This window comes from Kribbella sp. DT2 (genome assembly GCF_049844575.1).
GTDB lineage: Bacteria > Actinomycetota > Actinomycetes > Propionibacteriales > Kribbellaceae > Kribbella.
The window spans coordinates 164,763-220,474 of record NZ_JBNCLH010000009.1; the positions used below are offsets into that span (position 1 = coordinate 164,763).

54 protein-coding genes (2 of these 54 cut by a window edge) are annotated in these 55,712 nt (G+C 70.4%); 41 read left to right on the plus strand and 13 right to left on the minus strand.

Features of this window, described 5'->3' with window-relative positions; translation table 11 throughout:
- From dxr to ACLQ2O_RS33005, 4 genes are all read left to right on the plus strand, one after another.
- Positions 1 to 624, plus strand: partial view of a 1-deoxy-D-xylulose-5-phosphate reductoisomerase gene (gene dxr, locus ACLQ2O_RS32990; RefSeq protein WP_425839536.1) — the 3' portion only. It extends 603 nt beyond the left edge of the window; the window shows 624 of its 1,227 coding nt (coding positions 604-1,227); its start codon lies beyond the left edge, outside the window; the stop codon is at positions 622 to 624.
- Complete coding sequence (locus ACLQ2O_RS32995; protein ID WP_425839539.1) at positions 621 to 1,931, plus strand: M50 family metallopeptidase; 1,311 nt, start codon at positions 621 to 623, stop codon at positions 1,929 to 1,931. Before dxr ends, ACLQ2O_RS32995 begins: the two co-directional genes overlap by 4 nt.
- A 24-nt stretch (positions 1,932 to 1,955) precedes the next feature.
- Positions 1,956 to 3,107 carry a flavodoxin-dependent (E)-4-hydroxy-3-methylbut-2-enyl-diphosphate synthase gene (ispG, locus tag ACLQ2O_RS33000; RefSeq protein ID WP_425839542.1) on the plus strand — a complete coding sequence of 384 codons (1,152 nt, stop codon included), beginning with the start codon at positions 1,956 to 1,958 and terminating at the stop codon, positions 3,105 to 3,107.
- A 1,130-nt stretch (positions 3,108 to 4,237) separates the two neighbouring features.
- Positions 4,238 to 4,786 (plus strand): nucleosidase, encoded by a 549-nt coding sequence (locus ACLQ2O_RS33005; protein ID WP_425839545.1) that lies wholly within the window; start codon positions 4,238 to 4,240, stop codon positions 4,784 to 4,786.
- Between the two features lie 117 nt (positions 4,787 to 4,903).
- On the opposite strand, the gene ACLQ2O_RS33010 is transcribed toward ACLQ2O_RS33005, so the two are convergent.
- On the minus strand, positions 4,904 to 6,025 hold the full coding sequence (locus ACLQ2O_RS33010) for an ArsR/SmtB family transcription factor (RefSeq protein WP_425839548.1): 1,122 nt from the start codon (positions 6,023 to 6,025) through the stop codon (positions 4,904 to 4,906).
- A 236-nt stretch (positions 6,026 to 6,261) separates the two neighbouring features.
- On the opposite strand from ACLQ2O_RS33010, the gene ACLQ2O_RS33015 reads away from it, so the two are divergent.
- Positions 6,262 to 7,473, plus strand: a complete 1,212-nt coding sequence (locus ACLQ2O_RS33015; RefSeq protein WP_425839551.1) for a hypothetical protein — start codon at positions 6,262 to 6,264, stop codon at positions 7,471 to 7,473.
- Here the strand turns inward: ACLQ2O_RS33015 and ACLQ2O_RS33020 are convergent.
- Positions 7,394 to 7,924 carry an NUDIX domain-containing protein gene (locus ACLQ2O_RS33020; protein WP_425839554.1) on the minus strand — a complete coding sequence of 177 codons (531 nt, stop codon included), beginning with the start codon at positions 7,922 to 7,924 and terminating at the stop codon, positions 7,394 to 7,396. The two genes, ACLQ2O_RS33015 and ACLQ2O_RS33020, sit on opposite strands and share 80 nt — an antisense overlap.
- Positions 7,925 to 7,989: 65 nt before the next feature.
- On the opposite strand from ACLQ2O_RS33020, the gene ACLQ2O_RS33025 reads away from it, so the two are divergent.
- The 12 genes from ACLQ2O_RS33025 to ACLQ2O_RS33080 all read left to right on the plus strand — a co-directional run bounded on the left by ACLQ2O_RS33025 (position 7,990) and on the right by ACLQ2O_RS33080 (position 18,759).
- The gene (locus ACLQ2O_RS33025) at positions 7,990 to 8,376 is read left to right on the plus strand and encodes a MerR family transcriptional regulator (RefSeq protein ID WP_425839557.1); all 387 of its coding nucleotides are present in this window, start codon (positions 7,990 to 7,992) and stop codon (positions 8,374 to 8,376) included.
- Entirely contained in the window at positions 8,357 to 8,689 is a 333-nt protein-coding gene (gene trxA, locus ACLQ2O_RS33030; protein WP_425839560.1) for a thioredoxin, read from the plus strand. The genes ACLQ2O_RS33025 and trxA overlap by 20 nt, the downstream gene beginning before the upstream one ends.
- 82 nt (positions 8,690 to 8,771) lie before the next feature.
- Entirely contained in the window at positions 8,772 to 8,933 is a 162-nt protein-coding gene (locus ACLQ2O_RS33035; protein ID WP_425839563.1) for a ribbon-helix-helix protein, CopG family, read from the plus strand.
- Positions 8,930 to 9,577, plus strand: a complete 648-nt coding sequence (locus ACLQ2O_RS33040) for a VOC family protein (RefSeq protein ID WP_425839566.1) — start codon at positions 8,930 to 8,932, stop codon at positions 9,575 to 9,577. The genes ACLQ2O_RS33035 and ACLQ2O_RS33040 overlap by 4 nt, the downstream gene beginning before the upstream one ends.
- Positions 9,574 to 10,050, plus strand: a complete 477-nt coding sequence (locus ACLQ2O_RS33045; RefSeq protein ID WP_425839569.1) for a GNAT family N-acetyltransferase — start codon at positions 9,574 to 9,576, stop codon at positions 10,048 to 10,050. Before ACLQ2O_RS33040 ends, ACLQ2O_RS33045 begins: the two co-directional genes overlap by 4 nt.
- Positions 10,040 to 11,308: an MFS transporter gene (locus ACLQ2O_RS33050; RefSeq protein WP_425839572.1), complete on the plus strand. Its 1,269-nt coding sequence runs from the start codon at positions 10,040 to 10,042 to the stop codon at positions 11,306 to 11,308. Before ACLQ2O_RS33045 ends, ACLQ2O_RS33050 begins: the two co-directional genes overlap by 11 nt.
- A 48-nt stretch (positions 11,309 to 11,356) precedes the next feature.
- Positions 11,357 to 12,181: a GNAT family N-acetyltransferase gene (locus ACLQ2O_RS33055; RefSeq protein WP_425839575.1), complete on the plus strand. Its 825-nt coding sequence runs from the start codon at positions 11,357 to 11,359 to the stop codon at positions 12,179 to 12,181.
- Positions 12,182 to 12,263: 82 nt separating this feature from the next.
- Positions 12,264 to 13,586 (plus strand): M14 family zinc carboxypeptidase, encoded by a 1,323-nt coding sequence (locus ACLQ2O_RS33060; RefSeq protein ID WP_425839578.1) that lies wholly within the window; start codon positions 12,264 to 12,266, stop codon positions 13,584 to 13,586.
- Positions 13,587 to 13,628: 42 nt separating this feature from the next.
- Entirely contained in the window at positions 13,629 to 14,000 is a 372-nt protein-coding gene (locus ACLQ2O_RS33065) for a DoxX family protein (protein ID WP_425839581.1), read from the plus strand.
- A gap of 100 nt (positions 14,001 to 14,100) precedes the next feature.
- Positions 14,101 to 15,864, plus strand: a complete 1,764-nt coding sequence (locus ACLQ2O_RS33070; protein WP_425839583.1) for a proline--tRNA ligase — start codon at positions 14,101 to 14,103, stop codon at positions 15,862 to 15,864.
- A 79-nt stretch (positions 15,865 to 15,943) separates the two neighbouring features.
- The gene (locus ACLQ2O_RS33075) at positions 15,944 to 16,402 is read left to right on the plus strand and encodes an HIT family protein (protein WP_425839586.1); all 459 of its coding nucleotides are present in this window, start codon (positions 15,944 to 15,946) and stop codon (positions 16,400 to 16,402) included.
- A 998-nt stretch (positions 16,403 to 17,400) separates the two neighbouring features.
- Positions 17,401 to 18,759: an FAD-binding oxidoreductase gene (locus ACLQ2O_RS33080; protein ID WP_425839589.1), complete on the plus strand. Its 1,359-nt coding sequence runs from the start codon at positions 17,401 to 17,403 to the stop codon at positions 18,757 to 18,759.
- Between the two features lie 101 nt (positions 18,760 to 18,860).
- Here the strand turns inward: ACLQ2O_RS33080 and ACLQ2O_RS33085 are convergent, their stop codons facing one another.
- Both ACLQ2O_RS33085 and ACLQ2O_RS33090 read right to left on the minus strand, forming a co-directional pair.
- A complete protein-coding gene (locus tag ACLQ2O_RS33085) occupies positions 18,861 to 20,324 on the minus strand; it encodes an RNA polymerase sigma factor (RefSeq protein ID WP_425839592.1) in 1,464 nt (487 codons plus the stop codon).
- A gap of 10 nt (positions 20,325 to 20,334) precedes the next feature.
- Positions 20,335 to 20,724, minus strand: a complete 390-nt coding sequence (locus tag ACLQ2O_RS33090) for a YciI family protein (RefSeq protein WP_425839595.1) — start codon at positions 20,722 to 20,724, stop codon at positions 20,335 to 20,337.
- A 134-nt stretch (positions 20,725 to 20,858) separates the two neighbouring features.
- On the opposite strand from ACLQ2O_RS33090, the gene ACLQ2O_RS33095 reads away from it, so the two are divergent.
- From ACLQ2O_RS33095 to ACLQ2O_RS33115, 5 genes are all read left to right on the plus strand, one after another.
- Positions 20,859 to 21,632 (plus strand): sulfite exporter TauE/SafE family protein, encoded by a 774-nt coding sequence (locus ACLQ2O_RS33095; RefSeq protein WP_425839598.1) that lies wholly within the window; start codon positions 20,859 to 20,861, stop codon positions 21,630 to 21,632.
- A 312-nt stretch (positions 21,633 to 21,944) separates the two neighbouring features.
- The gene (locus tag ACLQ2O_RS33100) at positions 21,945 to 22,700 is read left to right on the plus strand and encodes a slipin family protein (RefSeq protein WP_425839601.1); all 756 of its coding nucleotides are present in this window, start codon (positions 21,945 to 21,947) and stop codon (positions 22,698 to 22,700) included.
- A complete protein-coding gene (locus tag ACLQ2O_RS33105; protein WP_425839603.1) occupies positions 22,697 to 23,209 on the plus strand; it encodes a hypothetical protein in 513 nt (170 codons plus the stop codon). The genes ACLQ2O_RS33100 and ACLQ2O_RS33105 overlap by 4 nt, the downstream gene beginning before the upstream one ends.
- A gap of 2 nt (positions 23,210 to 23,211) precedes the next feature.
- The gene (locus tag ACLQ2O_RS33110) at positions 23,212 to 23,958 is read left to right on the plus strand and encodes a class I SAM-dependent methyltransferase (protein ID WP_425839606.1); all 747 of its coding nucleotides are present in this window, start codon (positions 23,212 to 23,214) and stop codon (positions 23,956 to 23,958) included.
- A 69-nt stretch (positions 23,959 to 24,027) separates the two neighbouring features.
- Complete coding sequence (locus tag ACLQ2O_RS33115; protein ID WP_425839608.1) at positions 24,028 to 24,534, plus strand: hypothetical protein; 507 nt, start codon at positions 24,028 to 24,030, stop codon at positions 24,532 to 24,534.
- On the opposite strand, the gene ACLQ2O_RS33120 is transcribed toward ACLQ2O_RS33115, so the two are convergent.
- On the minus strand, positions 24,531 to 25,649 hold the full coding sequence (locus tag ACLQ2O_RS33120) for a cytochrome P450 (RefSeq protein WP_425839611.1): 1,119 nt from the start codon (positions 25,647 to 25,649) through the stop codon (positions 24,531 to 24,533). The two genes, ACLQ2O_RS33115 and ACLQ2O_RS33120, sit on opposite strands and share 4 nt — an antisense overlap.
- A 123-nt stretch (positions 25,650 to 25,772) precedes the next feature.
- On the opposite strand from ACLQ2O_RS33120, the gene priA reads away from it, so the two are divergent.
- The 9 genes from priA to ACLQ2O_RS33165 all read left to right on the plus strand — a co-directional run bounded on the left by priA (position 25,773) and on the right by ACLQ2O_RS33165 (position 36,445).
- Positions 25,773 to 26,510 carry a bifunctional 1-(5-phosphoribosyl)-5-((5-phosphoribosylamino)methylideneamino)imidazole-4-carboxamide isomerase/phosphoribosylanthranilate isomerase PriA gene (priA, locus tag ACLQ2O_RS33125; protein ID WP_425839614.1) on the plus strand — a complete coding sequence of 246 codons (738 nt, stop codon included), beginning with the start codon at positions 25,773 to 25,775 and terminating at the stop codon, positions 26,508 to 26,510.
- Positions 26,507 to 28,810, plus strand: a complete 2,304-nt coding sequence (locus ACLQ2O_RS33130) for an HAD-IB family hydrolase (RefSeq protein WP_425839617.1) — start codon at positions 26,507 to 26,509, stop codon at positions 28,808 to 28,810. The genes priA and ACLQ2O_RS33130 overlap by 4 nt, the downstream gene beginning before the upstream one ends.
- Complete coding sequence (locus ACLQ2O_RS33135) at positions 28,807 to 30,006, plus strand: zinc-dependent alcohol dehydrogenase (RefSeq protein ID WP_425839620.1); 1,200 nt, start codon at positions 28,807 to 28,809, stop codon at positions 30,004 to 30,006. Before ACLQ2O_RS33130 ends, ACLQ2O_RS33135 begins: the two co-directional genes overlap by 4 nt.
- A 66-nt stretch (positions 30,007 to 30,072) precedes the next feature.
- Positions 30,073 to 31,626 carry a lactate racemase domain-containing protein gene (locus tag ACLQ2O_RS33140; RefSeq protein ID WP_425839623.1) on the plus strand — a complete coding sequence of 518 codons (1,554 nt, stop codon included), beginning with the start codon at positions 30,073 to 30,075 and terminating at the stop codon, positions 31,624 to 31,626.
- Positions 31,626 to 32,558 (plus strand): lysophospholipid acyltransferase family protein, encoded by a 933-nt coding sequence (locus tag ACLQ2O_RS33145; protein ID WP_425839625.1) that lies wholly within the window; start codon positions 31,626 to 31,628, stop codon positions 32,556 to 32,558. Before ACLQ2O_RS33140 ends, ACLQ2O_RS33145 begins: the two co-directional genes overlap by 1 nt.
- A gap of 323 nt (positions 32,559 to 32,881) precedes the next feature.
- Positions 32,882 to 33,643 (plus strand): imidazole glycerol phosphate synthase subunit HisF, encoded by a 762-nt coding sequence (gene hisF / locus ACLQ2O_RS33150; RefSeq protein WP_425839628.1) that lies wholly within the window; start codon positions 32,882 to 32,884, stop codon positions 33,641 to 33,643.
- A gap of 5 nt (positions 33,644 to 33,648) precedes the next feature.
- Positions 33,649 to 34,281, plus strand: coding sequence for a MarR family winged helix-turn-helix transcriptional regulator (locus tag ACLQ2O_RS33155; RefSeq protein ID WP_425840167.1), 633 nt, complete (start codon positions 33,649 to 33,651; stop codon positions 34,279 to 34,281).
- 77 nt (positions 34,282 to 34,358) lie between these two features.
- Positions 34,359 to 34,871, plus strand: a complete 513-nt coding sequence (locus ACLQ2O_RS33160) for a MarR family winged helix-turn-helix transcriptional regulator (protein WP_425839631.1) — start codon at positions 34,359 to 34,361, stop codon at positions 34,869 to 34,871.
- On the plus strand, positions 34,868 to 36,445 hold the full coding sequence (locus ACLQ2O_RS33165; RefSeq protein ID WP_425839634.1) for an MFS transporter: 1,578 nt from the start codon (positions 34,868 to 34,870) through the stop codon (positions 36,443 to 36,445). The genes ACLQ2O_RS33160 and ACLQ2O_RS33165 overlap by 4 nt, the downstream gene beginning before the upstream one ends.
- Here the strand turns inward: ACLQ2O_RS33165 and ACLQ2O_RS33170 are convergent.
- The gene (locus tag ACLQ2O_RS33170) at positions 36,442 to 37,728 is read right to left on the minus strand and encodes an MFS transporter (RefSeq protein ID WP_425839637.1); all 1,287 of its coding nucleotides are present in this window, start codon (positions 37,726 to 37,728) and stop codon (positions 36,442 to 36,444) included. The genes ACLQ2O_RS33165 and ACLQ2O_RS33170 overlap by 4 nt on opposite strands.
- 89 nt (positions 37,729 to 37,817) lie before the next feature.
- Complete coding sequence (locus tag ACLQ2O_RS33175) at positions 37,818 to 38,408, minus strand: ArsR/SmtB family transcription factor (RefSeq protein WP_425839640.1); 591 nt, start codon at positions 38,406 to 38,408, stop codon at positions 37,818 to 37,820.
- A gap of 65 nt (positions 38,409 to 38,473) precedes the next feature.
- Here ACLQ2O_RS33175 and ACLQ2O_RS33180 point away from each other — a divergent pair, with 65 nt between their 5' ends.
- Both ACLQ2O_RS33180 and ACLQ2O_RS33185 read left to right on the plus strand, forming a co-directional pair.
- Complete coding sequence (locus tag ACLQ2O_RS33180) at positions 38,474 to 39,007, plus strand: RNA polymerase sigma factor (RefSeq protein WP_425839643.1); 534 nt, start codon at positions 38,474 to 38,476, stop codon at positions 39,005 to 39,007.
- Positions 39,000 to 39,599 carry a hypothetical protein gene (locus ACLQ2O_RS33185; protein ID WP_425839646.1) on the plus strand — a complete coding sequence of 200 codons (600 nt, stop codon included), beginning with the start codon at positions 39,000 to 39,002 and terminating at the stop codon, positions 39,597 to 39,599. The genes ACLQ2O_RS33180 and ACLQ2O_RS33185 overlap by 8 nt, the downstream gene beginning before the upstream one ends.
- 72 nt (positions 39,600 to 39,671) lie before the next feature.
- On the opposite strand, the gene ACLQ2O_RS33190 is transcribed toward ACLQ2O_RS33185, so the two are convergent.
- Positions 39,672 to 40,622: a GNAT family N-acetyltransferase gene (locus ACLQ2O_RS33190; RefSeq protein ID WP_425839649.1), complete on the minus strand. Its 951-nt coding sequence runs from the start codon at positions 40,620 to 40,622 to the stop codon at positions 39,672 to 39,674.
- Entirely contained in the window at positions 40,619 to 41,638 is a 1,020-nt protein-coding gene (locus tag ACLQ2O_RS33195; RefSeq protein WP_425839651.1) for a GNAT family N-acetyltransferase, read from the minus strand. Before ACLQ2O_RS33195 ends, ACLQ2O_RS33190 begins: the two co-directional genes overlap by 4 nt.
- A 63-nt stretch (positions 41,639 to 41,701) precedes the next feature.
- Here ACLQ2O_RS33195 and ACLQ2O_RS33200 point away from each other — a divergent pair, with 63 nt between their 5' ends.
- Positions 41,702 to 42,538 (plus strand): DUF2268 domain-containing putative Zn-dependent protease, encoded by an 837-nt coding sequence (locus ACLQ2O_RS33200; protein WP_425839654.1) that lies wholly within the window; start codon positions 41,702 to 41,704, stop codon positions 42,536 to 42,538.
- A 43-nt stretch (positions 42,539 to 42,581) separates the two neighbouring features.
- Here the strand turns inward: ACLQ2O_RS33200 and dacB are convergent, their stop codons facing one another.
- Complete coding sequence (gene dacB / locus ACLQ2O_RS33205; RefSeq protein WP_425839657.1) at positions 42,582 to 44,168, minus strand: D-alanyl-D-alanine carboxypeptidase/D-alanyl-D-alanine endopeptidase; 1,587 nt, start codon at positions 44,166 to 44,168, stop codon at positions 42,582 to 42,584.
- 156 nt (positions 44,169 to 44,324) lie between these two features.
- Here dacB and ACLQ2O_RS33210 point away from each other — a divergent pair, with 156 nt between their 5' ends.
- From ACLQ2O_RS33210 to ACLQ2O_RS33225, 4 genes are all read left to right on the plus strand, one after another.
- The gene (locus ACLQ2O_RS33210) at positions 44,325 to 45,644 is read left to right on the plus strand and encodes a family 43 glycosylhydrolase (RefSeq protein WP_425839660.1); all 1,320 of its coding nucleotides are present in this window, start codon (positions 44,325 to 44,327) and stop codon (positions 45,642 to 45,644) included.
- 131 nt (positions 45,645 to 45,775) lie between these two features.
- On the plus strand, positions 45,776 to 47,923 hold the full coding sequence (locus tag ACLQ2O_RS33215; protein ID WP_425839663.1) for an alkaline phosphatase family protein: 2,148 nt from the start codon (positions 45,776 to 45,778) through the stop codon (positions 47,921 to 47,923).
- A gap of 3 nt (positions 47,924 to 47,926) precedes the next feature.
- Positions 47,927 to 48,694: an MBL fold metallo-hydrolase gene (locus ACLQ2O_RS33220; RefSeq protein WP_425839666.1), complete on the plus strand. Its 768-nt coding sequence runs from the start codon at positions 47,927 to 47,929 to the stop codon at positions 48,692 to 48,694.
- On the plus strand, positions 48,691 to 49,290 hold the full coding sequence (locus tag ACLQ2O_RS33225) for a DedA family protein (protein ID WP_425839668.1): 600 nt from the start codon (positions 48,691 to 48,693) through the stop codon (positions 49,288 to 49,290). Before ACLQ2O_RS33220 ends, ACLQ2O_RS33225 begins: the two co-directional genes overlap by 4 nt.
- Here ACLQ2O_RS33225 and ACLQ2O_RS33230 read toward each other — a convergent pair.
- Complete coding sequence (locus ACLQ2O_RS33230; protein WP_425839671.1) at positions 49,276 to 49,917, minus strand: TIGR03085 family metal-binding protein; 642 nt, start codon at positions 49,915 to 49,917, stop codon at positions 49,276 to 49,278. The genes ACLQ2O_RS33225 and ACLQ2O_RS33230 overlap by 15 nt on opposite strands.
- 102 nt (positions 49,918 to 50,019) lie before the next feature.
- On the opposite strand from ACLQ2O_RS33230, the gene ACLQ2O_RS33235 reads away from it, so the two are divergent.
- Positions 50,020 to 51,873 carry an ABC transporter ATP-binding protein gene (locus ACLQ2O_RS33235; protein WP_425839674.1) on the plus strand — a complete coding sequence of 618 codons (1,854 nt, stop codon included), beginning with the start codon at positions 50,020 to 50,022 and terminating at the stop codon, positions 51,871 to 51,873.
- Positions 51,870 to 53,666 (plus strand): ABC transporter ATP-binding protein, encoded by a 1,797-nt coding sequence (locus tag ACLQ2O_RS33240; RefSeq protein ID WP_425839677.1) that lies wholly within the window; start codon positions 51,870 to 51,872, stop codon positions 53,664 to 53,666. The genes ACLQ2O_RS33235 and ACLQ2O_RS33240 overlap by 4 nt, the downstream gene beginning before the upstream one ends.
- Before the next feature lie 108 nt (positions 53,667 to 53,774).
- Here the strand turns inward: ACLQ2O_RS33240 and ACLQ2O_RS33245 are convergent, their stop codons facing one another.
- Positions 53,775 to 54,092 (minus strand): Fe-S cluster assembly protein HesB, encoded by a 318-nt coding sequence (locus ACLQ2O_RS33245; RefSeq protein ID WP_425839680.1) that lies wholly within the window; start codon positions 54,090 to 54,092, stop codon positions 53,775 to 53,777.
- 117 nt (positions 54,093 to 54,209) lie between these two features.
- Between ACLQ2O_RS33245 and ACLQ2O_RS33250 the strand changes: the two genes are divergently transcribed.
- Entirely contained in the window at positions 54,210 to 55,076 is an 867-nt protein-coding gene (locus ACLQ2O_RS33250; protein WP_425839683.1) for a GNAT family N-acetyltransferase, read from the plus strand.
- On the opposite strand, the gene ACLQ2O_RS33255 is transcribed toward ACLQ2O_RS33250, so the two are convergent.
- Positions 55,073 to 55,712, minus strand: partial view of a dipeptidase gene (locus ACLQ2O_RS33255; RefSeq protein ID WP_425839686.1) — the 3' portion only. The gene runs 473 nt beyond the window's last position; the window shows 640 of its 1,113 coding nt (coding positions 474-1,113); the start codon falls outside the window, past its right edge; the stop codon is at positions 55,073 to 55,075. The two genes, ACLQ2O_RS33250 and ACLQ2O_RS33255, sit on opposite strands and share 4 nt — an antisense overlap.

A 55,712-nucleotide genomic window follows, 5' to 3' on the forward strand; every position in this document is an offset into this window, starting at 1 on the left:
ACGGTCGAGCAGGCGCTGGCGCACCCGAACTTCGCGATGGGCCCGGTCGTCACGATCAACTCGGCCACCTTGGTCAACAAGGGGCTCGAGCTGATCGAGGCGCACCTGCTGTTCGGCGTACCGATCGACCGTGTGGACGTCGTCGTGCACCCGCAGCAGGCGGTGCACTCGATGGTCGAGTTCACCGACGGCGCCACGATCGCCCAGGTCGGGCTGCCGACGATGACGCTGCCGATCGCGCTCGGCCTCGGCTGGCCCGACCGGATACCGGACGCGTCGCCGCCCTGGGACTTCGCCGAGGCGAGCAACTGGCAGTTCCTGCCGCTCGACGGCGAGGCGTTTCCCTCGGTTCAGCTGGCCCGCGAGGCCGGCACCCGGGGCGGCACGGCCCCGGCCGTGTTCAACGCGGCGAACGAGGTCTGCGTGCAGGCGTTCCGGGACGGCCGGCTGCCGTTCCTGGCGATCGTCGACACCGTCGCCCGGGTCGTGACCGACCACGACGTACCCTCGTACGAGGAACTGTCCATCGACGACGTGCTCGCCGCGGACGCCTGGGCGCGCACCCGGGCCCGTGAGCTGACCGGCGCCGGCAACGACAACGGCCAGGAGACCACACAGGCATGACCGCTCTACTGACCCTCATCGGCGTGGTTCTGTTCGTCGTGGGCATCCTCGTCTCGGTCGGCCTGCACGAGGTCGGTCACATGGTCCCGGCGAAGCTGTTCGGGATGAAGGTGACGCAGTTCTTCGTCGGCTTCGGCCGGACCGTCTGGTCGGTCAAGCGTGGCGAGACCGAGTACGGGATCAAGGCGATCCCGGCCGGCGGGTTCGTCCGGATCATCGGCATGATGCCGCCGGCCAAGGGCCAGGACCCGACCAAGGTCCGCAAGGCCAACACCGGGCCGATCCAGTCGATGGTCGAGAACGCCCGCAGTGCGGAGTACGAGACGATCGAGGCCAGCGACGACGGCCGGCTGTTCTACCAGAAGGTTTGGTGGAAGAAGCTGATCGTGATGGCGTCCGGGCCGCTGGTCAACGTGGTGATCGCGTTCGTGCTGTTCGGCGGCCTGTTCATGCTGTACGGCGCGAACGTCGCGCAGACCACCGTCGCGACCGTGACCGACTGCGTCGTCCCGGCCTCGCAGGCCTCGGCCGACCGCAAGTGCCAGTCCGGTGACCAGGTGTCGCCGGCCAAGCAGGCGGGCTTCCAGGTCGGCGACAAGATCGTCTCCTTCAACGGCACGGCGATCGACAGCTGGGACCAGCTGACCCCGCTGATCCGCGCCAACACCGACAAGCCGGCCACGATCGTGGTCGAGCGCAACGGTCAGCCGACCACGCTGCAGACCTCGACGATCGTCAACCAGGTCCGCGACGACGCCGACGCCGACAAGTTCGTCCAGGTCGGCTTCCTCGGCGTCTCGCCGGAGCAGAAGGTCGAGCGCCAGGACTTCGGCTTCGTGGTCGACAAGATGGGCGAGCTGACGGTCGCCACCGTCAAGGCCCTCGGCAACTTCCCCGAGAAGCTGGTCGGGGTGGCCAAGTCGATCGTCGGCGGCGACCGCGACCAGGACAGCCCGATGAGCGTCGTCGGTGCCAGCCGGGTGGCCGGCGAGGTCGCGTCGAACCAGGACCTGACCGGCGGTGCGCGGATCGCGTTCCTGGTCTCGCTGCTCGCTTCGCTCAACCTGTTCCTGGCCCTGTTCAACTTCATCCCGCTGCTGCCGCTGGACGGCGGGCACATGCTCGGCGCGATCTGGGAGGGCATCAAGCGCGGCTTCGCCAAGCTGCTCGGCCGGCCCGACCCGGGGTACGTCGACGTCGCCAAGCTGCTACCGATCGCCTACGTCGCGGCCAGCGTGATCGTGGTGATGGGCGTGCTGCTCGTCATCGCCGACATCGTCAACCCGATCCGGCTCTTCAACGGATAACCCTCTTCAACGGTTAAAGGAAAAATGAGCATCTCCCTGGGCATGCCCGCGCTGCCTCCGCCGACCCTCGCCCCGCGCCGCAAGACCCGCCAGATCAAGGTGGGCAAGGTGCTGGTCGGTGGCGACGCGCCCGTGTCGGTGCAGTCGATGACCACGACCCTGACGTCGGACGTCAACACCACGCTGCAGCAGATCGCGGAACTCACCGCGGCCGGCTGCGACATCGTCCGGGTCGCCTGCCCGTCGCAGGACGACGCCGAGGCGCTGCCGGAGATCGCCAAGCACTCGCAGATCCCGGTGATCGCCGACATCCACTTCCAGCCCAAGTACGTGTTCGCGGCGATCGAGGCCGGGTGCGCGGCGGTCCGGGTCAACCCGGGCAACATCCGCAAGTTCGACGACCAGGTCAAGGAGATCGCCAGGGCCGCCAAGGACCACGGCACCTCGATCCGGATCGGCGTCAACGCCGGCTCGCTGGACCCGCGGCTGCTGGAGAAGTACGGCAAGGCCACTCCCGAGGCACTGGTCGAGTCCGCCGTCTGGGAGGCGTCGCTGTTCGAGGAGCACGACTTCCACGACTTCAAGATCTCGGTCAAGCACAACGACCCGGTCGTGATGGTGAAGGCCTACGAGCTGCTGTCCGAGCGCGGCGACTGGCCGCTGCACCTCGGCGTCACCGAAGCCGGCCCGGCGTTCCAGGGCACGATCAAGTCGTCGGTCGCGTTCGGCGCGCTGCTGTCGCAGGGCATCGGCGACACGATCCGCGTCTCGCTGTCCGCGCCGCCGGTCGAGGAGGTCAAGGTCGGCCTGCAGATCCTGCAGTCGCTGAACCTGCGCGAGCGCAAGCTCGAGATCGTGTCCTGCCCGTCCTGCGGGCGCGCCCAGGTCGACGTGTACACGCTGGCCGAGCAGGTCACCGCCGGCCTCGAGGGCATGGAGGTCCCGCTGCGCGTCGCCGTGATGGGCTGCGTCGTGAACGGCCCGGGCGAGGCCCGCGAGGCCGACCTCGGTGTTGCCTCCGGCAACGGCAAGGGCCAGATCTTCGTCAAGGGCGAGGTGATCAAGACCGTGCCCGAGTCGAAGATCGTCGAGACCCTGATCGAGGAAGCGATGCGGATCGCCGAAGAGATGGGCGAGAGCGTCGACGGCGGCGAGCCAACGGTGACGGTCGGCTAGTTCGTACGGCGCCTGGCGCCTGGCGCCAGGCACCTGGCACGTGTCGTCCGGTGCCCGGTGATGGGTCTGCGTCAGGCGAGCCTATGAACGCCTCCCAGTTCGCGTCGCGACGGCTGGCGCTTGCTGCCTGCCGCCCGGCGCTTGTCGTACGGTGCCTGGTGCCTGGTGCCTGGTGCCTGGTGCCTGCCGGACGTCGCCCGTGCCTGGCGTCTGGTGCCTGCCGGACGTCGCCCGTGCCTGGCGTCTGGTGCCCCGGTGCCGGTGCCTGCCGGATGCCGCCTGTCGCCCGGTGCCCCGTCGCGTCGGTGTCCGGTGCCGGTACCTGTCGGACGTCGCGTGTCGTCCGGTGCCCCGTTGCCTGTCGCCCGGCGACGGGCGTACGTGTGGTCTCGTGGCGGGGAACCGCGTGGCTTGTGGTCTTGCGGTGGGCGAACGGCAGGGCCTTCGTTGACTCGCGGCGGGCGATCGCCGTTGGCCGTACGGCTGGGCCGGACGACGCCGATGCCGGTGGTCGCGTTCGGGATCCGCACCTGATGGCTGCGGTCCGCTCGCCGGCCGCCTTGACGGGCGCGAGCGCGGGCCCTCGTCCGGCGCCTGCCCGAGTCGGTGGTCACGTGCGTCACCAACGATGGTCGATGTCGGGGGCGAGCCGGAGCCCGGCCCCGACGATCGCCGTCGGTGGTTGATGTCGGATCGGGCCTGAGCCCGGCCCTGACGATCGCCGTCGGTGGTTGATGTCGGATCGGGCCTGAGCCTGGTCCCGACCGTCGCCTCGGTGGTCGATGTTGGGTCGGGCCTGAGGTCGGTTCCGGCGCTCGTGGTTGGTGGTTGATGTCGGGTCGAGTCCGAGCTCGGCCTCGACCCGCGATGGGTCTGCGAGCGCGGCGGCCGTTTGATCTCTTCGCCTGTGTGGTGGGGCTGGTGACTTCTCCCGGGGCCTCGGGGAAGATCCGGCCGGCGCTGGGTTGGGCAAACTCAGAACGCTTGTCGTGAGGGGGCCACGGGTTCGGCCGTGGCGGACGGGCGCTCTAGCAGCAAGGCGCGAACAACTCGGTGCAACCGGCCGAGGGGGCCGTTGACGAGGCTGACGGTGAAGCCTTGCGTTGCTTGGCGCCGGTACGCTTCGGGGCGTGACTCGGTATCTGGTGGTCGGTGCGATCGCGGGTGAGACGAAGTACGTGCCCGAGGGGATTCCGGTCGTGTTGACCGGGGTCGGGAAGACGGCGGCCGCGGTCGCGACCGCGAGGGCGCTTGCGGGGATGGACACTACCGATCTCGTTGTGCTCAACGTCGGTACGACGGGTGCGCTGCGCGACGGGCTGTCCGGGGTGTTCCTGCCCAGCGAGGTGATCAACCACGACGTCAACGCCGACGCGGTCCGCGCGATCGGGCTGGACCCGAAGGAATCGCTCAGGATCGAGGGTGGGGACGGGACGGTGCTGGCCTCCGGCGATGTGTTCGTCACCGACCCGGCGGTGCGTGATCGGCTGGCGCTGCGGGCGCAACTGGTCGACATGGAGGCGTACGGCGTGGTGTTTGCGTGCCACGAGTTCGGCGTACCGGTGCGGGTGGTCAAGCACGTGTCGGACAGCGCTGACGAAGCCGCGATGGACTGGCCCGCTCTGGTCGACGCCAGCGCGAAGGTCCTCGGCGAGTGGGTGCGTCAAGAAGTCAGCTAGGTGTCTTGGCTCAGGGCGACGGTTGCTTGAAGTCAGCTAGGTGTCCTGGTGCGCGGCAACGGCCGGCCCGAAGCCGGTGGGTGTCGTGGCTTAGGGCGTCGGCGGGCTTGAAGGCGGCTAGGTGTCTTGGCCCAGGGCAACGGCTTGGCCTGTCTTGGTTTGCCAGTAGAGGACTTGGCGGCCGGAGCGGCGGCGGTGGAGTAGGCCTGCGTCGGAGAGGACGCGGAGGTGGTCGGCTACGCCCGCCAGGGAGACGCCTGTGGTTGCTACCAGCGACGTCGTACTGACTGGGGCGGCGGCTTCGACCAGGATGCGGGCTCGGTTGCGGCCGAGCAGGCGGACCAGTGGTTCGGCCAGCGGCTGGACGGCGGCGAAGATGCCGGAGACCGGGTACGTGATGGCGAACTGGTCCGGGAGGCGCCAGGTCACGCTGGAGCGCAGGCTGTGGGTGGCGATGAACATCAGGTCGTGGCCGCGGACGTCGGTCGGTGGGAAGTTCGTGCGGTTGACCTGGAGGCGGCCGTCGCCGAGCCAGCGGATGTCGGGGCCGAGGCCCTCCAGTACGCCGGACCAGCCGCGGGTGCTGAGGCTGGAGGTCCGGGAGACGATGTCCGCTTGGAGGACGCGGTAGCGGCGGGGCCAGTCGGGCTCGATCGTGGTGGTCCAGATCCAGCCCAGCAGGCCGGCGACTTCGGCGGCCAGGTTGTGGCCTTCGGCAACCAATGGTGAGAGGGCTCGGAGATCGTCGGGGGAGGGGATGCGGTCTGCTTCGGAGACGCTGGGGGTGCGGTGGGAGTTGTCCGTGGGGCTGGAGTCGGGGTGGCTGCGATCCGCGGCGTCGGTGCCGGCGTCGAGCGAGAAGCGGGCTCTGTGCACCCGGCCGGCGAAGGACGATTCCGATGGCGAGAGCGTGACCAGCAGGTCGGCGCGGATCTGGTTGTCCGGGAGAGCGGCGAGAGGGGCGATCTCCTCCTCGAAGGTGAGGTCGGGTGCCAGTGGCGGGACGGTGAGGAAGTCGGCGGTCCAGCGTGGGCCGAACGATGCGTCGAGGACGGCGGCGCCCAGTGGGTGGGCGGCCAGCTCGGCGTGCCAGCCGGGAAGGTGCAGGTCGCGCCAAGCGCGGTACCAGGGTTGGGACGGTTGGCGGAGCATCTTCAGCGCGGACACGGTCTCGGTCAGCTGGGAGGTGCCGAAGCGCGCGTTCACCAGTACGTCGGCGTCGACCAGGAACTCGGACAAGAGCACCTCCGATGAGCGGGCGGACGGGCGGCCGGGCCGGGTGAGCGGGCGGATGGACGGGGTGGTGGAGGGGTGAGCGGCCGCGGCTTCCGCAGCGGTCAGTGGGACGGTGCTCGCGATGGGCTGAGGCGGGCGGGGCGGAGGTGAGCGGCGGCACGCCACCCGAACAGACCGGCGACGTTTCGGTTCCAGGCGAAACTGTAGGCTCCCGCGCGCCGTACGGCGAGGGTTTGGGGATGAGCACCTACCGCGAGATCTTCCGCCGGACCGAGTTTCGCAGTCTCTGGCTGAGCAGTGCGCTCGGCAACGCGTCGTCGACGATGACGAGCCTGACGCTGGCCATCGTGGTGAACGACCAGACCGGGTCCGCGCTGCTGACCGCGTTCGTCATGTTCGGCCCGTCACTCGCGCAGGTGGTCGGGGCGTCGACGCTGATGTCGGCCGCCGACACGGCTCGCCCCCGGCGGATACTCGTGCTGCTTGCCGCACTCTCGACAGCGGCCGTCGCGGTCCAGGCGGCGTTCGATCTGTCCTCGGCAGCCCGGGTGATCCTTACCCTGGCCGTCGCCTACGGACTGAGCATCGGCGCCGGCGTCCGCTGGGGCCTGCTGAACGAGGTCGTCGCACCCGATCAGTTCGTGCTCGGCCGTTCGGCGATGAACCTCTCGGTCGGCGCCATGCAGATCGCCGGCTTCGGCGCGGCCGGACTGCTGCTTCAGGTGCTCAGCCCGAACCAGGTCTTCTGGCTGGCGACCGCCTTCGCCGCGCTGGCCGTCCCGGTCCTCCGCTTCGGCCTGCAGGACCGCGCGCCGCGCAGGGTCGCCCGGACGACTCTCCGCGAGACCTGGCGCGGCAACCGCGCCCTGCTGCAGAGGCCGAACACCCGCCCGCTCCTGCTGGCCCTCTGCATCCCCAACGGCCTGATCGTCGGCTGCGAGGCCCTCTTCGTCCCGTACGCCGGTGCGGGTGCGGGCCTGCTCCTGGCAGCAGGCGCCGCCGGCATGATGACCGGCGACCTGGTGGTCGGCCGCTTCCTCACCCGCACCTCTCGCCGGAAGGTGAGCGCCTACCTGCGCTTCCTGCTCGCCGTACCGTTCCTGGGCTTCGCCGCAAACCTGCCGCTCGGCGCACTGGCTGCGCTCGTCGCCGTGGCCTGCACCGGGTACGGCGCTTCGCTCGCCCAGCAGGAGCTGCTCACCGACGCGACTCCCGTCGAGCTCCGCGGTCAGGTCCTGGGCCTCGAGTCGGCCCTGCGCATGACGACCTTCGGCATCACCGCGGTCATCGCAGGTGCCACCGCCGACCTGGTCGACCCGACCGCGGTGATCACCGGGCTCGCCGTACTGTCCCTGCTCGCCTCGGCCGTGCTCACGCGCCCGCTGGCGAAGGTGGCCCGGCAGTCAGCAGGTGCTCAAGCACCTTTGTCTCCCGCACCAGCCACCGCATGACGCCGGCGCCTCGCTCCTGCACGGCGCGGTTGGCCTGCAGGGCGTCGGCGACGGCGATCCAGCGGGGGACCAGTTCGAGCTCGGCCTCGTAGCCCTCCAGCTGCTGCTCGGCAAAACCTGAAGCAGACGACGAGCAGAAGTAGTAGTGCGACGTCATCTTGAACACCCGGTACTCCGGCTCAGCAGCCCGCATGTACTCGATCGTGCTGCCGAACGACAGTCCCACCTCGACGTCCGCCAGCCCGCACTCCTCGACGAACTCCCGCTGCAACGCCGCCGTCTGGTCCTCACCGGCCTCGACCCCACCGCCCGGGAACTTGTAGTCGCCGTGCCGCGAGCCGAGCATCAGCAGCTCGTCCCCACGGAACAACGCACCCCGTACGGCGGTGCGCTGCAGGGTCCTGCCGGTCAGGTCCAGATCCGCGTCGTGCCGAAAGCTCCCGAGCATCATGCTGGCTATTCTGGCTTGACCTTGACCCCAGGGGCAGGGTTTAGCGTCGGTGTCGAGGAGGCGGGATGCAGATCGGGGACCTGGCGGCCGAGGCCGGAGTGACGGTCAAGGCGGTGCGGTACTACGAGGCGCAGGGACTGCTGAAGCCCGAGCGGGAGCCGAACGGCTACCGCCGGTACAGCGCGGAGGACGTCGTGATCGTCCGCGAGGTGAAGGCGTTGCTGAGTCTCGGGCTGACCGCGGAGCAGACCTACCCGTTCATCGAGTGCCTGCGGGCCGGCAACGACCGGGCCGACGTGTGCCCGGCGTCGCTGTCGGCGTACCGGTTGCGGATCGCGGAGGTGGATCGGCGGATCGCCGAGCTGACCGACCTGCGCGGCAAGCTCACCGGCCTCCTCGCCGATGCCGAGAACTGGAGAAGGAGACCGACCCATGGCCCTGCAGATTGCTGATCAAGGCAACTTCGACGAGATCGTCCTGAAAGCCGGCAAGCCCGTCCTGGTGGACTTCTGGGCGCAGTGGTGCCCGCCGTGCCACCAGATCGTCCCGGTGCTGGAGCAGATCGCGATCGAGCGCGCCGGCCGGCTGAGCGTGGTCAAGCTCAACGCCGACGAGAACCCGGAGATCCCGGCGCGCTACCGGGTGATGGCGATGCCGACACTGATGCTGTTCCACCACGGCGACCTGGTCTGGTCCGTCGTCGGCGCCCGCCCGAAGGCGTGGCTGCTGGAGAACCTGGACGACGCACTGCTCGCCACGGTCTGACCCGCAGAGCCGCGGCCGTCCAGGCGGCCGCGGCTCTGCGACGCCTAAATACGTAGCTTAGTAGCGTGCTAGCATCATATCCATGCCCGAAGACGCCAAGAAGGCGCAGTTCAACGTCTATCTGCCACCCGAGCTGATTCGCCGGGTGAAGCACAAGGCGATCGACGAGGGGGCCAGCCTGTCGGCGCTGGTCGAGCAGGCACTGGCGGAGTACCTGCACAAGCACGGGGAGGCGCGAGGATGAACGACGTGGTGATGCGGCCGCTGCGGTTCACGGCGGACGTCGGGGCGATGCGGGTGTTCCTGGAGACGCTCGGTCTGGTGCCTCACGTCGAGGGGGAGCGGGGTAGCTGGGTGGACCTGCTGGCCGGCAACGGGATGGTCGCGCTGCACGACGCGGCGTCGTCGGCGACGGGCGGGAAGCACGGCGACACCCGGCTGTCGTTCGAGGCCGACGACATCGAGCGGCTGAAGGACCGACTGGTTGCCGCGGGCCACGAGGACGCGACGACCTGGGACGAGGCCTACGGCCGGGCCCTGTCGGTCACCGCGCCCGGTGGTCTGGTGATCTGGATCGACGAACGCTCCGAGGACCTCTACGGCTACAAGCTCCACCAGACCCCGCCGGACCGCCGGCTGACGGTCGCTCCGCACCTGTCCGGAGCAGCGGAAGGAGAGTGGGCGGCGTTCCTGGAGTTCCTCGGAGTCCGGCAGCAGGTCACCTTCGGGCCGGCCGGCGACTTCGCCGTACGGCTCGAGCTCCGCACCACCGAGCCGCTCACCGCCGTCACCGCTCGCTTGCAGGCCGCCGGGTACGCCGCCGAACTCACCGGCACGACGATCACCATCACCGACCCCGACGGCCAGCCGGTCGAGGTGCACGGGTGATCGCCGTCCGCCCGGCGACCCTCGACGACGTCGATGCCGTCCGCGCGATCGGGCTGACCACCTGGCCGGTCGCGTACGACGGCCTCGCGTCGCCGGAGTTCATCGTCGACGGGCTGGCCGCGTGGTGGTCTCGCGAGGCGGTCGAGCGGGGAATCACGCGTGGGCTGACACTGGTCGCGACGAATCCTGCGGGGGAGGTCGTCGGCATGACCGGTCTCGGGCAGGAGGAGGGGTTCTGGGTGATGTGGAAGCTCTACGTGCTGCCTGATCATCAGGGCCGGGGGGTCGGTAAGGCGTTGCTCGACGCCGCGATCGGCGCGTTGCCGCAGGGGACGACCGCGCTGCTGCTCGACGTACTCGTGGACAACGAGCAGGCGATCGGCTTCTACGGTCGCAACGGCTTCGGACCGGCGGCGCGCACGCCGTCCAGGGATCTCGGCGCGGAGTTGATGTGGATGAGCCGTGCTCTCTGAGGACGTAGACCGTACGCCGGTCCGGCTGCGCGACGATCCGGACTTCCGGCGGTACTGGCTCGGCCGGATCCTGTCGACGGCCGGGTCGATGGTCACGGCCATCGCCTTGCCGGTGCTGGTCTACCGGCTGAGCGGATCGCCGTTGCTGACCGCCTTGGTGACCGCGCTCGAGGCGGCGCCGTACTTGCTGGCGGGCTTGTTCGCGGGCGCGTTGGCGGATCGGTGGAACCGCAAGAAGGTGATGGTCGCGGCGGACCTGGTCAACGCCGTGCTGATCAGTTCCGTGCCGATCGCTTACTGGCTTGACGCTCTGACGGTCGCGCAGGTGCTGGTCGTCGCGTTCCTGGTCCAGGGCGTCGCGACCTTCTTCGACGGCGCCAACTTCGGCGCGCTGCCGGTGCTGGTCGGACGGGCTCGGGTCGCGCAGGCGAACGCGGCCGTGTGGTCGGCGTCCAGCCTGGTCGAGCTGCTCGTACCGGCGTTGGCCGGACTCGCGCTCGCGGTGATGAACCCGGCGACCCTGCTCGCGCTCGACGCGTTGAGTTTCGCCGCGTCGGCGTTGGCGATCCGCGGCATCATCCGTGCGATGTCGGAGCAGCGCGCCGGGCGGGCACCGCTGCGGCCGCGCGTGGTCTTCGCCGACATCGCCGAGGGCGTCCGCTTCCTGGTGCGGCATCCCGGCGTCCGCACGATGACGATCGTCGGCAGCATCCAGTCCTTCGCCGGCGGCGGCTTCATGGCGTTGATGGTGGTCTGGACCGATCGCGTCCTGCACATCGGTACGTCGGGTCTGCGCTTCGGTCTCGTGTACGGCGCCTGGGGGATCGGCGCGCTCGCGGCCGCGACCGGTCTGCCGCGGCTGCTTCGCCGGATGCAACCCGCCGGGATCACGCTGTACGCGCTGCCGGCATCGGCCGCGCTCGGGGTGGTGACGCCGCTGATGCCGACCTGGCCGCTGGCCGCGATCGCCTTGCTGGTCTGGGGTTCAGCGTACGTGCTGGTGATCGTGAACTCGATCTCCTACCGCCAGCAGGTCACCCCGGAGCACTTGCTCGGCCGGGTCAACACGGCCGGCCGGATGCTGTCGTGGGGAGTCGGCTGGACACTCGGCTCGGTCGCCGGCGGTGTGCTCGGCAGCCACCTCGGTGTGCGCACCGGGATGCTGGTGCTCGGGGGCTTCGCCTTCACCGGCGTACTGGTCGCGTGGACCTCGCCCCTGCGTCGCCTGGCATCCGAGACCGGCCCGGTGCAAGCCTGAACCGACCCGCTACGCGCCAGAAGGCACACAATCGGCTAGGTTCTCCGCGTGGGCGTACGGGTTCTGGGTCCTCGTGACCTCTCAGCGGCGAGGGCCGTCATCGCTCGTGACCCTGTCGTGAACGTCTTCGTGGACAGCCTCGTGCAGGGCTCCGGGCTCGATCCGCGGCGCGGTGCCGAGGTCTGGGGGTACGTCGAGAAGGGCGTGCTCGAGTCGCTGTGCCATGCCGGCGGCAACATGGTCCCGGTCGGCGCCGGCGAGGCCGCGCTGCGTGCCTTCGCGGCGTACGCACTGCGCCGAGGACGCACGTGTTTCCAGATCCTCGGACCGGCCGTTGCGGTCGACCAGCTGTGGACGGCGCTCGAACCGCACTGGGGTCCGGCGCGCGAGATCCGCGGCGAGCAACCGTTCATGGTGATCGACGGACCGCCCGAGGTCGCCCCCGATCCGCTGGTACGCGCGGTCGAACCGGTCGACCTGGGCATCCTCTACCCGGCCTGCGTCGCGATGTACACCGAGGAGGTCGGCGTCCCGCCGCAGACCGGGCCGGACGGGACCTTCTACCGGTCGCGCGTCGCCGAGCTGATCCGCGCCGGGCGGGCGTTCGCGCGGATCGAGGACGGCAAGGTCGTGTTCAAGGCGGAGGTCGGATCGGTCGGGACCGGGGTCTGCCAGATCCAGGGCGTGTGGGTCGATCCGGAGCGCCGGGGTCAGGGCCTGGCCGCGCCCGGCATGGCTGCCGTGGTCGAGCTGGCCCGTCAGATCGCGCCGGTGGTGACGCTGTACGTGAACGCGTTCAACACACCCGCGCGGGCGGCGTACGAGCGGGTCGGCTTCCGGACCGTCGAGACCTTCGCGACCATCCTGTTCTGAGGCTGAGCGCTCGCTGTGATGGTACGGCGACCACGGGTGAGGTTTGCTGTTCCGAACCGCCCCGCCCCGCGGAAGGAACCCCATGCGGAAAATCGCTGTCCCCCTGGCCTGCCTGGCCCTCGCTGCCGCCGCCGTCGTCGTCGCCCCCTCGGGCACCGCGGCACCTCCCGTCGCAGCACCTGAACCGGCGTACTACTCCCTGAAGCTCCCGGCCGGTACGACGGTCGCCGGGCTGATCCGCGACGGCTACGACATCAGCCACGGCCACGGGTCCCGCCCGGTCGTCGTCGCCACCCCGGACGAGGTCGCGCGGTTGCGTGACCGGGGGATCGAGCTCGGCAAGATCGGTGACGTCTACCAGTCGCTCCCGCGCGGCGTCGATGCCGCGGGCACGTTCTACGGCGGCTACCACACGTCGACCGGGCACGAGGAGCACAACGCGGCCGTCGCCTCGGCACACCCGGACCTGGTGAAGCTGTACGACATCGGCGACTCGTGGAAGAAGACGAAGGGACAAGGCGGGCACGACATCCAGGCCCTGTGCATCAGCAAGCTCGCGGCCGGCGACTGCGCGCTGAGCAGCACGGGGAAGAAGCCGAAGTTCGTGATGCACGCGCAGATCCACGCGCGGGAGCTCTCGACGGGTGAGCTGGCGTACAAGTGGATCGACCTGCTGGTCTCGTCGTACGGCAAGGACGCGGCGATCACCTCGTTGATGGACACGCGTGAGCTGTGGGTCGTCCCGATGGCCAACCCGGACGGCGTCGACGTGGTCGCCTCCTCGCCGAACCGGCCGGTGATGCAGCGCAAGAACGTGAACAACACGACCGGCGGCTGCTCGGCGTCGACCGCCGGGATCGACCTGAACCGGAACTCGAACTTCCAGTGGGACGCCGACCAGGGCGCGCCCTGCGACGAGACCTACCCGGGGCCGAAGGCGGTCTCCGAGCCGGAGACGGTCGCGATCCAGGGCCTGCTGGGCAAGCTGTTCCGGGACACCAAGGGTGACGTCGGGTCGCCGGCCACGCCCGACACGACCGGGGTGTTCCTGACGTTGCACAGCTACGGGAACGACATCCTGGCGCCGTACGGGTACACCAACACGGCCGCGCCGAACCGGGCCGCGCTGGTTGCCCTTGGCAAGAAGATGGGCGCGTTCAACGGGTACCCGGTGACGACCGGGGACGGCGGGGTCGGGTACTTCGCGCCGGGGGCGACCGACGACTGGCTGTACGGGACGCGCGGTGTGCCGTCGTACACGTTCGAGGTCGGGGCCGGGTCGGGGGCGTGCAGCGGGTTCCTGCCGGCGTACTCGTGCATGGACTCGACCTTCTGGCCGAAGAACAAGAGCGCCTTCCTGTACGCCGCCAAGGCGGCGGCCACGCCGTACGGGACGCTGCCGTAGTGTGCTGCCACGGTTTTACTGGCAGGTAATAAGGTGGTGCCCATGAGTCGACGGAGCAGGAGCACCACGGGGCTGGCGGGCATGTTCGCGATGATGGGCGTGCTGCACTTCGTCCGGCCGAAGCCGTTCGAACGGATCGTCCCGAAGGCGTTGCCGGCCAAGAAGGAGCTGGTCTACGCCTCCGGAGTGGCCGAACTGGCCTGCGCCGCGGGGCTGCTCCACCCGCGGACGCGGCGGGCCGCCGGGCTGGCCAGCGCGGCGCTGCTGGCGGCCGTTTTCCCGGCCAACGTGCAGATGGCTGTCGACGTTCGGCGGAAGGGGTCCCCGCGGGCGCAGGCGATCGCGTTCGGGCGGTTGCCGCTGCAGATTCCGCTGATCCGGGCCGCGCTGAAGGCCTCACGCGAGGTGGGTTGAGCCGGCCCTGGGGATAACTGGTCGGCTCGGTGCGCCGAGGCGGATATCCTTTTGCACGTCCGAAGTTTGTCGTCCCGCTGGTTATTGCCTGGAGATTCCCGTGATTCTGCGTATGTCGTCGTTGTTCCTCCGAACCCTTCGCGAGGATCCGGCGGACGCGGAGGTCCCGAGCCACAAGCTGCTCGTCCGCGCCGGCTACATCCGCCGCGCCGCGCCCGGGATCTACACCTGGCTGCCGCTCGGCCTGCGGGTGCTGCGCAACGTCGAGAAGATCGTCCGCGACGAGATGAACGCGATCGGCGCGCAGGAACTGGTCTTCCCGTCGCTGCTGCCCCGTGAGCCCTACGAGGCGACCGGCCGCTGGACCGAGTACGGGCCGAACCTGTTCCGGCTGAAGGACCGCAAGGGCGCCGACATGCTGCTCGGGCCGACGCACGAGGAGATGTTCACCCTGGTGGTGAAGGACCTCTACTCGTCGTACAAGGACCTGCCGCTGTCGATCTACCAGATCCAGAACAAGTACCGCGACGAGGCGCGGCCGCGGGCCGGCGTGCTGCGCGGGCGTGAGTTCGTGATGAAGGACTCCTACTCCTTCGACATCGACCAGGCCGGGCTGCAGGCGTCGTACGAGCTGCACCGCAAGGCCTACATCGCGATCTTCGACCGGCTCGGCTTCGACTACGTGATCGTGCAGGCGATGTCCGGCGCGATGGGCGGGTCGGCCTCGGAGGAGTTCCTGGCGATCGCGGAGAACGGTGAGGACACCTTCGTCCGCACCGCCGGTGGTTACGCGGCGAACGTCGAGGCCGTCGTCGTGCCGCAGACCGCTCCCGTGGACTTCTCGGCCGTGCCGGCGTCCGAGGTGGTCGACACCCCGGACACGCCGACCATCGACTCGCTGGTCGACGCGCTGAACGCGAAGCACGCCCGCACCGACGGCCGGGAGTGGACGGCCGCCGACACGTTGAAGAACGTGCTGGTGATGCTGCTGCACCCGGACGGGACGCGCGAGCCGCTGGCGATCGGCGTACCGGGTGACCGGGCGATCGACGAGAAGCGCCTCGGCGCGCAGGTCGAGCCGGCTGAGGTGGTCGCGTTCGACGACGCCGACTTCGTCAAGAACCCGGCGCTGGCCAAGGGCTACATCGGCCCGGGCGTGCTCGGCAAGGAGAACAGCTCCGGCATCCGGTACCTGCTCGACCCGCGGGTCGGCGAGGGCTCGGCCTGGGTGACCGGCGCGGACAAGACCGGCTTCCACGTGGTCAACCTGGTGCACGGCCGCGACTTCACCGCCGACGGCACGATCCAGGCCGCCGAGGTGCGCGACGGTGACGAGGCGCCGGACGGTTCGGGTCCGCTGTCGGCCGCGCGCGGCATCGAGATGGGACACATCTTCCAGCTCGGCCAGAAGTACGCCGAGGCGCTCGACCTCAAGGTGCTCGACCAGAACGGCAAGCTCGTCACGGTCACGATGGGCTCGTACGGCGTCGGCGTCACCCGCGCCGTGGCCGCGATCGCCGAGGGCAACCACGACGAGATCGGCCTGATCTGGCCCCGCGAGATCGCCCCGGCCGACGTCCACCTGGTCGCCACCGGCAAGGACTCCGAGGTCTTCACCAAGGCCGCCGAGATCGCCGCGGCGCTGGAGGCGCAGGGACTCACGGTCCTGTACGACGACCGCGAGAAGGTGTCGCCGGGCGTGAAGTTCAAGGACGCCGAACTGCTCGGCGTCCCCACCATCGCCGTGGTCGGCAAGGGCCTCGCCGATGGCACCATCGAGGTCAAGGACCGCCGCTCCGGCGACCGCAGCGACGTACCGGTCGACGAGGTCGTCGCCCACCTGGTCGAGGCAGTCCGCAGCTAGCTGGTTGATGTGCGTCAGAGGCCCCTCGCTGAATGTCAGCGGGGGGCTTCTGCGTTTTCCCCGGAAGGGAGTGGACGACATGGAACCCGTCGGCCGGAATCTCCGGCATCCCCAAGAGCCAAGGCGCGACCAAGCCTGCACCTTCTGCGGCATCGCCGCCGGTCTTCTACCGGGCCGGGTGTTGTACGAGGACGAGTCAGCGATCGCGTTCCTCGACATTCGCCCGCTGCGCCGCGGACACACGCTGGTCGTCCCACGCTTGCACGTCGCCGACCTCGCCGCCGACAAAGCCCCCGAGGCAGTCGCCGCTGTCGCTGGCGCCCTGCACGAGACAACGCGGCTCCTCACCACGCGCCTACCAGCCGAAGGAATCAGCCTCCTCCAGGCCAACGGCGCCGCGGCGGGGCAGGAGGTCTTCCACCTGCACTTCCACCTGATCCCCCGGTGGACGGGTGATCGTCCGCTGAACGACTGGACCCAGGCCCCAGAGGCCGGCGCGGCACTGGACGAACTGCATCAGCAGCTGATCTCCACCTGAGCCACGGGCCGCCCAGCTCCTCCGGAGCCACGGGTCGCTCAGCTTCACCTGAGCCACGGGCCGCTCAGCTTCACCTGAGCCAGGAGCAGCTCAGCTCCACCTGGGCCAAGAGCGGCGCACCTCCTCGGAGCCACGGGCTGCGCAGCTCCGAGGAACTACCGGCTGCGCAGCTCTTCGGAGCGACGGCCGCGCACCTCCTTCGGAGCGACGGCCAGCTCGCCTCCTCCGGAGGTGAGCTGGGTTGCCCGATCGTGCCGGGTCCGGGAATGCGGCGACCTGCGGGTTGGACATCGTTCTGCGTGCGGCAGATTCGCAGCTGGCCAGACAGGCCGGTGCTCGGAGTGCGGCTGGACCGCCGGACGCCGATCACGCGGTGTGGTGCCTCGGCATGCGAGCCAGGCTGCGGTCGCCGACCGTGCGATGTGGGCCGACGGCGTGAGTCGCGGGCTCCCGCGGTTGCACCTCGACGGCAGCGTCGCCCGGTCCCGCCGGAGCCCTGGGCTTGGGACGCAGTACGGCCGGGGCGCAGAGCAATCGGGGTACGGGCGAGTCAGCAGCTCGCCGGATAGGCGTGGTGGGAGGAGGTCTTTGGTCCCACGCTGGGCAGGCGGCCGCCGCTGGACGACTTGAACCCGGAGCCGGCGCGGCGCTCGACGACCTGCACCAGCAGCTTCACCTCCGCCTGTGCCGCGGGCCGCTCAGCTCCGCCTGTGCTGCGGGCCGCTCACCTCCTTCCGGAGCCACGAGCAGCTCAGCCTCTCCTGAGTGGAGCGCCCATGGTTCACGTCGCGCTGCCCGGGGAGGCCCGGGTTTCCAGTGACGCCATTCACCTGATGGGTTGCAGTTCGGCCCAGAGCGCCCGTCGTCGCGGAAGCGCCTCCTGCGAACAGCTTTCCAGAAGTTTCTTCGGGGTTGATGTCGAGGATCGGGTGGTCGCTGCGATCAGGGGGTGTGGCGCCTGCGAGGGGTGCGCGGTGGAAGGGAATGGGTGGAACGAGATGACGGGAAGTTCTGTGGTGCGGGCCGGGATCGATGGGCTGCGGGCGGTGGTGAAGGGTGAGGTGCTCGTCGCGGGTGATGCGGCGTACCAGGTGGTGAGTCGGACGCTCAACGTGGTGGGGCGGCCGGCGGTGGTGGTGCGGTGTGCTGGGGCTGAGGACATCGCGGCGGCGCTGCGGTACGCGGGTGAGTATCGGTTGCCGGTGGCGGTACGGAGTGGGGGGCATCATCCTGCGGGGTTCGGGACCAACGACGGGGGAGTGGTGATCGACGTTGGGCTTCTCGATGAGGTGACGGTGCTGCCGGGTGGCGACGGGCGGGTGGTTCGGGTCGGGACCGGGGCGACTTGGGGGCGGGTTGCGGGGGAGCTGGCTGGTGCTGGGCTGGCGATTTCGTCCGGGGACACGGCGGGGGTCGGAGTCGGCGGGTTGCTTGGCGGGGGTGGGATCGGGTGGATGGTGCGGCGGCTCGGGTTGGCGCTCGACAGTGTGGTTGCGGCTGAGGTGGTGACTGCGGACGGTGTGGCTCGGCGGCTGGATGCGGTGAACGAGCCGGAGCTGTTCTGGGGTGTTCGGGGGGCCGCGGGGAGCTTGGGGGTTGTCACGTCGTACGACGTGGTGGCGGATCGGCAGCCGACGGTGCTGTTCGGGAATCTGTTGTTTCCTTGGACGCAGCTCGAGCAGGTGCTGACGGGGTGGGCCGCGTACATGGCGGACGCGCCGGTGGAGTTGTCCTCGTCGGTGCAGTTGCCGCCGACGATGGTGGCTGATCGGCAGGCGCCGATCGCTGTGATGGTGTGTGTTTCGGGGGAGCTCGGGGATGCTGGGCGGCTGCTCGCGCCGTTGCGTTCGCTCGGTACGTTGCTGACCGACACCGTCACGGAGGTCCCGTACGGCGACATCCTGACGACCGAGCAGATGCCGCCGGGGTGGACGCCGCGGATGCGGAACGGGCTGTTCGAGCGGTGGGTGCCTGAGCTGGTCGAGCAGTTGGCCGATGCGCGGCGGCGGATGCCGGCGATGGCGGTGGACGTGCGGGCGCTCGGAGGTGCGTACGGCGCGGTTGCTCCGGAGGCGACGGCGTTCGCGCATCGTGAGGCGGGCTTCATGGTGAACGGGGTGCTGCTCGGGTCGACCGAGCTGCACGGTGGTCAGATCGACGAGTTCGAAGAGCTCTGGGCGGCGTTGGCGCCGGAGGCGGCGTACGGGAACTTCCTGTCGCACCCGACGGCGGGAGATCTCGATCGGTGCTTCCCGAAGGCGCACCGGGATCGGCTCGCGGCGTTGAAGGATCGGTTCGATCCGACGGGGGTGTTCGGTACGGCGCTGACTGTTCCGCCGACCGAACACGTCGCCTGACTGGCCCGTTGGTGCACGACTGACGCGATGTATCGCGGCAGCCGTCAAACAACGCGGCAGTCGACACCCGTTCGGTGGGTGTGGGGCGGGGGTAGGGCTGTTCAGTGGGTGAGGCGGTCTCGGAGGTAGTTCTGCTCGGCGGTGTTGCGGGTGCGGGCGAGCGCGGCCTCGTACAGGGCGCGCGCTGCGTCATACCGGCCGGCGAGTTCGTGGAGGTGGGCGAGGACCGACAGGCGGCGGTGGTGGTCGCCGAGGTGGCGGTCGTCGGCGAGGGCGTCGACGATCGCGATCCCGGCATCCGGGCCGTCGGTCATCGCCACCGCCACGGCCTGGCCCAGCCGCACCATCGGACCTGGGTCGATCTCGGCGAGGATCCGGTAGAGACCGGCGATCTGCTCCCAGTCGGTCGACTCGACCGAGTCGGCTTCGCTGTGGACGGCGGCGATCGCGGCTTCCAGTTGGTACGGGCCTACGCGGCCGGACTGCAACGTTGTTTCGATGAGCCTGGTGCCCTCGGTGATCTCCTCGTGGTGCCAGCGCGTGCGGTCCTGGCGGTCGGCCGGCACGAGATCGCCACCGGGACCGGTCCGGGCGGCGCGGCGGGCGTGGGTGAGGATCATCAAGGCGAGCAGCCCGGAGACCTCGCCGGTTGGTGCTGCGGGGTGGGGGGCCGGGCCGGCCTTGGTGGGGAGGTGTTGGGTCGGGTCCGCCTTGGCGGGGAGGTGTTGGGCCGGGCTCGCCCCTGCGGGGAGGTGTTGGGCCGGGCTCGCCCCTGCGGGGAAGTGCTGGGCAGGTCCAGCCACGGCGGGGAGCTGGGTCGGGTTCGCACCCGCCCGATGACGCTGCGCGTGGGGCTCGACGGACTGGTGCAGCATCCGTGTGATGCGCAGCGCCTCGACGGCGAGGTCCAGGCGCTGCAGGGTGTCGCCGGAGCTGGCGGTGTGGCCCTCGTTGAAGATCAGGTAGAGGACCTGCAGTACGGCGCGCAGGCGTTTGTCGTACTGGTCGTCGGTGGGGAGCTCGAAGCGGGCGCCGGCGTCCTTGATCAGGCGTTTGGCGCGACTGATGCGCTGGGCAACGGTCGCCTCGGGGACGAGGAGCGCGGCGGCGACCTCGGTGGTGGTCAGGCCGCCGACCGAGCGCAGGGTCAGGGCGATCTGCGACGCCGGGGTGAGCGACGGGTGGCAGCAGAGGATCAGCAGGCGCAGGGTGTCGTCGGTGTCTTCTGCGGGGTCCGGGTCGACCGGAGTGCGCAAGAAGTCGGTCACCTCGCGCTGACGGCGGGCGTTGTCGCGGCGCCAGCCGTCCATCAGCCGGCGAGTGGCGACGCTGATCAACCAACCAACCGGTTGTTCGGGTACGCCGTTCTCACGCCACTGCGCGGCCGCCGCAAGCAGCGCTTCCTGGACCGCGTCCTCGCACTGGTCGAACACGCCGTACCGCCGGACCAGCGTCGCCAACGCCTTCGGCGCACCAGCCCGGATCGCCGCGTCGAGCTCCCCGTCGGGCGTCGCATCGCCCCGGGTGCCGGGCCCCGCCTCGTCCGGACGCTCGTCGGGGCTCACGGTGGCAGGATCACTCGCCCGCGTTGAGCTGGGCGAGATCCTCCACGTCGAGATCCCGCACGGGGCGGACCTCGATGCGCTGGACGGCGGAGTACGGGACCTCGGCGGCGATCTCGAGGGCTCGCTCCAGCGAGACGCAGTCGACGACCAGGGCGCCGGCGAGGAACTCCTTGGTCTCCAGGAACGGGCGGTCGGAGATCACCGGCGTACCGGCGACGGTCTGCACCGTCTTCGACTCCGACGGCAGCTCCAGGGCGAGGACCTGCACCAGTTCGCCCGAGGAGCGCAGGCGGCCGATGCGGTCGACGAGGTCGTCGCCGCCGATCAGCGCGCGGCGCTGCTCGGGGGTCAGGCCGTCCAGCGCCTCGGGGTTGTTGTGGATCAGCAGCAAGAACTTCACCGCACCATTGTCGCGAGCCCGGCGGTTCACGTCCGCTGAATTACCCGCCCGGACGTGGGGTCGATCACGTAAGGGTTCACCGGTACTACGTCCTGACCCGATCATGGAAGGCGTGAGTGCACTCCGGGGGCGTCGTGCCTGATATCTCCGTCTGGACCATCGTGTTCCTGGTGGTCGCGGCCTTCTCGGCCGGGTGGATCGACGCGGTCGTCGGCGGTGGCGGGCTGATCCAGTTGCCCGCGATGCTGCTCGGGCTGCCGAACGCGTCCCCGGCGCAGATCCTGTCGACGAACAAGATCTCGTCCTTGTGCGGTACGGCGACCAGCGCGGTCACGTTCGGCGTGAAGGTCCGCCCCGACCGGCGGACGGTGATCCCGCTGGCGATCCTGGCCGGGATCGGCGCGGCCGGCGGGGCGCTGGTGGCGACGAAGATCCCGATGAGCTGGTTCAAGCCGATCGTGCTCGTGCTGCTGATCGGCGTCGCGATCTACACCGCGCTGAAGCCGTCGCTCGGCGCCCGGACGGCGCTGCGGTGGGACGGCCGCACCCACTACGTCGCCGCCGGCGCGGTCGGCCTGCTGATCGGCTTCTACGACGGCGCGGTCGGCCCCGGCACCGGTTCGTTCCTGATCTTCGCGCTGGTCGGTCTGCTCGGCTACAACTTCCTCCGGGCCAGCGCGAAGGCGAAGATCGCGAACGTCGCCACGAACCTCGGCGCGATCGCCGTCTTCGCCGCCCACGGCGCCCCGCTGTGGGGCCTCGGCCTGACGATGGGCGCGGCCAACATGGTCGGCGGCCTGCTCGGAGCCCGTACGGCGGTCGCCCGCGGCAGCAGGTTCGTCCGGATCATCTTCCTGGTCGTGGTCAGCGCCCTGATCCTCCGCCTCGGCTACGACATCTTTGCCTGAAGCAACCAAACCCACGGCAGGCAATGCGTTTGCCCAAGGCCCCCGCCTGCCGCCACACTGAACAGGCACCGCCGGATCAGCAGCGGAACCGGAGATCTCCGGAGCCGTTCTGCGCGTTGTACCCCGGCAGCCGCTTTGCAACGGACCAAGAGATCTGTCCCGGGTTCACGCTGTCCCGGCCAACGCTCTGCAGGCCCGGCTGCTCGTCACGAGCCGGTACCTCCGCCGCGGTCCGGGGTGACCCCGGGGCAGATCGTCCACCGCAACGGCCCACCGAGCAGCAGACCGACGACCGGCGAGAGGAAGTGGACGATGACGAAGATCACCGTGCAGACGCACGAGCAGGTTCTGGTGTACCGGGACGGCGTCTTCGAGTCCCAGCTCGAGCCCGGCCGGCACCCCCTCCGTCAGGTCCGCCGGACCCGGCAGGAGCGGATCGACCGGCGCATCCGGCAGCTGTCGGTCTCCGGGCAGGAGATCTTCACCGCGGATGGCGTGACCGTGCGCGTCACCGCCGTCGCCCGCTGGACGGTGACCGACGCGCGCGCCTTCGTCGAGCGCGCCGAGAACCCCGAGGACCTGCTGCACGTCGCCCTGCAGCTGGAGATCCGGGACGCCATCGGCCGTCACGAGCTGGACGAGCTGCTCCGCTCCGAAGGCCGCGACGCCGTCGCAGCCGCGCTCGCGGGAGCGGCTGCGGCGCAGGCGGATGCCGCGGCCGCGGCGCTCGTCCCTGCGAACGCGCCCGAGCAAGGTGCGAGCGCGCCCGGCAGCCTCCGGGCAACAGCAGCCGAGTTCGGGATCACCATCCTCGACGTCGCCGTCCGCGACCTCGGCGTCATCGGTGAACTGCGCACCGCCCTCGCCGAGACCGCGATCGAACGTCAGCGTGGCCGCGCAGCTCTCGAACGCGCCCGCGGCGAAGCGGCGGCGCTGCGCTCCATGGCCAACTCGGCCAAGCTGCTCGACGACCACCCGGCGCTCGCCGCGCTGCGCCTGGTGCAGGTCGCGGCCGAGTCCGGCGCCACCGTCGTACTGACTCCGGATGGTCTACCGTCTCGGGCATGAAGGTCCTGTACGACGGCCCGGTGCACGTCTCCTACTTCCAGATCTACGTGATGTCCGGCGGGACGTTCGCGAGCGATCCGGCGGAGTCGAACCAGGGCCAGGCCAACGGGCTGTGCGGTGCCGCGTTGCCGGGAACCCTGTTCCTGACGACCGGCCTGCACACCGGCCGGACCCACTTCACCGTCGAGCTGCACGCCGAGCAGCCGCCCGTCGACGCCACGTGGGAGGAGGTCGTCGAGGCGGCTTTCCGCCCGGCCGAGGAGGAGATCGCGCTGGTCGAGTGGGCGGGCGAGGCGGTCCACCTCCTCGAGCTGCCGGTCGACGACTACCGCGTCCGGTACTGCGCGACCGGAATGGACGCGGCCGCGGAGGCCGACACGGTGAAGGACGACGAGCCGCCGATCGACCGCTACCTGCTGCAGTTCTGGCCGGCCGCGCCACAACCGGACGCGATCCTCGAGCAGACCGCCGAGGTCGCCGAGTACTGGCACCACGCCTGGAAGGACTAGCCATGGTCGACTACAACGACCGCCTGCACAGTGTGTACGCCGCCGGCCGGGCCATCGGCCAGGAGACGCTCGACGCCTGGATGCGCGCGTACGCCGAAGTCGCGCCCCCCGAGCGCCCGCTGACGGTCCTCGATCTCGGCTCGGGGACCGGCCGCTTCACCGGCGCGCTGGCCGAGACGTTCGGCGGACCGGCGTACGGCGTGGAGCCGTCGGCGCGGATGCGCGAGCAGGCGCCGCCGCATCCCGGCGTGACCTACCTCGAAGGATCCGCCGAGGCGATCCCGCTCCCGGACGCCTCCTGCGACCTGGCACTGCTGTTCCTGTCCTTTCATCACTTCACCGACCAGCAGCAGGCGTTCCACGAATTGCGCCGCGTGATCACACCAGGCGGGGTCGTCCTGCTGCGAAGCCAGTTCGCCGACCGGATGCCGGACCTGCCCTGGTACCCGTACTTCCCGTCGGCCCCGGCGGTCGACGCCGCGATGTACCGGACGGTCGAGGACACCGAGCGCATGGCCCGCGCCGCGAACCTGATCCCCGACCAACAAGTGCGCCTGATCGAAGCTGAGCAGCCGCGCAGCCTCAAGACCCTGTACGAGCGGGTCAGCACGCGAGCCCTCTCGACGTTCGAGCACCTGCCCGCCGACGAGATGGAGGCCGGCTTCGAGCAGTTCCGCCGCGACGCCGCGGCCGATCCCGACCGGGAGACGCCGGCGGTCCCGGCGTCCTTGATGGTGCTCCGGGCCTGAAGGTTGGCCGGTCTGCCCCTTCGTGCAGACCCTCTACTGAGTGCCCGTCCGCCGACCTAGGGTCGCGACATGACGACGATCTTCGACGGGCGGATGCGCCTGTCCTTCGGCCAGATCTACCTGATGACCGGTGGGGTCGGCTGGCCCGACTTCGACGACTCCCGCCGGGGGCAGGTCAACGGTCTGCTCGGCGCGGCCCAGTCCGGCCGGCTGCTGCTGACGACGGGCCTGCACACCGGCGAGGTCGGTCTGCGGGTCGAGCGGCTGGACGCGGAACCCGCGCTGGACGATCAGTGGGAGGAGATCGTCGAGGTCTCCTTCGCGCCCGCCGGTACGGCGTTGCTGCTGCACGGCCTGGACTCGAGCCAGGTCGTGAAGACCGAGCTGCCGGTGGTGAGCTACCGAGCTCGCTACTGCGCCGCCGACATGGACAAGGGCAAGGAGGTCGACGTGGTCAGCGCCGACGAGCCGGTCGTCGACCGTTACCTGCTCCAGCTGTGGCCCGCCGGCCCGGCGCCTGACGTGATCCGCAAGCAGACCTCAGCGACGGCGTCGTACTGGCACCAAGAGCACTAGACATCCCAATGCACCTTCACGGCTGAAGGCTTCCGGAAGACCAGGCCGCGCGGGGGAGGAGAGGAAGGCGCGAGCCGCAGCCCGGGCAACGCCAGAGCGGCCCTCAGCGCGGTGAGCGCTTCGAGCCGGGCCAGGTGCATACCGAGGCAGATGTGCGGACCACTGGCCCACGCCAGATGCCGCCGGGCGTTCGTACGCCGTACGTCGAAGTCGTCCGGTGAGGCAAACACCGACGGATCGCGACCGGCGCCCGCCAGCGACACGATGACCAGGTCACCACGACGGAGCGAGCAGCCGGCGAGCTCGACGTCCTGCGTCGCGTACCGGTCGACGACGGCAGCCGCGGGCTCCAGTCGCAGCGACTCCTCCAGCGCGTTGGGCAGCAGCGATGGATCGGCCAGCACCAGCTCGAGCTGCGACCGATGAGTCAGCAGGTGCCACAGGCAGTTCGTGATCATGCCCTCGGTGGTCTCGATCCCGCCGAACATCAGCACCGCCGCGTTCGCCACCACTTCGTCCACGCCCAGGCCCGCGTGCGCCGCCTCGGCGACCAGCGAGTCCGACGACCCGATGCCTGAGGCAACGTGCGCGTGCAGCCGTCCGAACGCCTCGGCGCCCGCTGCCGTCACCTGCCGTCCGGCCGCGACGCCGGTCACCGAGTCCGAGATCACCTCGTACCAGCCGAGCACCGTCGAAGCGGAGGCCGGCGGCAACCCGAGCGAGTAGGCAACGACCGCCACCGACAGCGGCCCGGCCAGCGCCCGCCGCAGGTCCGCGGCGCCGTCCGCGGCGAAAGCCTCGACCAGCGACGAAACGGTCTCGGTGACCGGTTCGGTGAACCGGGCGCGAGTCTCCGCCAGCCCGAAAGCGTGCTCGAACGGCGCGCGGTGCGCCGAGTGCGCCGTACCGTCCAGCGACAGCATCGAGGGTCCGACGACCTGCGCGGTCGAGAACCGCGGATCGTCCACGGTGAACGTCTCGGGATCCCGCAGCACGCGCACCGCGAGCTCGCGCCCGCTCACGACCCACCCGTCGAGCGCGTCCACCCAACCCACCGGCCGCACGGCTGCCAACGCCGCGTGCGGGGACTCTTCCAACTCCGCCAAAGTGACCATCACCGACGATGCTACGAGGCAGACCACAAGCCCCACTGGTATTGCTGAGACAGATCGGATCTCAACGACTCAGCGGGGCAGTGGGTTACGAAACCAGAACCTTGGGCATCTAGGGTGTGGGCCATGTCTGAGAACCTGGTGCTGCTGCCTGCCGTCGACGTGGCGGACGGGCAAGCGGTGCGGCTGGTGCAGGGAGAGGCCGGCAGCGAGACCTCGTACGGCGATCCGCTGGCCGCCGCGATGGCGTGGCAGGAGGCCGGAGCCGACTGGATCCACCTGGTCGATCTCGACGCCGCGTTCGGGCGCGGCAGCAACCGTGAGCTGCTCGCCGACGTCACCGGCAAGCTCGACGTCCAGGTGGAGCTGTCCGGCGGGATCCGCGACGACGAGTCGCTGGAGGCCGCCCTCGCGACCGGCGCCCGCCGGGTCAACATCGGGACCGCGGCGCTGGAAGACCCGGAGTGGTGCGACCGCATCATCAACCAGTACGGCGACCGCGTCGCGATCGGCCTGGACGTCCGCGGCCGGACCCTTGCGGCGCGTGGCTGGACCAAGGAGGGCGGCGACCTCTACGAGGTGCTCGACCGCCTGGAGAAGGCCGGCTGCGAGCGGTACGTCGTCACCGACGTGACCAAGGACGGCATGCTCCAGGGCCCGAACCTGGAGCTCTACCGCGACCTGTGCGCGCGCACGGACAAGCCGATCGTCGCCTCCGGCGGCGTCTCCAGCCTGGACGACCTGAAAGCACTGAGCACGCTCGTGAAGGACGGCGTCGAGGGCGTCATCGTCGGCAAGGCCCTGTACGCCGGCGCCTTCACCCTGACCGAGGCACTCGAACTCACCCGTGGAGGCGACAAGTGAGGCTTGCCGACAAGCTGGACGGCAAGAAGGTCCTGGTCACCGGTGTGACCGGGTTCGTCGGTGAGGCACTGCTGCACCGCATGATCGGTGAGCTGCCGGGCACGACGGTGGTCGCGATCATCCGGCCGAAGGGCTCGCTCAAGGGCACCGACCGGATGGCCCAGCTGCTGAAGAAGGACATCTTCAAGCCGTTCTACGGCGAGGGCACCCCGTACGCCGACGCCGAGGCGCTGTCCGCGGCCCGGGTCCAGGTCGTCGAGGGCGACCTGTCCGACGTACCGGAGCTGCCGACCGATCTCGACATCGTCGTGCACTGCGCCGGCGACGTCAGCTTCGACCCGCCGATCCACGAGGCGTTCACCACCAACGTGCTCGGCACCAAGAGCCTGCTCGAGCGGATCGACCAGAGCCGGGCCGTCGACGGCCACTCGGTCCACTACGTGCACATCTCCACGGCGTACACCGCAGGCCGTCGTCGCGGCGCGATCCCGGAGGCCCCGGTCGAGCACACCGTCGACTGGCGCAGCGAGGCCGCGGCCGGGATGGAGATGAAGTCCCGGATCGAGGGCATGTCGCGCTCGGCCGCGATGCTGACCAAGTTCCGCAAGGACTCCGAGAAGCTGCACCGCCGCGCCGGTCACCTGACCGCGGCCGCCGACACCGAGCGCCGCCGCAACGAATGGGTTGCGAAGAAGCTCGTCGAGACCGGCACCGAGCGGGCCCGCAGTCTCGGCTGGACCGACTGCTACACCTTCACCAAGGCGCTCGGCGAGCGCGTGGTCGAGGAGTTCGCGGCCAAGTTCCCGACCTCGATCGTCCGGCCGGCCATCATCGAGTCCGCGGTGCAGAGCCCGCACCCGGGCTGGATCGAGGGCTTCAAGATGGCCGAGCCGCTGATCCTGGCCTACGGCCGCGGCGAGCTGCCGGAGTTCCCGGCCAGCCCGGACTCCGTCGTCGAGATCATCCCGGTCGACCACGTGGTCGGCGCGATCTGCGCGGTGATGGCGACCGAGCCCGAGCTGAGCAAGCCGGAGTACTACCACGTCAGCTCCGGCGCCCGGAACCCGCTGACCTTCGAGCAGCTGTACGCCGGTGTGCGTGCCTACTTCTCCAAGCACCCGTTCGACCTGGGCGAGCGCGGCGCGGTCCGGCTGCCGGTCTGGAAGTTCCCGGGCGGCGACTCGGTCGAGAGCATGCTGCGGTACGGCGAGAAGGCGCACACGATCGCCGACCGAATCATCACCACGGTTCCGCGCAGTGAGCGGGTCCGCAAGTACGCGCGCGAGCTCGACGTACAGAAGCGCCGCCTCGACTTCCTGCGCCGCTACATGGACCTGTACTCCGAGTACGCGCAGGCCGAGCTGCAGTTCATCGACGACAACGTGCTCGCCCTGCACAACGCGCTCGAGGGCGACGACCAGGAGAGGTTCGCCTGCGACACCTCGGTCGTCGACTGGCAGTACTACCTGCAGGAGCTGCACTGCCCGAGCGTGACGGAGTCGATGCGCCGGCTGGACGTCGTGCGGAAGAAGCGCAACAAGACGCTGGCCGAGAACGCCGGGGTCCTGAAGAAGGTCCAGCCGTCGGAGGACGCCGAGATCATCGCGGCCTTCGACATGGACGGCACGCTGCTGTCGTCGAACGTGATCGAGACCTACCTGTGGATGCGGCTGCCCGAGCTGGACAGCCACCAGCGGGTCGGTGAGCTCGGCGCGATGCTGCGCAAGCTGCCGAAGCTGATCTCGGCCGAGCGCAAGGACCGCGGCACGTTCCTGCGGACCATCTACCGCCGGTACGAGGGCGCCGACCTCGAAGAGCTCAACCGGATCGTCGACGAGGTGCTGGCCGAGCACGTGCTCGAGCGGCTCAGCGGCGACGCCGTACGGCGGATCCGCGAGCACCGCGCGGCCGGCCACAAGACGATCCTGATCACCGGCGCGATCCGGCCGCTGACCCGCCCGCTGGCGCCGCTGTTCGACGAGATCGTCGCGGCCGAGCTGGCCGTCGACGACCGCGGCCGCTGCACCGGGTACCTGTCCGGCCCGCCGCTGGTCGGCGAGTCCCGGGCGGCCTGGATCAAGCACCGCGCCCGCGGCACGAACATCGACCTGTCCAGGTCCTACGCCTACGCCGACAGCCACTCGGACCTGCCGATGCTGGCCGCGGTCGGCAACCCGGTCGCCGTCTCGCCGGACGTCTCGCTGTTCCGGGCTGCCCGGGCCGCGCGCTGGCAGATCGTCGACTGGAAGACACCCACCACTTCGTCGCGTCTGGAGATCCCTGGGGTGAACGCTCGATGATGCTCGCTCTGGAGATGTACCGCTCTCCGGCCAAGTACCTGGCCGCCAAGGCGGTCGGCAGCCGGATCCCCGGTGTGCTCACCGGCCCGGCCGCGCCGCTGCGCCTCGTCACGATCAACGAACCGAAGTCCGACCGCGACGGCTGGGCCCGGATCCGGCCGATCCTGTCCGGCATCTGCGGCTCCGACCTCGGCATGGTCACCGGCCACACCAAGCTGTACTTCTCGGCGCTGGTGTCGATGCCGTTCGTGCCCGGTCACGAGGTCGTCGGCGAGCTGCTCGAAGACTGCGAGGACCTGCCCAAGGGCACCCGGGTGGTGATGGACTCCGTCCTGACCTGTGCTGCCCGCGGGGTCGAGCCCTGCGAGAGCTGCGTCACGGGTCGCACCAACCGCTGCGACCGGATCACCGTCGGCCACGTCGCGCCGGGTCTGCAGACCGGCTTCTGCCAGGACACCGGCGGTGGCTGGGGCAACGTGATGGTCGCCCACCGCAGCCAGCTGTACGCCGTACCGGAGGGTCTGTCGGACGAGCGCGCCGTACTGGTCGAGCCCCTGGCGGGTGCGGTCCACACCGCGCTGCGCGCCAAGGTCGAGCCGGGGCAGTCGGTCCTGGTCAGCGGAGCCGGAGCGGTCGGACTGTTCGCGACCCTCGCGCTGCGCGAGCTGACGCAGGCCGGCCGGATCACGGTCGTCGCCAAGCACCCCAAGCAGCGTGAGCTGGCGAAGGCGTTCGGCGCGAGCGACGTGGTCGCTCCCGACGAGGTCTTCCGCGGCGTCCGCCGGGCGACCGGCGCGTTCCGGCTCAAGCCGGAACTGAACGCCAAGGAATTCCTGCTCGGCGGCGTCGACATCGCCGTGGACGCGGTCGGCAGCAAGGACTCGATCGACACCGTGCTGCGGGTCACCAAGGCCGGTGGCCGGGTGGTCCTGGCCGGGATGCCGTCGACGGGTGCGGACCTGTCGCCGGTGTGGTTCCGCGAGCTGGAGCTGACCGGCACGTACGCGTCCTCGCGGGAGGAGCCGAACGACCGGCCCGCCTTCGAGACCGCGCTGGAGATCGCCGCGAAGGCGCCGCTGGACGGTGTGGTCGGGGCTCGTTATCCGCTCTACCGGTGGCGTGAGGCGCTGGACCACGCGCAGTCCGCCGGACGCTTGGGCACCGTGAAGGTGGCCTTCGATGTGAGGGCCTCATGACGGCTCCGCTGCTGAACGTACGACGAGAGAGGTTCTGACATGTCTCGGCCAGGGTTTGTGCTTGAGGTGGACGACCGGACGCCGCCGCTGCTCGTGCACAACGGTGAGGGCTTCCTGCTGGAGCGGTTCCCGCTCGGCACCCGGGTGGTGTACCCGCCGGAGGCGCTGCCGCCGGTGCGCGACGTCGAGGAAGCGATCCAGAACGCGCTGCTCCACCCGCTGGAGTCCGAGCCGCTGCCGGAGCTGCTGCGGCCGGGGATGCGGCTGACGATCGCCTTCGACGACATCTCGCTGCCGCTGCCGCCGATGAAGAAGCCCGACATCCGCCAGCGCATCATCGAGGCCGTGCTGACGCTGGCCGCCGACGCCGGCGTCGACGACGTCGAGCTGATCTCGGCCAACGCGCTGCACCGCCGGCTCACCCCGAACGAGCTGCGCGACATCGTCGGCGAGCGGGTCTTCCGGTCGTTCTTCCCCGACGGCAAGCTCTACAACTTCGACGCCGAGGACACCGACAACCTGACCCACCTGGGGCAGACCAAGCACGGTGAGGACGTCGAGATCTCCAAGCGGGCGGCCGAGTCCGACCTGCTGGTCTACGTGAACGTGAACCTGGTGGCGATGGACGGCGGCCACAAGTCGACGTCGATCGGGCTGGCGTCGTACAAGTCGCTGAAGCACCACCACAACAGCCACACGATGATCCACTCGCGGTCGTTCATGGACCACAAGGCCTCGAAGATGCACCACTCGGCCTGGCGGATGGGCGAGATCCTCACCGAGCACGTCAAGGTCTTCCAGATCGAGACCACGCTGAACAACGACATCTTCGGCGGCCCGCTGGAGTTCCTGCAGAAGCGCGAGTGGGAGTGGTCGATCAAGGACCAGGCCTCGATGCTCGGCGCCAAGCGCGGCCTCGCGCTCGCCCCGAGCAAGGCGCGGCGCAAGATCTTCCAGGACGTCCGGGCCAACTACGGGCTGACCGGGATCCACGCCGGCAAGATCGAGCCGGTGCACGAGAAGACGATCGAGAACGTGCACAAGCAGCACCTGGTCGAGGTGCAGGGCCAGTCCGACGTCGCGATCATGGGCGTGCCGTTCGTCGGCCCGTACAACGTGAACTCGGTGATGAACCCGATCCTGGCCGCCTGCATGGGGCTCGGCTACTACTTCAACTCCTACCGGGGCAACCCGATCGTCCGCAAGGACGGCGCGGTGATCCTGTACCACCCGGTCGACTACGAGTTCAGCCAGCTGCACCACCCGTCGTACGTGGACTTCTTCGAGGAGGTGCTGTCGGAGTCGACCGACCCGGCCACCATCGAGGCGAAGTTCGAGAAGCAGTACGCCGAGGACCCGTGGTACATCCACCTGTACCGGACGTCGTACGCCTACCACGGCGTGCACCCGTTCTACATGTGGTACTGGATCAGCCACGCCCTGGACCACTGCGGCGACATCGTCTGGGTCGGCGCGAACCGCAAGACCGTGGAGCGGATGGGCTTCCGGTCCGCCTCGACGCTGCAGGACGCGCTGGAGATGGTCAGCCACTCGGTCGGCCGGTCGCCGTCGATCACCTACCTGCACAACCCGCCGCACCTGCTCGCGGACGTCCGCTGATGGGGACGAACCTGGTGAAGTTCGGCCGGGACACCGCCCGCGACGTCAAGCAGGTCGCGCGCGGCTGGCGGTGGGGCCGGCGCACGCAGGTCCCACGCTCGGCCGAGCCGTACGTCGTCCCGAAGGAGTCCACGGTCTTCCCGACCAGGTGGGCCCGGAGGCCGGCGGCGATCGCGGTCCGCGAGGTGCTGCAGAAGGGCGCGCTCAACTCGGTCCTGCGGTTCGAGGTGAACCCGCAGGTCAGCGGGCTGGACTCGTTGCGCAAGCTGGACGGCCCGGCGCTGATCGTGGCCAACCACTCGTCGCACCTGGACACCCCACTGGTGCTCTGCACGCTGCCCGACGCGATGCGCCGCAAGACGGCCGTCGCGGCGGCCGCGGACTACTTCTTCGACACCTGGTGGCGGGCGACCGCGTCGGCGATCGTGTTCAACACGTTCCCGATCGAGCGCCGCGGCGGCAAGCTCAGCGCGACCCCGGGCGACCTGCTCGCCGACGGGTGGAACGTGGTCGTCTTCCCCGAGGGCACCCGCTCGCCGGACGGCTGGATGGAGCGCTTCCGGATGGGCGCGGCCTACCTGGCCGTCGAGCACAACGTGCCGATCATCCCGGTCGGCATCAAGGGCTCGTTCGCCGCGATGCCGCGCGGCCGCGGCTGGCCGGTCCCGGGGCGCCCGACGGTCGCCGTACGGTACGGCGACCCGCTGCACGCCAAGGACGGGGAGAGCGCGCGCGAGTTCGCGCCGCGGATCTCCGCCGCCGTGTCGGCGCTGCTCGACGAGGAGTCGACCACCTGGTACGAGGCCCGCCGCCGGGTCGCCGCCGGTGCTTCGCCGTCGCAGTCCGGCCCGGACGCCGCGCGCTGGCGCCGGGTGTGGGAGTCCACGACTCCCATCAAGACCCCGGCGGGCAAACGCCGCGCCTGGAAGTAGCACCTGTGGGGCGCGGCCATCCTGGCGGTAAGGGCTGACACGGGTCGACGTCCCCGAGAGGGGGCGCCGAGAAGGCCAGGAAGTAGACCCCGGTCATCCGCCGCGTCTCGAAGTGCGACGACCTGTACCACTGACCAACCGAGCGCGGAGCACCCGATACCGGGTGTTCCGCGCTCGTCGTCTGTGGTTCGGGGCCGGTTGGTCAGTGGTGGGCGTTGGTGGCGACAGGCTGTCCGGGCCGGTGGAGTTGCCAGGGAGCGGAAAGGGTGGAATGCGGCGGGGCAGATGCGGTCCGCGCTGGATCGGCTCGCTAGCCTTATCCCGTGAGCCTCGCCGTGCGTGTGATTCCCTGCCTGGACGTTGATGCCGGGCGGGTGGTCAAGGGTGTCAACTTCGTCAACCTCCGCGACGCCGGCGACCCGGTCGAGATGGCCAAGCTGTACGACGCCGAGGGCGCCGACGAGCTGACCTTCCTCGACATCACCGCGTCGTCGGGCTCTCGCGAGACGACGTACGACGTGGTCGGCCGGACCGCCGAGCAGGTGTTCATCCCGCTCACCGTCGGTGGCGGCGTGCGCGAGGCCGCGGACGTGGACCGGCTGCTGCGGGCCGGCGCCGACAAGGTCGGCATCAACACCGGCGCGATCCACCGGCCCGCGGTGATCGAGGAGATCGCGCACCGGTTCGGCAACCAGGTACTCGTGCTGTCGCTGGACGTCCGGCGGTCGGCCGACCAGCCGAGCGGGTTCGAGGTGACCACGCACGGCGGGCGGAAGTCGGCCGGGCTGGACGCGATCGAGTGGGCCCGCAAGGGCGCCGAGCTCGGCGCGGGCGAGATCCTGCTCAACTCGATGGATGCCGACGGCACCAAGAAGGGTTTCGACCTGGAGCTGATCCGCGCGGTCCGCGCCGTGGTCGACGTCCCGCTGATCGCGAGCGGGGGAGCGGGGGCGCCCGAGCACTTCCCCCCCGCGGTCGAAGCCGGCGCCGACGCGCTGCTCGCCGCGAGCGTGTTCCACTTCGGCGACCTGCGGATCGCGGACGTCAAGAAGGCCCTGCGCGACGCCGGCATCGTGGTCCGGTGAACGAGATGATCGCCCAGCGCCCCGAACCTGCCGCCGGTACGACGGCCGCTCGCGGCGCCGCGGCACCTCCCGCCGCCGGAACCCCGATGAGCGGGGGGCAGCCGGGCGGTACTCCGGCCGCCGCGCGTGCCGCGAGCGGGCGCGCTGCCGGCGCTCCGGGTGCCGGTCCCACCACCGGGCGGTCGACCGGCCGTCCGCCAGAACTGATCGCCGACGTCGAGCAGGAACTGTCGATCCTTCTCCGCCGTGCGCGTTCAGCTCAGATGCTGCTGGCTCGCCGGGTTCACCCCGAGATGGACGCCGCCGGCTATGCGCTGATCTCCCAGATCGACCTCGGGACCGCGGGCGGCGGTGCCGGCGTACGGGCCTCCGACGTCGCCCTCGCGCTCGGCCTCGACAAGTCCACGGTCAGCCGCGGCCTGTCCCAGCTGGAGTCCCTCGGCCTGATCGAGCGCATCGGCGACCCCGACGACGGCCGCGCCCGGCTGCTCCGGATGACCACGGCCGGCGCCGACCGGTACGACGCGATGCGCGCCCAGCGTCAGGCCGAGTTCCGCGCCATCCTCGACCGCTGGGACAGCACCGACCTCACCGACCTGGCCCGCCTCCTCGGCCGCCTCAACACCGATCTGAGTTGAGTCACTCTCCGTAGTCGCAGGACCGTCCTCCGCACAGATGGTTGCGGAAACCAACCATCCGGATATATAGTTGGGTTATGCAACTAGCCCAGCAAGCCTCTGTCCCGGGGGTTGAACGGGACACGCCGGCGCAGGATGTGCTCGAGGGAGTCAGTTCCCTGATCCGCGCCGTGCGTTGTATCGAGCACCGGCACCTGTGGCCCGACTCCGGGCTGCGGCGGGCCGACGCGAGCGTGCTGAAGGTCCTGGCCAAGGACGGCGAGCAGCGCGGCGGAGAGATCGCGACCAAGCTCGGCGTCGACGCCTCCGTCGTCAGCCGCCAGCTCACCACCCTCGAAGCCGACGGCCTGGTGAGCCGTCGGCCCGACCCCGCCGACGCCAGGGTCTCCCTGGTCGCGCTGTCGCCGATCGGGCGCGAGCGACTCGAGGCCCTGTACGCCAGCTACACCCAGCACCTGCGATCGGCCCTGGCCGACTGGAACGACGACGACATGGCAGCCGCCGCCGAGACCCTGCACAAGGTTGCCGGCGCTGTCACCGAAGCTGCCACGTCCGTGAGGCGCACCACCACTTCGACTGGAGAGAGATGACTGTCACCGAGACCCGGTCGGCCCCTGCCGCGCCGGAACTCACCCACCGCGAGATCCTCGAGATCCTGGTCGGGCTGCTCGCCGCGCTGTTCACGGCGATGCTCAGCTCGACGATCGTCAGCAACGCCCTGCCCACGATCACCGCTGATCTCGAGGGCAGCCAGACGCAGTACACCTGGGTCCTGACCGCGAGCCTGCTCGCGACCACCGTGTCCACCCCGATCTGGGGCAAGCTGTCGGACCTGATGAGCAAGAAGCTGCTGGTGCAGCTGGCGATCTCGCTGTTCGTCGTCGGCTCCGCGCTGGCCGGCATGGCGCACAGCATGTCGTTCCTGATCGGCGCGCGCGTCCTGCAGGGCCTGGCGATGGGTGGCCTGATGGCGCTCGCCCAGGCGATCATCGGTGCGGCGATCCCGCCCCGGAGCCGCGGCCGGTACTCCGGCTACATGGGCGCCGTGATGGCGGTCGCGACCGTCAGTGGCCCGCTCATCGGTGGTGTCATCGTCGACACCAGCTGGCTCGGCTGGCGCTGGTGCTTCTACGTGTGCGTCCCGCTCGCCGTGGTCAGCCTGGTCGTGCTGCAGAAGTACCTGCACCTGCCGGTGATCAAGCGTCGCGTACAGATGGACTACCTCGGCGCGGTCCTGATCAGCGCCGCCGCCAGCCTGCCGCTGATCTGGGTGACCTTCGCCGGTCACGACTTCGGCTGGATCTCCTGGCAGTCGGCCCTGTTCGTCGGCGGCACCGTGGTGCTCGCCGTGCTCGCGGTGTTCGTGGAGACCCGGGCGGCCGAGCCGCTGGTTCCGCTGAAGGTCGTCCGGGAGCGGACCACCGCGCTGGCGATCGTGGCCAGCCTGTCGGTCGGCGTCGCGATGTTCGGCAGCGCGCTGTTCCTCGGCCAGTACTTCCAGATCGCCCGCGGCTACAGCCCGACCGAGGCCGGTCTGCTGACCATCCCGATGATGCTCGGCTCGTTCTTCGGCTCGGTGGGTTCGGGCCAGATGATCACCCGCTACGGCAAGTGGAAGCGGTACCTGGTCGCCGGCGGCGTGCTGCTGGTGGCCGGCCTGGTGATCCTCGGCACGATCGACCACACCACGCAGTACTGGTACGTCGGACTCGGCATGCTGTCGATGGGTGTCGGCATGGGCATGATGATGCAGAACCTGGTGCTCGCGGTGCAGAACACCGTCGACGTCAGCCAGATCGGTGCCTCCAGCGCCTCGGTCTCGTTCTTCCGCAGCCTCGGCGGTGCGGTCGGCGTCTCGGTCCTCGGCGCGGTCCTCGCGACCCGGGTCAAGGACCTGCTGATCGACGGCGTTCTTCACGGTCCGGGCGGGGCGGCCGCGGCCGGCAAGCTCCAGGACGGTGGCGGCACGAGCCTGCTCGACGTCAACCACCTGCCCCCGCAGCTGGCCGAGCTCGTCCGTCAGTCGTACGGCGACGCGACCGGTCGCATCTTCCTGATCGCCGCCGCGTGCGCGGTGGTCAGCCTGATCGCGGTCCTCTTCATCAAGGAGGTCCCGCTGCGGACCACCGTCGCGAAGATCGAGGAGCCGGTCGAGCTCGACTAGGTTCGGACCTCACCTGCGGCCACCAGAACACCTTCTGGTGGCTGCAGGTCGTCCAGCGTCTTCGTGCTGATGATGGGGGAGCGGAGCAGCCAGAGCACCGACAGCGCTCCGCCGAACGCGGAGATGAGCAGCGTCTCCCGAATGCCGATCCAGGTGCCGAGTGCACCGCCGATGACGGCACCCAGCGGCCGTACGCCGTAGTTGATGCTCGCGAACGCGCCGACGACCCGGCTGCGCATGTGATCGTGCAGTACGGCGGCCTGCAGCGAGTTGAGCGGGACGTCGAAGCACATGACCGCGAAGGAGCCGATGAACTCGGCGGCGGCCAGTGCGCCGACCCGTGTCCAGAGCGGGCCTCCGCCCAGCACGAGGATGGCCATGGAGGCGGGGAAGACCACCGAGGAGATGGCGATCAGGCGCCCGGCGCCGATCAGACGCGTCAGGGGTGAGGCGGCGACCGCGCCCAGGAGACCGCCGCTCGCGCCGATGCCGATGGCGGCGCCGATGGCGCCGGCGGACAGGCCCAGGGTGCGGCTGGCGAACAGGACGAGCAGGGCCAGACCCATCATGGTGAAGAAGTTCATCGTCGTCGCGCACGCCAGGCTGCTGCGCAGGTACGGGTGCCGCATCAGGTAGCCCATGCCTTCCCGAGCGCGCCGCCACAGTGACTCGGTCGTCTCGTCGGCCGCGCCCGGTTCGACCTTCAGTCGGGAGACCTGGAAGGCCGAGAACAGGAACGAGAACGCGTCGACGACGATCGCCACCGGCGCGGTCAGCCACTGCACGAGCAGGCCGCCGACCGCCGGCCCGGCCATGAACGAGAACGACCGCGTCGCCGAGAGCTTGCTGTTCGCCTCCAGGAACTGCGCCCGCGGCACGACCCGGACGAAGAACGCCGCGTTGGCGGTGTTGAACACGACGTGCGCCGTACCGGCCAGGATCGCGATCACGTAGAGCTGGCCGAGCGTCAGGACGTCCATCCAGTACGCCGCCGGCAGCGACAGCAGCACGACGGTCCGGCTCAGGTCGGCCGCGATCATCAGCGGTCGCTTGTCGCGGTGCTGGTCGACCCAGGTCCCGATGAACAGCGACAGCAGGTTCGGCAGCCAGACCGCGGCGGTCAGGAGTCCGGTCTCGAAGGCGTTGGCGTCGAGCAGCGTGACGGCGATCAGCGGGAGCGCGAGCTCGCTGACCCGGTCGCCGAACTCGGAGACGGCCTGCGCCGACCACAACGTCCGGAACTGCCGGTCGCGCAGCAGGCTGCCGGCGGACAGGGTTCTCATCTGGGCCTCACTCGGTTCGGGTCAGCCGGGCAGGCTGAAACAGGGCAGGGGGTAGCGCAGAAGGGCGGCGCGGGCGAAAGAGGAAGAGGTCAGCTATCGGTTGCTTCGGGCAACAACATGCGGAGGTGCCGGACCGGCCGGGCCTCGGCGGGCGCGCCCTGGGGGCCGCGTTGCACGTACGGCGCGAGCAGGTCCTCGATCGCGTTCTCCAGGCTCTCGAGCTCGTCCCGCGTGACGTGCAGCAGGGTGTTCGCCCCGCCCGCGGAGCGGTTCCACTCGGGGTCGAGCGTGGGCTCGGTCTCGACCAGCCACTGCTGGGCGGTCTCGAGCGCCTGGTTCATCATCTCGGCGCGCAGCAGCCGGCCGGCCTCGGCGCCTTCCGGCGTGTCCGGCATCTCGTACCGGAACCCGCGCGCGACCGCCTGCCACCACCGCTGCCGCCGGTCCCCGACGCCGTCCGGCGGCGGCCCGTCGGTGACCAGCCCGAAGCCGGCCAGGTGGCGCAGGTGCCAGCTCGTCACCGACGGCGAGGCGCCGACGTGCTCGGACAGCTGGGTCGCGGTCGCCGGGCCGTTCTTCTGCAGGTAGCTCAGCGCCGCGAGGCGGACGGGATGGGCCAGCGCCCGCATCGCTTGCGGGTCGGTGACCTCGAAGTCGCCGTACGGATTTCTGAGAGACATGTTTCGAGAGTAATCTCTCACATCTCGTTGATGCAAGAGCCGGGAAAAGGATGGAACCTGATCCGGTGGCAGCGCGTGTTAGCGGTGTGAGGCACAACGAGACCGATCCGAACGCGGAGGTCGCGGCGCTCTACGCCCGGACCTGGCCGCGGCTGATCGGTGTCCTGGTGTCGATCGGCGGGTCCCGTGCGGACGCCGAGGAGGTCGCGCAGGACGCCTACGTGAAACTGCTCGGCCGCTGGGACAGCATCCGCCGGTACGACGACCCGGAGGCGTGGGTGCGGGCGGTCGCCGTCCGGACCCTGATCAGCAGGCTGCGGCGGCAGCAGGTCGCGCAGAGAGCCTCCGCCAAGTTGCTCGGCAGAACAGGAGAGGTCCGTGAACCGGACGGGGACGCACTCGACGTGGCGGCGGCGCTGGCCAGGATCCCACCGGCCCAGCGGGCAGTGGTGGTGCTGCACCACGTGATGGATCTTCCGGTCGACCAGATCGCCGACGAACTGCAAGTGCCGCCGGGCACCGTGAAGTCCCGGCTGGCCAGGGCCCGCCAGGCCCTGGCCCCGCTGCTCGCCGTCCAGGAGGAGGTGCCCCATGGCTGAGCTGAGGACCGAGCTGCTCGTCGAGTACGTCGACGAGCAGACCCCCGAGCAGGCCCCGCCCTTCGCCGGCGTCGAGCGGGGGTCCCGCCGGCGCAAGCGGCAGCGCAACCTGCTGGCCGTCGCGACTGTGGTGGCAGTCGCGACGGTCGCCACGGTGGTCACGCAGGACGTCCAGCGCGGCGCCGAACCGGCCGCCCCGGCCGGTACGCCGACGCTCGGCGTACTGGACGACGGGCCGCCGCCTGCCCAGTTCAAGTTCGGTAACACCCTGATGCTGCTGCAGAAGGAGATCCCGGTGACGGCTGTGCGGCCGGTGCCCGGATCGCCTTCGGTACTGCAGGTCGAGGCTCCCCGGTCCGGTGGGCCCGGGGAGGGGTGCTACCCGCACACCATGGTCCGCATCCTCGATCAGGACGCGACCAAGGCCCGGATCGCGGCGTACCGCTACGTGGTGGCGCCGGACGAACCGGACGGCGGAGAGTGCTCCAAGGCCCAGACCGGCCCGGTCAAGGTCGAGCTCGACTTGCGGACCGCGATCGGCACCCGCCGCATCATCGCCGGCACCACCGGCGACCGGGTGCTACTGAACTGACGCCCTCGCCGGGACGGACCGCGACCGCCCCGGCGAGGCCGTCGACCCGCACTGACCGCCCAACGCTTGCGGTCAGCCGAGGTGCACGTGCTGGTCCCAGATGTGGGTGACGACGGTCGGGCGCATGCCGACGGAGAGGTAGAGGCCGAGCGCGGGGGTGGGGTTGTTGGTGTCGACGTGCAGCATGGTGCCGGTGCGGCCGGCCGCTGCGTCGCGGGCGAACTGGTCACGGAGCAGGAACTTGGCCAGGCCACGCCCGCGAGCTGCCTCCAGTACGCCGAGGCGGCCGATGTAGTTGCAGTTGTCGCTGCTCAGGAACTGGTCGCTGCACTCCCGCACGCCGACCGCCTCGCCGTCCAGCTCGGCGACGCTGAGCTGTGACCAGTCGAACGTCGACCGGGACTCCCGGGACGGCACCCATTCGTCGTACGGGCGGGGGACTGCGCTCGGCTGGGTCGCGAAGGACTCGGCGATCACCTGGTGCGCCGCGCGTCTGGTCGTTTCGTCGAAGGCGCCGACCTGCAGCTTCACCCCGGCGGGCGGCTCCGGTGCGGGCGTCGGTGCGGTGTGGTCGATCCGCATCAGGTGGATCGCGGTGCTCCGGGTGAAACCGCCCTCGGTGAGCATCTGGCCGATTGCGGTGTCCTGCTCCAGCTGTCCGAAGTGCAGCTTGACCTCGGGCAGGCCCGCCGTACGGGCCATGTCGACAGCTCGCGCCGACGCCGTCGCGAACAACCAGGCGGCAACCGCCGGATCCACCGCGAACACGTCCAGATCCACCTGCGGCCGCGCACCGGTCAGCACCGCCGTCGCGCTGCCGACCAGTTCGTTCCCGTCGTGCACCAGCCAACTCCCGCTCGCCAGGTCGATCGCGGGGTCGTTCAGGTAGTCGAGGACGTTCTCGTAGCTGTGCTTGGGGAATCCGAGCATGGGCGTCGTGTACGCCGCCATCTGCGCGGCGATCGCTTTGGCGTCGTCCAGCGCGGCGGGCCGGACGGTGAGGCCGGCGGGGAGAGGGTTCATGGGGTGATCGGCTCCGGTGAGGTGGTCTTCAGGGTCAGGCGCCAGGCGTCGATGGCGAGCACTGCTCGCATGCCGACGGACAGGTAGAGGCCGAGGGCGGGAGTCGGGTTGTTGGTGTCCACGTGCAGGATCGTGCCCGCGCGGCCTGCCGCGGCGTCCTCGGCGAAGGCATCGCGGAGAAGGAACTTGGCGAGCCCTCGACCGCGGGCCTCGGGGAGGACCGCGAGGCGGCCGATGTAGTTGCAGTTCTCGTCGGGGACGAACTCGTCGGTGCACTCGCGGAACGCGACGGGACGGCCGTCGAGCTCGAGCAGGGTCGACTGGGACCAGTCGAAGGTCGATCTCGACTCGTGCGCCGCGGCCCACTCGTCGTACGGGCGGGGGACGAAGCCGAACTGGCCGTCGAAGGCAGCATTCAGTACGGCGTGCGCCGCGCGACGGGTCGCCTCGTCGGGCGCGCCGCGGCGGACGGTGATGCCGGGCGGGGGAACGAGCCCGCCGCCGTTGCCCTGGTCGTCCGCCAGCGGGTGCTCGGTCGGCGCGAGTGGTTGGTCGGCGTGATCGATGCGCATGCGGTGGAACGTCGTACCGGGGCGGAAGCCCCGAGCGGCGAGCAGTCCGCGTTTCGGTTCGTCGGTGCGGTACGCGCCGGAGTCGACGGAGATCTTGCGGTGCCCGTGGGCGCGGCCGAGGTCGGCGGCGCGGGGGAGCGCCTGGTCGAGCAGCCAGTCGGCGGTGGGACGGTCGGGGGAGACGACCTCGAGGTCGATGGCCTGGTGGTCGCCCTTGCCGAAGACCGTCGCGTAGCCGGTCAGGCGGTCGCCGGAGTGGACCAGCCACGCGTCGCGATCGAGGTCGAGGCCGGGCTCGGAGAGTTCGTCGGTCATGTCGCCGAGGGTGAGGTCCGCGAACCCGACGGCCGCGGTGTTGCGGGCGGCGATCAGCGCGAAGATCTCCTGCGCGTCAGCCACCGTGGGGCGGCGGAAGGTCAGGTGGTCCGGCAGGGCGGCAGTCATGGTGACATCGTCGGTACGTGTCATCGGGCTGTCCAACCGATTACAGGTGCTTAGGATCGGTGGATGCCGATCAGCGTGCGTAATCTGGTGCCGGGGTTTCTGGAGTTCTGGCGGGCGGCGGCGGGTCAGACCACGGAGCAGCAGTTGGTGCTCTGGGAGCAGTACGCCGTACGCCATCCGGAGGTTGTCGACGACCTTCGGCGCAGCGGCCGCGAGCCGGAGCCGCGGGAGGCGCTGGAGCTCTACCCGAAGGTCATCGACCGGATCGAGGCCAACGTCGACGCCGGCTCCGCCTGGGTGGCGGAGGCGGCGGAGCTGGTGATGCCGGCGCTGGAGGCGACTCACCTCGAGCTGGATGCCGTGGTGATGGTCGGCCTCGGTACGGCGAACGGCTGGGTCAGCGGCTTCGGTGGGCGGACCACCCTGTTCCTCGCCGTCGAGAGGATCCCGGACGCGACCGCCGCGCGGATCCTCGCGGCGCACGAGCTGGCGCACGCCGTACAGCTGCCGTTGCCGGAGGTCGCCTGGACCGACGACGGGCCGTTGGGACAGTGGATCTACTCGGAGGGCTTCGCGACAGCGTTCACCGCCGAGCAGTTGCCGCAGTACGGGCTGGTCGAGCACCTGTGGTTCGGCAGCGGGTACGACGACTGGATGGCTGACTGTCTGCGCGTGCTCCCCGAAGCGGAGGCCGCGATTCTGGCCGATCTGGAGTCGACGGGCGACGACGTGATCGGCCGGTACCTGACGCGGAACCACGAGTCGCCCTTCCCGGACCGCATCGGCTACCTGGTCGGGACGCGCCTGGTGCAGGAGCTCCGGCGGACCTACAGCTGGCCCGAGCTCGCGAGATGGTCCGCCGAGCGCGCGCAGACCGAAGTCCGGCGGGCGCTGAGCTGAGCACGACCGCCCCGGGCTGATCCCGAGGCGGTCGCACACGGAATCAGCAGGCCTTGGTCCACTCCCCACACGAATCAGCCGACCGCAGCGTCGACGGTACGGCGGCCGCCGGCGGCGCCTTGTCCGACCAGGACGCGAGCGTGATGCCCACCGCGTCCTCGACGGGGCGCGGCGTGTCCAGGTAGTTGTTGCTGATCATCGAGAACACCAGCTTGCGGCCATCGGCCGTGCTCACGTAGCCGGACAGAGCGGTCACCCCGGTGAGCGAACCCGTCTTCCCGTGCAGGTTGTTCGCGGCGGGCGTACCGGCCATCCGCGACCGGAGCGTGCCGCCGACGAAGCGGTCGGCGTTGCCGGCGATCGGCAGCGCGTCGTACCACTGCTCGAACCACGGTTCCTTCTGCGCCGCGATCAGCAGGTCGGTCACGCTGTCCGCGGTGACGTTGACCTTCCGGGACAGCCCCGAGCCGTCGGACAGCCGGATCGCCGACGTGTCGACGCCGACGCTCGCGGCGTAGTCGGTGACGACGCCGAGCCCGGCCGACCACGTGCCGGACGCTTCGGCGACCGCGCCCATCGCCTTGACCAGGGTCTCGGCGTGCATGTTGTTGGACAGCTTGAGGAACGGGTTCATCAGCTCGCCGACCGTCACCGACTCGTCGCGGGCCAGCCGTCGTGCGCTCGCAACAGGCGTGGCGGCGACCTTGATCCGTCCGTCGACCCGCACGCCCTCAGCGGCTAAGGCGCGCTTGAAGACGTCGGCGGCGTACACCTCGGGCTCCCACACGGTCACCCACTCCTGGCCGACGGCAGCGCCGAGTGGAACAGACCCACTCACCCGTACGACGTTCGTCCCGTGGTCCCGCTCGATGCTCACCGTGTTGGCCGACCCCGCCGCGCCGGTCTTCGCGGTACTGACCAGCTTGATCACGTTGTTCGCCGGGACCAGCTTCAACCCGACCGGCGCGCCCGCCTTGCTGCCCGGGCGGCTCTCGACGATCGCCGTCCCGGAGTCGTAGTCGGTGTTCGGTGCGAGCGTCAGCGCGGAGATCTGGGCGTTGTAGTAGAACGGCTCGTCGTCCCAGGCCCAGCTGTCGCCGAGGCGGACGTGGTCGAAGTAGGTGTCGTCGGCGACCAGGTCGCCGTCGATCCGCCGTACGCCGGACTTGGCGACCTGCTTGGCCAGCGCCTTGTAGTCGCCTTCGAGCGCGGTCGGGTCGCCGTACCCCTTCAGGTACAGGTCGCCGCGCAGCTTGCCGCCCCGGACCGGTGCGGTCGCCAGAACGTCGGTGTGGAACCGGTACGACGGCCCGAGCGTGTGCATCGCGGCCGTCGACGAGAAGAGCTTGGTGTTGGACGCCGGCAGCAACCGGGTCGCGCCGTCGCGGTCGTACAGCGTCTCGCCGGTGGTCGCGTCGCGCACCACCAGCCCGACCTGCGACCCCTCGAACCGCGTGTCCGCGAGCAGCGTGTCGAGCTGCTGCTGCAACCCGGTCGCCGCGACCTGCGCGCCGGCCGGCGAGACCGATCGACCGGCCGAGACCGACTGGCCGACCAGCCCGGTGGTGGCCGCGAGCGCGGCGGCCACGGCGACGACGCCCCGCGGCGACACCTTTGGTAAGAACTTCACGAGAACTCCAACCCCTCAGGCGGAAAACAACTAAACGGAGTCAACACCCCGGCGCGGCCGGGGTCCAGTGATCGCCGCAAACGAGCTCTCGCCAGCAAGGTGAATCGATGGAAAAGTAGGTCCCCACAGGTACCGCCCCACCTGAGGAGCCGCACGATGCGCAGACGAGTTCTGGCCGCGCTGGTCGCCCTGACCGCGCTCGCCGCGACCATCAGCCCCGCCACCAGTCCCGCCACCGCCGCCGAGCAGAGGCTCGACGCCGCCGTCTTCCCGAGCGAGGTGATCGGCGAGGACTTCCCCGATCCGGACGTGATCCAGGTCAACGGCACCTGGTACGCCTACTCCACCAACAACGGCAACGGCCACGTCCCGGTCGCCTCGGCACCCGCCGCGAACGGCCCCTGGACCATCCGCGGCAACGCGATGCCCGCCGGTCCGGCCGCCGGCTGGGCCCAGTCCGGCCGGACCTGGGCGCCCGACGTCCACCCGAACCCCGACGGCAGCTTCACGCTCACCTACACCGCCTGGCACAAGGCCTCCGGTCGCCAGTGCATCGGCGCCGCGACGGCCAGTTCACCCCTCGGCCCGTTCACACCGGTGGGCACCCAGCCGCTGATCTGCCCGCTCGACCTCGGCGGCGCGATCGACGCCAACACCTTCGTCGCCAACGACGGCACCCGCTACCTGCTGTGGAAGAACGACGGCAACGCGATCGGCGTCAACTCCACCCTCTGGCTCACCCGTACGACGAACAACGGCACCGCCCTCACCGGCGGCAACACCGCCCTCATCTCCTCCGGCGGCGTCATCGAGGCGCCGGACCTGGTCCAGCGCGGCAGCCAGTACGTCCTCTTCTACTCCGGCGGCAGCTACACCGGCTGCGAGTACCTCACCTCGTACGCCGTAGCGCCCAGCCTCAACGGCCCCTGGACCACGGCGTACCGCCCGTTGATGACCACCGCGAGCCTCGACAACCACGTCTGCGGCCCCGGCGGCGCCGACTTCACCGGCGACAAGGTCTTCCTGCACGGCTGGGTCAACGGCTCCCGTCACCTGTACGTCGCCGACCTCGGCTGGGCCGGCGACTTCCCGGTCGTCCGCGGCAGCCGGGTCCGGACCGAGGCCGAGCGCGGCACGCTCAACAACTGCCGGGTCCGTACCGGCGCGGCCGGCGCCTCGCAGGGCGCGGTGGCGGCGAACATCGACTTCGCGGACTCCTGGGTGGAGAACACGTTCTACGCCCCGCGAGCCGGCAGCTACACGCTGTGGGTCGGCTACGCGAACGGCACCGGCGGCACCGCCGGCCACGGAGTGGTTGTCAACGGCAACAGCCAGGGGTCGGTCAGCTACCCCGCCACCGGCTGGGACAACTGGCAGCAGGCGTCGGTCGGCGTCACCCTCGACGAGGGCTGGAACACGATCCGGCTGACCAAGGGCAACGCGTACGCGGAGGTGGACTACTTCGAGCTCCAGTGAGGGTTCACCCCGCTGACCGCTCAGGGTTCTCCCGGGAAGGACCCGTCCGCTGCGTGGCGCAGTGGGCGGGTCGCCGGTCCGGCCTCGTAGTCTCGTTCCAGGAGTGCACTACTCGAACGGGGAGCCGAAGGTTGGCCAAACCACCTGAGCAGGTCTCCGGCGACCGGCGCCGGCGACCGATCTGGCTCGACGTCCGCCGGACCACCCGCGGCCTGCAGGCGATGCTGCTGGGCGGTCTGGCGTCGCTGGTCTCGCTCATCATCACCTTCTGGACCCTGCCCCAGATCAGCAGCGACGGCACCCTGCCGGTGCTCCGGCTGGTCCTGCTGCTGGCCGTGATCGGCCTGCTGATGCGCTGGCTGCTGGCCGGCCTGGCGATCCTGATCGGATCGGTCGGCGTGCTGGTCGGCGGCCTGCTGTCCCAGTTCGGCGTGGTCTACCTCGGCGTCACGCTCGACCCCGGCGTCAACCTGCACGGCGGCGTCGAGGCGCCGGTCCTGGTCTCGATCGTGATGTCGTCGGTGAGCGCCTTCGTCGGCTGGGTCGCGTACGCCGGAAGCGACGACGCGTACGTCGCCGAGGTGATGCGCGGGGTCCGCCGCCGGGCGCGGCGGATCCAGCCCGCGCCGAAGACCGGGATGCTGATCATCCAGATCGACGGCCTGGCCGCCCCGCTGCTGAACTGGATGGTGATGTCGGGCAACCTGCCGCACCTCGGCGGCTGGATCCGCGACGGCAGCCACTCGATGCTCGGCTGGCACACCGGCGTACCGGCGACCACCCCGGCCAGCCAGGCGGGCATCCTGCACGGTGGTTCCGGGCAGATCCCGGCGTTCCGCTGGTACGAGAAGGAGACCGGCCGGGTGATGGTCACCAACCGGTCCCGCGACGCCGCCGAGATCGAGGCGCGGATGTCGACCGGCCGCGGCCTGCTCGCCGACGGCGGGGTCAGCATCAGCAACAACTGGTCCGGCGACGCCCCGAACTCGGTGCTCGTGTTCAGCCGGGCCGCGCTGCCGCCGACCCGCAGCCGTGGCTACGTCCGGTTCTTCTCCAGCCCGCAGGGTGCCGCCCGCGGGCTGGTGCTCTGCGTCGGCGAGATGATCAAGGAGCTGCACCAGGCCCGGCGGCAGCGCCGGCGCAAGCTGGTCCCGCGGGTCAACCGCGGCGGCTCGTACATTTTCCTGCGCGCGATCTCCAACGTGCTGCTGCGCGACCTGAACGTTTCGCTGATCACCGACGAGCTGGTCAAGGGCACCCCCGTCATCTACTGCGACTTCGTCGACTACGACGAGGTCGCCCACCACGCCGGGCCGACCCGGCCCGAGTCGCTGCAGACGCTGGAAGGCCTCGACCGGGTGCTCGGCGCGCTGGAGCGGATCATCGACACGCTGCCGCACTCGTACGAGATCGTCGTGCTGTCCGACCACGGCCAGAGCCAGGGCTCGACGTTCCTGCAGCGGTACGGCCGGACGCTGACCCAGGTGGTCGACGACCTGGTCGACACCACCAAGGAGCCGGTCGCGGCGACCGGCCGGTCCGAGGGCTGGGGGCCGGTCAACGCGTTCCTGACCGAGCTGAGCCTGCGCCGCAGTGTCGCCGGGTCGGTGACGCGGAAGGCGCTCCAGGGCAAGGCCACCCGCGGCGAGGTCGAGCTCGGCCCGCGCGACTGCGAGCCACCGGTCGCGGCCGACGAGCAGATGGTCGTCACCGCCTCGGGCAACCTCGCGCTGATCTACCTGGCGACCACACCCGGGCGCGTCCCGCTGGAGGAGATCGAGCTGCTGCACCCGCGGCTCGTGCCCGGTCTGGCGACGCATCCCGGTGTCGGCTTCGTCGTGATCGACTCGCTCTCCGAAGGACCGGTCGCGATCGGCCGGGCCGGTGTGCACGTGCTGCGGACCGGGCGGGTCGAGGGCGAGGACCCGCTCACGCCGTACGGGCCGATGGCGGCGCCGTCGTTGCTGCGCCAGGCCGAGATGCCGCACAACGGGGACATCGTGGTGATCAGCCGGCTCGACGAGTACACCCACGAGGTGGCCGCGTTCGAGGAGCTCGTCGGGTGTCACGGCGGGATCGGTGGCTGGCAGACCGAGGCGGTGCTGGTGCACCCGCGCCGCTGGGTCGTCGACGAGGCTCCCGTAGGCTCCGACGCGGTCCACGAGCTGCTGATCGGCTGGCTGGACCAGCTCGGGCAGCGCAAGCGGCCCGGCGTCGAGACGGTCGACCAGCAGCAGGAGTCCGACCGGGTGGACAGCGATGCGAGTGTGGAGGCCTGAGGCGTGCGGATCACCTGGTGGGGGCACGCCACCACCACGATCGAGGACCAGGGCACCAAGCTGCTCACCGATCCCGTGCTGACGTCCCGGATCGCGCACCTGCGCCGCCGGCGCGGCCCGCTGCCGCTGCCGGACGCGGGGGACTGCGACGCGGTGCTGATCTCGCACCTGCACGCCGACCACCTGCACCTGACGTCGCTGCCGCTGGTCTCGCCGGACGCCGCCCTGGTCGTCCCGCGCGGCGCGGCCCGGCTGCTCCACGCCGAGGCCGGCAAGGCGTACTCCGACCGCTGCATCGAGGTTGCCCCGGGCAACCAGGTGCGGATCGGCGGGCTCGACATCACCGCGGTCACCGCCGACCACGACAGCCGCCGGCTGCCGTGGTCGCAGTACCGCGCCCAGGCCCTCGGGTTCCGGGTGGAGAGCTCGCCGAGCGTCTGGTTCGCCGGTGACACCGGCCTGTACGACGACATGGCGGCCGAGGTCGGCCCGATCGACCTGGCGCTGATCCCGGTCGGCGGCTGGGGGCCGTCGCTCGGGGAGGGGCACCTGGACCCGGTCCGCGCTGCCGAGGCGGTTCGACGGGTCGGCGCTCGGCACGCCGTACCGGTACATTTCGGGACGTTCTGGCCAATCGGCTGCGACTGGATGAAGCCCGAGCTGTTCCTGCCGCCGGGGGACAGGTTCAAGGCGGAGATGGCGTCGGTGGACGCTCGCGTCGAGGTGGAGGTCCTCGTGCCGGGGGAGTCGACGGAGGTGGTGCGGCCGTGAGCGGTGACGCCCACTTCGATCTCTGGTACCTGATCGTGCTCGCGGGCGCGGTCCTGCTCGGCGCGGTGCTCCCGGTCCTGCCGACCGGGGCGGCGGTGTCCGCGGGCGCGGTGCTCGCCTCGCACAGCAACCCGATCGGGCTGGTCGGTGTACTGATCGCCGGTGCGGGTGGCGCTTACGTCGGCGACCTGATCGTGTACGCCGCCTGCCGGGCCGGCGGTGAGCGGCTGGCCAAGCGGGTCGGCTGGCTGCGCGAGAACGCGTCGCTCGACGCGCTGCGGGAGCGGCTGGCCAACCACGAGATCACCGTGCTGCTGACGTCCCGGCTGATTCCGGGCGGCCGGGTGCCGGTGCTGCTGGCCGCCGGACTGGCCGGGTACCGGTGGCACCGGTTCGCCGTGGTCGACCTGGCCGCGTCGTCACTGTGGGCGGCGGTCTACATGGCGATCGGGCTGCTCGGCTACGCGCTCTTCGACAAGCCCTGGCAGGGCGTGGTGGCCGCGATCGTGCTGGTGCTGCTGACCACGGTGGTCAGCAGCCTGATCCAGCGGATCCGGAAGAAGAAGGCGGCTTCGGCGCAGCTAGAAACCGAATGACCTGGTCTGCAGCTGAGCGGTGATCTCCGGGTCGCCGTCGAGGTCGACCTGGGCGACCGCCTGCCGGCCGAAGCAGAACAGCACCAGCTCGACCGGTTCGCCGCTCACGGTCACCGAGCCCGCCGCCGTCGGCTTCTTGGCGACCGCCTCGCGCCCGTCCGGCAGCCGCAGCACGATCCCGCTCGGTGCCTTGCGGACCATCGACCTCGAGGCCAGCTTGAGCCCCTTCCACAGGCCCTCCTGCTGCTCGGCCGGCAGCGCGCGGACCTGGAAGTCGGGCACCGCGCGCCGGACGTCCTCGTGGTGCACCAGGTACTCGGTCGTGTTCAGCTGGTGGCCGATCAGCGGCAGCGCGTAGATCGAGAACGTCGGCGGCCCGCCGCGGAGCTTGTCCACCAGCTCGGTGAAGCTCCACCGGGTCTTGACCGCGGTCATCCGCCGCTCGGTGGTGCCGGCCAGCGCGGGCAGCATGATGCCCGGCGCGGCGATCGGGTCCGACTCACGCACGTACAGGTGGGCGGCCAGGTCGTGGGTCAGCCACCCCTCGCACAGGGTCGGCTGATCCGGCCCGACCTGATCGAAGAGATCACACAGAGCGAGTCGTTCTGTCCGGCTGTAGTCGGTCACAACTCGATCGTAGTTGTCGGAGCCCAATGGCAGAATGTCATTCGTTGTCAGCCCCTCGGGTTGCCTACACACCTGACACTGCCGTCGCCCGAAGGATGCCTCGTGCCGTTGCCGAAAGTCCCCAGCAAGGGGAGCGTGACCCGGCGCGGGTTCGCGGTCCTGCGTGTCGCGATCGCCGAGGAGCCGTGGGTCTTCGCCTGGTCGGTGGCCGCGAGCATGCTGTACGGCGCGATGACGGTCGCCGACGGCTGGGCGCTGGGCTGGGCCACCGACCACGTGATCCGGCCGGCCCTGGAGCGCGGCGACACCACCTTCGGCGCGATCGCGTCGCTGGTCTCGCTGTTCCTCGGCATCGCCGTGCTGCGCGCGATCGGCGTCGTCGGCCGCCGGATCGGCGCCGGGATCATGCAGTTCCGCCTCCAGGCGACGTACCGGCGGCGCGTCACCCGGCAGTACCTGAAGCTCCCGCTGGAGTGGCACCACCGGCACCCGACCGGCCAGCTGCTGTCCAACGCGAACGCCGACGTCGAGTCGACCTGGTACCCGATCGCCCCGCTGCCGATGGCGGTCGGCGTGATCGCGATGCTCGCCTTCGCGACCGCCGCGATGTTCGCCGCCGACCCGTGGCTGGCGCTCGTCGGCTGCCTGGTCTTCCCGCTGGTGTTCGTCGCGAACGTGATCTTCCAGCGCGTGCTGCAGCCGCTCGCGACCCGCGCGCAGGAGTTGCGCGCGGACGTGTCCGAGGTGGCCCACGAGTCGTTCGACGGTGCGCTGGTGGTCAAGACGCTGGGCCGCGAGGCGGCCGAGACCGAGCGCTTCACCGGGCCGACGATGGCGCTGCGGGACGCGAACATCGCGGTCAACCGGGCCCGCGGGGCGTTCGACCCGGTGATCGAGGGGCTGCCGCGGATCGGCGTCCTGCTCGTCCTGCTGGTCGGCGTCGGCCGGGTGCGGTCGGGCGCGGCGGACGCCGGTGACGTGGTCCAGGTCGCGTTCCTGTTCACGCTGATCGGCTTCCCGATCCGGGCGCTCGGCTGGGTGCTCGGCGAGCTGCCCCGCTCGGTCGTCGGCTGGGACCGCGTCCAGCGCGTGCTCACCGCCGAGGGCGGGATGGAGTACGGCGACCAGAAGCTGACCTCGGTCCGCGCCGCCCGGCTCCACGTCCAGGACCTCCGCTTCGGGTACCTGCCCGACCGCGACGTACTGACCGGCGTCGACTTCACCATCGAGCCCGGGCGGACGGTCGCGGTCGTCGGCCCGACCGGCGCCGGCAAGTCGACGCTGACCACGATGCTGACCCGCCTGGTCGACCCCGAGGAGGGCGCGGTCCGGATCGACGGCGTCGACCTGCGCACGCTGGCCCGTGACGAGCTGTCCGGATCGGTCGCGCTGGTCGCGCAGACCGCGTTCCTGTTCGACGACACGGTCCGCGGCAACATCACGCTCGGGGGCGACTTCACCGACGACGACATCTGGGACGCGCTGCGGATCGCGCAGGGCGAGGGCTTCATCCGGTCGCTGCCCGACGGCCTCGACACCAAGGTCGGCGAGCGCGGGACGACGCTGTCCGGCGGTCAGCGGCAGCGGATCGCGCTGGCCCGCGCACTGGTCCGCCGGCCGCGGCTGCTGATCCTCGACGACGCGACCAGCGCGGTCGACCCGCAGGTCGAGGCGCGGATCCTGGCCGGCCTGCGCAGCGCCGTACAGGGTGGCCGGACGGACACGACCGTGCTGGTGATCGCCTACCGGAAGGCGACGATCTCGCTCGCCGACGAGGTGCTGTTCCTGGCCGACGGGCGGATCGCGGCCCAGGGCACGCACCTGGAGCTGCAGGAGAGATCACCGGCGTACCGGGATCTCGTCGACGCCTACGAGAAGGACGCCGCGCGGCGTGCGGAAGAGGCCGAGCTGGCCGCCGAACTGGACGATCTGGACAGCGAAGGAGCAAGCGCGTGAGTGCCGCGGAGGCCACCCGGCTCGACGCCGGGGACAACGCCGGAGGGCTCGACACCCTGCGCCAGGGGATCCGGGTCTCGCCGGAGCTGGCCCGCGGGTGGTGGATCACCGGGCTGCTCGCGCTGACCATGACGGGCGGACGGATCGTCGTACCGATCGCGGTCCAGCAGACCATCGACAAGGGACTGTCCGGGCCGGGCGGTCCGGACATGTCGTTCGTGGCGTGGATGTGCGTGGTGTGCTTGGGCGGGATCCTGGTGACCGCGTTCGCGTCGTACCTGACGACCGTGCGGCTCGCGATCAACTCCGAGAGCGGCCTGGCCACGATGCGGATCAAGGCGTTCCGGCACGTGCACGACCTGCCGGTGCTGACCCAGTCGACCGAACGGCGCGGCGCGCTGGTCAGCCGGGTGACCTCCGACGTCGACACGGTGTCGCAGTTCCTGCAGTTCGGCGGCTTCATCTTCCTGGTCAGCATCGGGCAGATGCTGCTCGCGACCGTGGTGATGTTCGTCTACTCGTGGCAGCTCGCGCTGGTGGTGCTGGTCTGCTTCATCCCGCTGTTCGCGAGCCTGAAGTCGCTGCAGCGGCTGATGTCCGCGGCGTACGGCGTGGTGCGGGCCAAGGTCGGCGAGATGCTGTCCGCGATCGCCGAGCCGGTCGTCGGCGCGCAGGTCGTGCGGGCGTACGCGATCGAGCGGCGGACGCAAGCGCGGATCGACGCGTCGATCGAGGACTACCGGCGGACGGCGACCCGGGCGCAGGCGATCACGGGCATCACGTTCTCGATCGGCGGTCTGGCCGCGGGGCTCGCGAACGCGGGCGTGCTGACGGCCGGGGTGCTGCTCGGGGTCGACGGGAACGCGACGCTGGGGGAGATCCTCGCGTTCATGTTCCTGGTGGCGCTGTTCTCGGACCCGGTGCAGATCGCCACGCAGGTGCTGACCGACGCACAGAGCGCGTTCGCGGGGTGGCGGCGGGTGCTCGGCGTGATCGCGACGCCGGCTGACGTGGTCGACCCGGGCGACGACGGGGTGACGCAGCCGCGCGGGCCGATCACGGTGGAGTTCGCCGACGTGAACTTCGCCTACCCGGAAGGGGAGTTGGTGCTGCGTGACGTCGACGTACGGCTGGAACCGCACCGGCGGGTCGCTGTCGTCGGGGAGACCGGGTCGGGCAAGACGACGTTCGCGAAGTTGCTGACGCGGTTGATGGATCCGACCTCCGGGGCCGTGCTGCTCGACGGCGCCGATGCGCGGACGATCGCGTTCAGCTCGCTGCGGGAGCGGGTCGTGATGGTGCCTCAGGACGGGTACCTGTTCGACTCGTCGCTGGCGGACAACGTGCGGTTCGGGCGGCCCGAGGTGACGGACGCGCAACTGCTGGACGCGTTCGAGTCGCTGGGGCTGACGGACTGGCTCGAGTCGCTGCCTGACGGGCTGGACTCGCCGGTGGGTCAGCGCGGTGAGTCGCTGTCGGCGGGTGAGCGGCAGCTCGTCGCGCTGGTGCGGGCGAACATCGCGGACCCGGATCTGCTGGTGCTCGACGAGGCGACGTCGGCGGTCGACCCTGGTACCGAGGTGCGGGTCAACGCAGCGTTGGAGCGGCTGATGGCCGGGCGTACGTCGGTGACGATCGCGCACCGGCTGTCGACCGCGGAAGCTGCTGATGAGGTGCTGGTGTTCGACGAGGGCCGCGTGGTGGAACGCGGTCCGCACGCGGAGCTGCTCGCTCTCGGTGGGATCTACTCCCGCCTGCACTCCAGCTGGATCGCGCAGCGTTCTGCCGGCTGACGGTGAAGACGCGACAAGGCGGTCCCGGAGAGGGAGGAAAGAGGCTCCAGGACCGCCTTGTCGTTCAGGGTCGGCCGTGCTGTTGAGGCAGCACGCCCAAGAGGCCGGCTAGGCCGTCGGTACGGCGCCGTTCTGCCCGGCACCCGGCTGCGGCACCAGCAGGAACTCGACGCCGCCCTTGTCGTCCACGGCGGCGTCCAGGATCTTGTCGTCCAGCGTGCTCGCCGCGTTCTCCTCCAGGAACACCCGCGCGCCGCTCTCCTCGACCACCTGGTCGCCCGGCTTCGGGGCCTCGGTCGTCGTCACCGCCAGGGAGGGGTCGGTCGGGTTCTCCTGGGAGATCCGCACGCCGGCACCCTCCGGCGCGCCGTCGACGCCGGTGATGGACTTGATGACCAGAGTCGCGTTCTCCGTCAAGGTCAGCACAACTACTCCTCGTTGTTGTCGATCAACACGGTGAGCCCGCCCCGTGCCCGATGCCTCGGAGGCCAAACATGAGGGGTCCGCTGTACGGACGGACCGCTGGTGGTGTGGGATCGGGGGATGACGATCGAGCGGGAGACTCCGGCTGTTGGTGGGCTGGAGATGGTGGCGGCGCGGTTGGCGGAGTGGCAGCGGGACGACGGGGCGGTGCAGTTGCACCCCGGGGACCTGGGCTGGTTCTGGCGGTACGGCGTGGAGCGGACGGCGGCGGCGGTGCGGACCTGGGCTCGCGACGGGGAGCTGCTGGCGGTCGGGATGCTGGACGAGCCGGACCTTTTGCGGGTGGCGATCGCGCCGGCGGCGCTCGAGGACGAGGAGCTGGCGCGGCGGATCGCCGAGGACGTGGCTGACCCGGCGGCCGGCGTACTGGTTGAGGGGAAGGTCTACCTGGAGACGCCGAACGACTGTCGTGTGCGGGACCTGCTGTTCGCCGCGGGGTGGGAGCTGGATGATCCGTGGCAGCCGTTGGAGCGGGACCTGACCGAGCCGGTGGAGGACTCCGGGCTGGCGGTCGAGCTCGTGACGGCGGAGACCGCGGGGGTGCGGGCGGGGATTCAGCGGGCGTCGTTCGACGGGTCGACGTTCAGCGACGAGCGGTGGCACGCGATGGCGGACGGTACGCCGTACGCGCGGGCCCGGTGCTTGATCGGGCGGGATGCCAGCGGTGAGGCGGTGGCGGCGATCACCGTGTGGTCGGCGGGCAAGGGGAAGCCGGGCTTGATCGAGCCGCTCGGCGTTCACCGCAACCATCGTGGGCACGGCTACGGGCGGGCGATGACGCTGGCCGGTACGGCGGCGCTGCGTGAGCTGGGCGCGTCGCGCGCGCATGTGCTGACGCCGTGCTTCAACGAGGGAGCCGTCGCCACGTACCGCAGCGCCGGCTACACCCCGCTCCCGGTCCGCCGAGACCAGTACCGCGCCGTCTAGCCCGAGACCTCGTCGGCCGCGCGGAGCACCCGGAGGATGTTGCCTCCGGCAAGCTTTGCCATCTCGGCGTCCGACCAGCCGCGGTCGGCGAGGGCGTAGAACAGCGACGGGTACGACGCCACGTCCGGCAGCCCGACCGGGAACTGCGGGCAGCCGTCGTAGTCGCCGCCGAGGCCGATGTGGTCGATCCCGGCGACCTCCCGCACGTGCTCGACGTGGGCGACGACGTCCTCCAGCGTCACCTGCGGCCGCGGTACGTCGTACAGGGCGAGCAGCTTCTTCTGATCGGCCGGCCGGAGCGGGTCGAGCTCGTGCTCGGTGGCGAGCTCGCGGGCCCGGTCGGCCCAGTCGACGAAGGGCTGCGAGACGAAGTACGGGACGAAGGTGACCATGCAGACGCCGTCGTTACCGGTCAGCGTGGTCAGGACGTCGTCGGGCACGTTGCGCGGGACGTCGCAGATCGCACGCGCCGAGGAGTGGCTGAAGATCACCGGCGCGGTCGTCACGCGCAGCGCGTGCCGCATGGTGTCGGCGGAGACGTGCGACAGGTCGACCAGCATGCCGATCCGGTTCATCTCGGCGACGACCTGCTCGCCGAACTCGTTCATCCCGCCGAGCACCGCTTCGTCGGTGGCC

Coding starts and splice junctions, on each gene's coding strand:
- ACLQ2O_RS32995 (WP_425839539.1), top strand. CDS start 621: ATGACCGCTCTACTGACCCTCATCGGCGTGGTTCTGTTCGTCGTGGGC.
- ispG (WP_425839542.1), top strand. CDS start 1,956: ATGAGCATCTCCCTGGGCATGCCCGCGCTGCCTCCGCCGACCCTCGCC.
- ACLQ2O_RS33015 (WP_425839551.1), top strand. CDS start 6,262: ATGAGCACCTACCGCGAGATCTTCCGCCGGACCGAGTTTCGCAGTCTC.
- ACLQ2O_RS33020 (WP_425839554.1), bottom strand. CDS start 7,924: ATGATGCTCGGGAGCTTTCGGCACGACGCGGATCTGGACCTGACCGGC.
- ACLQ2O_RS33025 (WP_425839557.1), top strand. CDS start 7,990: ATGCAGATCGGGGACCTGGCGGCCGAGGCCGGAGTGACGGTCAAGGCG.
- trxA (WP_425839560.1), top strand. CDS start 8,357: ATGGCCCTGCAGATTGCTGATCAAGGCAACTTCGACGAGATCGTCCTG.
- ACLQ2O_RS33035 (WP_425839563.1), top strand. CDS start 8,772: ATGCCCGAAGACGCCAAGAAGGCGCAGTTCAACGTCTATCTGCCACCC.
- ACLQ2O_RS33040 (WP_425839566.1), top strand. CDS start 8,930: ATGAACGACGTGGTGATGCGGCCGCTGCGGTTCACGGCGGACGTCGGG.
- ACLQ2O_RS33060 (WP_425839578.1), top strand. CDS start 12,264: ATGCGGAAAATCGCTGTCCCCCTGGCCTGCCTGGCCCTCGCTGCCGCC.
- ACLQ2O_RS33065 (WP_425839581.1), top strand. CDS start 13,629: ATGAGTCGACGGAGCAGGAGCACCACGGGGCTGGCGGGCATGTTCGCG.
- ACLQ2O_RS33075 (WP_425839586.1), top strand. CDS start 15,944: ATGGAACCCGTCGGCCGGAATCTCCGGCATCCCCAAGAGCCAAGGCGC.
- ACLQ2O_RS33080 (WP_425839589.1), top strand. CDS start 17,401: ATGACGGGAAGTTCTGTGGTGCGGGCCGGGATCGATGGGCTGCGGGCG.
- ACLQ2O_RS33100 (WP_425839601.1), top strand. CDS start 21,945: ATGACGAAGATCACCGTGCAGACGCACGAGCAGGTTCTGGTGTACCGG.
- ACLQ2O_RS33105 (WP_425839603.1), top strand. CDS start 22,697: ATGAAGGTCCTGTACGACGGCCCGGTGCACGTCTCCTACTTCCAGATC.
- ACLQ2O_RS33110 (WP_425839606.1), top strand. CDS start 23,212: ATGGTCGACTACAACGACCGCCTGCACAGTGTGTACGCCGCCGGCCGG.
- ACLQ2O_RS33115 (WP_425839608.1), top strand. CDS start 24,028: ATGACGACGATCTTCGACGGGCGGATGCGCCTGTCCTTCGGCCAGATC.
- ACLQ2O_RS33120 (WP_425839611.1), bottom strand. CDS start 25,649: ATGGTCACTTTGGCGGAGTTGGAAGAGTCCCCGCACGCGGCGTTGGCA.
- priA (WP_425839614.1), top strand. CDS start 25,773: ATGTCTGAGAACCTGGTGCTGCTGCCTGCCGTCGACGTGGCGGACGGG.
- ACLQ2O_RS33135 (WP_425839620.1), top strand. CDS start 28,807: ATGATGCTCGCTCTGGAGATGTACCGCTCTCCGGCCAAGTACCTGGCC.
- ACLQ2O_RS33145 (WP_425839625.1), top strand. CDS start 31,626: ATGGGGACGAACCTGGTGAAGTTCGGCCGGGACACCGCCCGCGACGTC.
- ACLQ2O_RS33155 (WP_425840167.1), top strand. CDS start 33,649: ATGATCGCCCAGCGCCCCGAACCTGCCGCCGGTACGACGGCCGCTCGC.
- ACLQ2O_RS33160 (WP_425839631.1), top strand. CDS start 34,359: ATGCAACTAGCCCAGCAAGCCTCTGTCCCGGGGGTTGAACGGGACACG.
- ACLQ2O_RS33165 (WP_425839634.1), top strand. CDS start 34,868: ATGACTGTCACCGAGACCCGGTCGGCCCCTGCCGCGCCGGAACTCACC.
- ACLQ2O_RS33170 (WP_425839637.1), bottom strand. CDS start 37,728: ATGAGAACCCTGTCCGCCGGCAGCCTGCTGCGCGACCGGCAGTTCCGG.
- ACLQ2O_RS33175 (WP_425839640.1), bottom strand. CDS start 38,408: ATGTCTCTCAGAAATCCGTACGGCGACTTCGAGGTCACCGACCCGCAA.
- ACLQ2O_RS33185 (WP_425839646.1), top strand. CDS start 39,000: ATGGCTGAGCTGAGGACCGAGCTGCTCGTCGAGTACGTCGACGAGCAG.
- ACLQ2O_RS33190 (WP_425839649.1), bottom strand. CDS start 40,622: ATGAACCCTCTCCCCGCCGGCCTCACCGTCCGGCCCGCCGCGCTGGAC.
- ACLQ2O_RS33195 (WP_425839651.1), bottom strand. CDS start 41,638: ATGACTGCCGCCCTGCCGGACCACCTGACCTTCCGCCGCCCCACGGTG.
- ACLQ2O_RS33200 (WP_425839654.1), top strand. CDS start 41,702: ATGCCGATCAGCGTGCGTAATCTGGTGCCGGGGTTTCTGGAGTTCTGG.
- ACLQ2O_RS33210 (WP_425839660.1), top strand. CDS start 44,325: ATGCGCAGACGAGTTCTGGCCGCGCTGGTCGCCCTGACCGCGCTCGCC.
- ACLQ2O_RS33250 (WP_425839683.1), top strand. CDS start 54,210: ATGACGATCGAGCGGGAGACTCCGGCTGTTGGTGGGCTGGAGATGGTG.